We start from the raw sequence: 55,888 nt of genomic DNA, 5'->3' as shown, positions 1-55,888 counted from the left end.
CCCGCCAGTTCCTGTACATGGGCCAGGACGGTTTTCTTGTGTTCCAGCAAGCGTGCGACCATCGCCTGGTCCGCAGGGTTCAATTGCCCCTGGTTTTGCTTGAGCAGGCGCAAGGCATTTTCCACCTGCGCGGCCACGTCCTTGCCTATGGCTTGGGCGTCCTTGGCGCGGGTGACCTGCGGTTCGAAGTCCGGATTGTCGGTGGGCTGGGCCAGTACCTGGTGCATTTCCCCCAGGCGCTGGCCGAGCATGCCGGCGAAATCTTTCAACTCGCCCAGGGCGTTGTAGTGCTGCTCCTGCTCGGACACGGCATCGGCCAACTCGTCGCGCAAGGCGCGTTCGAGGTTGTTCTGGGTCCATTCCCACGCATCACCCTGATTGCTCAGGTAGCCTTGGGCGATCATCAGCAACGCATCCTCGCCCTGGGCATCGCGGCGGATCACCGAACCCAGCAGCGGTGAAATATTGCTGAAGCCGGCAGCGGTCAGGTAAGCGCTCATTTCCAGTTCCGGATGCACGCCGGAGGCGACCTTGCGGATCAGCTTGAGCACCAAATTGCCGCCCACCACCACCGAACTGTTGGACTGCTCGGCGGACAGATAACGCACCTCCGGCTCATTCCCCAGATTCAACGCCGCCAGACCTTCGGCAGGCTCGAAACGCAACTCACCGTCCGCACATGGCAGCACCGTGCCGGCCTGCATGCTCTGCAACACCGAGCGAATGAAGCTTTCCAGGCTGAACGCATCGGTGATGAATCCCACCTGACGCCCCCGCCGAACCCGCGACAGGGCCAGTTGCTGCGGCAAGGCCGCGCCCAACTGATCTTCGGCCAGCAGGCCGAACGGCAATTGATAACGCAGGGTCTGGCCGCCGCTGGTCACCTCGATTTCGCTGAGCAGCACCGGATGCTGCGGATCGCCAAAGCGCACGCCATAGACAATATCGACGTTCTCGATGGCGCTGTCCTTGCCAGCAAACCAGCGACGGTTCTGCAACCAGTTTGGCAGGATGGTTTGCTCCAATGTGGTGCGCGACGGCGCTTCGAGCAATTCTTCCAGGCGTTTCTTGAGCACCAGGGTGGTGAAGTCCGGCAGGCTCTGGGCCGGTTCCACGTGCCAGCTCGGCATCTGGTTTTCCGCCGCCAGGGCGAACCAATAGAAACCGTACGGCGCCAGGGTCAGCAGGAAGTTCAGCTGGCCGATGGGCGGGAAGGCGTTCCCCCCCAGCATCTCCACCGGCACCATGCCTGCGTAAGCCGACAGGTCCAGTTCGGCGGCCTGGGCGCTGCGCGATACGTTGGCCACGCACAGAATGATTTCGTGTTTGCCGTCCGCACCGGTGTATTCGCGGGTGTAGGCCAGGATCCGCCGGTTGCTCGGCGAAAGCATTTTCAACGTACCGCGGCCAAAGGCCTTGGACTGCTTGCGCACCGCCAGCATCCGCCGCGTCCAATTGAGCAGCGAGTGCGGGTCGCCGGACTGGGTCTCGACGTTGACCGACTGGTAGCCATACAGCGGGTCCATGATCGGCGGCAGCACCAGGCTGGCCGGGTCGGCCCGGGAGAAACCGCCGTTGCGGTCGATGGACCACTGCATCGGCGTGCGCACGCCATCGCGGTCGCCCAGGTAAATGTTGTCGCCCATGCCGATTTCATCGCCGTAGTACAAAGTCGGCGTACCGGGCATCGACAGCAGCAGGCTGTTGAGCAGCTCCACCCGGCGCCGGTCGCGCTCCACCAGCGGCGCCAGGCGCCGGCGAATCCCCAGGTTGATTCGCGCCCGACGGTCGGCGGCGTAGTAATTCCACAGGTAATCCCGCTCCTTGTCGGTGACCATCTCCAGCGTCAACTCATCATGATTGCGCAGGAAAATCGCCCACTGGCAATTGGCGGGGATTTCCGGAGTCTGGCGCAGGATGTCGGTGATCGGGAAACGGTCTTCCTGGGCCAGCGCCATGTACATGCGCGGCATCAACGGGAAGTGGAACGCCATGTGGCATTCGTCGCCATTGAGGCCTTGCGCGTCAACGTCCCCGAAGTACAGCTGGGTGTCTTCCGGCCACTGGTTGGCTTCGGCCAGCAACATGCGGTCGGGATAGTTGGCATCGATCTCGGCGCGGATCAACTTGAGGACGTCGTGGGTCTCGGGCAGGTTTTCGTTATTGGTGCCGTCACGTTCGATCAGATACGGGATGGCATCCAGGCGCAGGCCGTCGATGCCCATGTCCAGCCAGTAGCGCATCACCGACAACACAGCCTTGATGACCTGCGGATTATCGAAGTTGAGATCGGGTTGGTGGGAATAGAAGCGGTGCCAGAAGTACTGGCCGGCTACCGGGTCCCAGGTCCAGTTGGATTTCTCGGTGTCGAGGAAAATGATCCGCGTGCCGTCATACTTGTGATCGTCATCGGACCAGACATAGAAGTCCCGCGCCGCCGAACCGCGCTTGGCCTTGCGCGCGCGCTGGAACCACGGATGCTGGTCCGAGGTATGGTTGATGACCAGCTCGGTGATGACCCGCAGGTTGCGCTTGTGGGCTTCAGCGATGAACCGCCGCGCATCGGCCATGGTGCCGTAGTCGGGGCTCACGCCTCGGTATTCGGCGATGTCATAACCGTCGTCGCGGCGCGGCGAGGGGTAGAACGGCAGCAACCAGATGGTGTTGACGCCCAGGTCGGCGATGTAGTCGAGCTTTTCGATCAGGCCTGGGAAGTCGCCGATTCCGTCGTTGTTGGAGTCGAAGAACGACTTCACATGGACCTGGTAAATCACCGCGTCCTTGTACCAGAGCGGGTCGTTGATAAAAGCGGCAGACCGGGGTTTCTTCGCCATTTGCAACTCCTGATGAATTCAATAAAGCCGCTGGGACGGGCGTGCGAGATCCTCTGACGGCCAGAGCGCCTTTGTGGCGAGGCAGCTTGCTGCCGCTCGGTTGCGCAGCAACCGCTGATGGGGAGCGCTTCGCACTCCAGCGGGAGCAAGCTCCCTCGCCACAAAAAGCCCCCTGGCCTGGGACACTCGTTCGCCACAAAAGGCCATGGAGTCAAGCCACACTGATCCGCCAGATCCCGAACGGCTGGTACGCCGGATCGATCCGCATGAACTGATACTTGCCATACCAGGTCCAGCGGTGGCCGTTCATCAAGTCCTCGCCCTGGGTCTGGGCATCGTCCGACAGGCCCATTTCCCACAGCGGCAACTCGAAATTGGCCTCCTGCACGTTGTGCGGATCGAGGCTCACCGCCACCAGAATGAAATTGCTGCCGTCGGGCGTGCGCTTGCCGAAAAACAGAATGTTGTCGTTCCAGGCGTTGTAGATCTTCAGGCCCAGGTGCGTATGCAACGCCGGGTTCTGCCGGCGGATTCGGTTGAGCTGGGCGATTTCGGCAATGATGTTGCCCGGTGCGGTGAAATCCCGGGGGCGGATCTCGTACTTCTCCGAGTCCAGGTATTCCTCCTTGCCCGGCACCGGTGCCGACTCGCACAGCTCGAAGCCTGAGTACATGCCCCAGAGGCCCGAGCCCATGGTCGCCAGCGCCGCACGGATCAGGAAACCGGCGCGCCCCGACTCGTGGAGGAAGGCCGGGTTGATGTCCGGGGTATTGACGAAGAAGTTCGGCCGGTAGCATTCGCGCAGCGGCGACTCGTTGAGCTCGGTGAAATAGGTCGCCAACTCGGTCTTGGTATTGCGCCAGGTGAAATAGGTATAGCTCTGCGAATAGCCCACCTTGCCCAGCCGCGCCATCATGGCCGGCGTGGTGAAGGCTTCGGCGAGGAACATCACCTCCGGATGCTGGGCGCGCACATCGGCGATCAACCACTGCCAGAACGGCAACGGCTTGGTGTGGGGATTGTCGACGCGGAAAATCTTCACGCCTTCGTTGACCCAGCCGACCACGATATCCCGCAGCTCTAGCCACAGGCTGGGAATCGCGTCGGCGGCATAGAAGTCGACGTTGACGATGTCCTGGTACTTCTTCGGCGGATTTTCCGCGTATTTGATCGTGCCGTCCGGGCGCCAGCTGAACCAGCCCGGGTGCTGCTTGAGCCAGGGGTGGTCCTGGGAACACTGGATCGCGAAGTCAAGGGCAATTTCCAGGCCATGGGCCGCCGCTGCCGCCACCAGCCGACGGAAGTCCTCACGGCTGCCCAATTGCGGATGGATCGCTTCGTGACCGCCGTCCTCGCTGCCGATGGCGTAAGGGCTGCCCGGATCATCGGGACCTGCGGTCAGGGAATTGTTCGGACCTTTGCGAAAACTGCGACCGATGGGATGGATCGGCGGGAAGTACAGCACATCGAATCCCATGTCCTGGATCATCGGCAGGCGCGAATGCACGTCATTGAAGGTGCCGTGGCGGCGTGGATCGTCGGTGATCGAGCGGGGAAACAATTCGTACCAACTGGCGAACTGGGCCCGTTCGCGCTCTACATCCAAGGGGTATTCCGGGCTGATGCTCAGGTAGGGCCGGTGATCGGCCAGGGACATGAGGTCGGCACTGTGCGGCTCAAGGAACAACGCCACCTGTTCAGCAGGCAACAGACCCGACAACTGGTGATGCAACGCCGCCAGCTGTTCGCTCAGTTGGCCGTCACTGCGCTCGGCGGCTTGCTGCACGTGGTTGCGACCTTCCTGCAGCTCCAGGCTGATCGGCACGCCGGCGGCATATTTTTTTTCCAGCTCGTAGCAGAAGCTGGCGAACTGATCGAGCCAGGCCTCGATGCAAAATACATAGCGCCCTTGGGTTGGCACATTGAAGTGTCCGCGCCAACTGTTGTTGCCGAGGTCAGTCATCACCTCGCTGTTCCAGACCTCATCTTTCAATGCGCGCCAGCGGATGCGCACCGCCAGCTTATCGTGACCATCCATGAACACTTTGCTGGTCACCGTCACGTCCTGCCCCGCCACCGCCTTGACGGCGAACTGTCCGCCGTCAATCACCGGCATGGTGTTTTCAATCGCGATACGTGGCAACAACAAAGCGTGAGACAACGGCAGGTTCGGGTTGTAGGCCAGGTCAGTCGGGTGTTCAGCAGTCATCGAGCATCGCTCCTTTTACGCCCCATGGACGCGCTTGTGGGTTAAAGGCCCAACGGGTCCTATGAAAAAACTCACTTAAACTCCGAACCAAGCCGATAGCCAAAAGTTCAGCGAGATTTGCCCAGCCCGGCGGGATAAAAGCCAGCCTGGGGCGGTCACAAAAATAAGCACGACTCAAGCCATGTGCATCCCGGAGGCTCGACCGATGACTATCCCCATCCCGGCTGAAACCCCTGATCCGAACATTGACGATCCCAACCTGCCACCCCCCGGTCCTGATCCCGAGCCGGTCCCGGAAAAAGACCCGCCGCCCGATCCGCAGCCACCGCTGGGAGATCCACCGAGCGAGGCGCCGCCGGAGAGGGTTTGATGGGCAAGCGCAGTTGTTCAAGAGGTGACGGGCGTCAACGCTCCGTTTTTTGAGCTGCATGACCGTTCGTCGCCTCGCGAGAAATAAAAAGCAAAAACTGACTGTGTCAAGAGTAGGAAACTTCCCACCTGAAGAACATTTAATCGCCATTTACGTCCAGGGATATGACCTGCGTAATTAGTTGTCCTGCATGAGTTTTTTATTCTGCCAGATACGCATTTCTTCCTCCCTCACTGGCGCCCCCCCTTCTTTAGTGAAAAAAACCGCATCAGAACTTTCGCTTGAGCGTGAAAGACGTTTCCTACGCCTCAAAAAAAATGCGATTGCCAACCTATCTATACCTCGCTAAAAATTAAGTCGCCGGCAAAAAAGTTGCACAGCAAACTTACTCAAGGAAAGAGGAATTCAATATGAAACCGAACAACAAATCCGAAAAGCTAGGTGAAGTAATATTTCTATTCACGGACGATTTCGGCAACACACCGTATACACCAACTGTTGGAGGATCAGGTAGCGCAGGTGGTTGCGGGGGAAGCGGCGGATGTGGCGGTGGTGGCGGATGTAGCGGTGGCAGCGGAGGGAGTGGGGGCAGTGGTGGCAATGCAGTAACAGAATCCAGCAACCACTAACAATAATCAATGATAGCGCGGGCCTTTCTGATAATCGCATTTATCGAAAGGCCCGACCGAGAACTCGTCATGAAATTAAGCATATCCAACTACGAACTACTAAATTTCGAGACCTCCAACGCCGTTGTTTCGGAAAAAGGAATCGCCCGCGTAGACTCCCCAGCGATGTTGAAGCTGCTCAAAGAACTAAAGTCAGTAGAATGCATTACCAAAAACGACCTAAACGAATTATTCGAAAACCACAATCTCGACGCCACAGTCGCCTATGACTTCCTGAGCTCCGCCATACGCATTAACATAGCAAAAGACTTCAATTATTTCGGGAGCACGTTGATCGCACATAACTGGGGAAAAGCCTCAGATCTAGAAAGAATATTATCTAGTGAAATCGAACATCTGAGCACTTGCAGCTTGGAGGACCTGAATCTCTACACCTCTCATAAAGAGGAACGCTACATCATAATCCTCTGCTCAAATTATAACTATGCAAACATAAAAAAGCTTTATTTCTCCAGTGCAAAAAAATGGCCAAAATCGGCAATAAGTGTTTGTTATGGGAGCGCCGATCTTTTTCACATAAGTCAGCCCTACATTCCGGAAATAGGTAATCCCTGCCACTTCTGCACCATCGATAAATTGATCAGCAACGAAACCCACTCACCTTCAGTCAATACATGGTCAAAGCTTCTTAATTTTTGCAAAGGCAAAAATATCCATCTACCCGGCACAAAACCAACCCTCCTCCAAGAATCATTAATACTAGGAGCGATTGCAAGGGTAAGCCGACTCGTTTCAGGAACGATGACTTCTCAAAAATATCAAGATAATATTTTTCAAACAACAACGATAAATCTTGGCAATGGCCATATCAGTCAAGCGTCGGCAACGCATTGGCACCTGTGCGACTGTCTAGGCGCAGAAAAATGAAAAATATACCTCACGATTATTACCTTCGTTTTCTAGACCCTCTCGTTCACGACGACGTGCTGTCCTTTCATACAAAGGGCAACTATATAATCCATCCCGCCACCCAACAATCAGCCAACCTCCATTTCCTCACAGAACAGCAACTGCAAAATCTAACGGGAAATGAGCTAAAGCTTTACCCGGATATCAGCATTGAAATTCCAATGAACCCGCATCATGATATTGAAACAGCACTAATAAGAAATGAGTCAGAAACTCTATTTAATGAAGCCGAGATTGATTTCAGCACTATTGAAAAACTCGTCACGCCGTTAACCAGACTACAAGCCAATGAAAACAAACGGGGCTACCCAAGCGGCGGAGCATTATACCCTGTCGAAATCTTTATCTGCTCGCTTGCGCGAGGCAATAAAACATGGCCCTGCCAAGAAAAAGTTTTACATCTCCTGCCAAAATCAAAGACATATGAAGTCGTTTTAGGCACAGAGAACATAGACGAACTCCGAACGGCTATTCTGCCAAAAAGTTGCGACATTGGTTATCCGAGCCTAGCGCTGATATATGCTGCCTATCTGCCAAAGGCTTTGTTCAAATATCGATATCGCGGCTACCGCTTGGCTACCATGGAGGTGGGATCGATTTACATGCTGATAGAACTCAGCGCCAAATCTCTGAACTTACGTTGTCGTCCTTGGTCGGCATACACCGACACGATGGTTTGCAAGGCACTCAAACTAAATCCCGCACTCTTTGTTCCAATGTGCGTGCACTATATAGGGAAGCAGGGATGAATATTTACCGCAGAGAAAATCAGCTTGTGGATGCGCGTTTCACATACCAACCAGCTAATCTGTTGACTCTCCCATCTACGGTGGAAATCACCAATCCCTGGGAAAATGGTGGTTCGGGTGTAGGCAATGGTTCTCACGCGCTCAGGTCTGCTGTAGGGGAATTTTTTGAGCGGCAGCATTTCTATACCGACGTAGTACCGGACCTGAAAAGCGGTTTGAGCCATTCATTGACCGAAACTGAAGTATCAAAATTCACCCAGGCATTTTCTCAAACAAAAAAACAGCACGTCGCTCAATCAGTGCTGAATGCACATCAATACAACTTGAGCCAAGTATTCCGACTATCAGATCTTTCCTCCTGTCACATTCCCACAGCCTGCATTACCTTAAGCAGCGTACGGACCGAGACAGAGAATTGCATTTATCCCCTTCGTGACACATGTGGGTGTGCCTTTGGTTGGCACCCTGAACTTTCCGTTCTGGGCTCATTAAAAGAATTCCTTGAAAGGCAGTTCTTATTAAAGTTCTGGTTAACGGGTGTTTGCGTCAAAGTAATCGACGCACCGACGACAGGGGCTGCGTTGGCAAGGACCGGGGCTGAGACGCTATATACAGCCCTAGCCAGGAGTGGCCAACTATCCTTTATTGACATATCCGACTCTAGGTATCCAGGCATTTGCATCTTGGCGGTATACGGACAACAGGGCCAAAGGCACAACGTCCATTATTGCGCAGGAATGGCTTACGCCCCCACCTTGAAACTCGCGATGAAAAAATCACTTCTGGAGTTATGGCAGACATACAGATTCATTGATCTTTTCAAATCGACAGGACAAAAAATAGAGAGCATCCACGACTCATACCTAAGATACTTCCTCAATTGCAATCGCTTTGAAATCTACGAAAACATTACATCAGTCCGAACCCAAGCACCAGCGCCGTCACAATTTACTAAGATGCCTTTTTCTTTAACCTCACTTCTAAGCAGTATTGCCAGACATAATGCACTTGGCTACATATACCTTAAGGCGATCCCGATAGAGGATAGCCTTGGCTATTGCAGCAAATTCGTATCACCTGATTTTTTTATGCACATGAACAACTCACAACATATCAATTTAAACAACCTATACTCCAAGTCTTTCTTCCAAGAGATATTACCAACACGTACCGAACAGATGGTTCCATTCCCATAGGATGAAAGCAATGCAACAAGATATAATTTTCCGCTCTGCAAAATTAGCTATTTTGTTCCTAAAAGAACAATTCAAGGAACCCACCGCACTATTATGGACAATCATATCACCCAGCTTATTTTATTACTTATTACGATATACTAGCGACCATCAAAGCAAGCTGAATCCGGACTATGTAGAGGACAGCGCATGGTTCTATGCTTACATTGCATCAAGCGTTGGCCTATTCGGGTTTTCATTATACATCATAGGCCGACGAGAGAGCGGATTCGTCCGCTCCTTTATCTATTCCAAGGCCTCAAAGATAGTATTTTTGACCGCTCAATTTTCATCCTATTCATTGATCGCAGTCATTTACTGTTGCACCTTCTACCTCCTCACCAAGACTCTCTCTGGCGAACTCCACGGGCTCGAACTGCTGACTATCGCGACGAGATTCTATGCTTGCTTCCTGATCTTTTGCTCTATTGGACTGTTGTTGACATTACTCCCCTTGACCTTCCAGAACTCAAGCACATTGTTCTCCATCATTCTGTTTGCGATGATTGCCTTGGGATTCGCCAACCCTATCATTGAGGGCATTAGCTATCTGAATCCCTTACAGACAGCAGCAAATATCATGCGCGCCGGCCTTTTGAAAAACATTGAGGTACTGGCTATTTCTGGTACAACCCTGATAGCCACGCTGTTGCTTTCGATGAAATACCTTAGAATAAATCCTATATGGAGTCGCTACTAATGAGCGCGCTGACTATCGATCAACTCAACATTAGCTTTCCAGACAAAGCACTGTTTCGGCAAGCTTCACTGCATATTGAACCGAACTCCATCACAGGAATACTGGGACCAAATGGCTCTGGGAAAACAACGTTTTTCGACATTTTGTGCAACGTTAGAAAAGCTAAGGGTCAGAACCTCATTAACAACTTCCGCACTCAGTTGTACCTATCTCAAATCATCACCGCACCACCGGCGCTGCGTATGCATGAGATATTCCAGATGGCTACGGTATTGAGCTCGGATAAAAAATCCACTCAACAATGTGCATTAAGCAAAATAGCCAAATGGTGCCCGGAACTCACTGAACGCTATAAAGAAATTTGGAAAAAGAAATCTGCCGTCTGCAGTTATGGTGAGAAACGTTGGTTTTTCACCCTTTCGCTTCTCGCGCTGGAGCCCGATCTGTTGATCCTGGACGAACCCACCGCAGGTGTCGATCCGGAGTTTCGCCATTACACGTGGAGATGCCTCAGGCAAGCTGCTGGGGAGGGAGCCGCCATCGTTGTGTCGTCTCATAACATTGAGGAAGTCGCGGCGAACTGCGATCCCTTTTATATGATCATCGATTGCCAGTTTAGGAAATTCCGTTCGGCACACGAATTCACATCGGCATTCAGTGCCGACTCCCTGGACGAGGCATTTATCAAAGCAGCCGCAGCGTCACCGTCGCCATTCAATCGGGATCTTTTTCCAACGCCCGGACAATCACCGGCATCACACTGAAAATCGCCAACGCCAAGATGGTGCTCAACACCGCCGTCGCTTCTCGCCCCAGCCCGGCGGCGACACCGATGGCGGCGGTCATCCACAGGCCCGCAGCCGTGGTCAGGCCTTTTACGTGACCTTCGTCGCCATTGTTGTTTTTCAGGATAGTACCGGCGCCGAGAAAGCCGATGCCCGCGACCACGCCTTGGATAACCCGGCTCATGGCATCGGCCTGGGAGCCGGACATTTGTGGCACGAGGACGAACAACGCAGCACCCAGGGCGACGAGCATATGGGTCCGCACGCCCGCGGCCTTGCCTTTATGCTCACGCTCGAAACCCAGGATGCCGCCCAGCAACGCCGCCATCAGCAAACGTATGGTGACGCGCGTCATCTGCTGGGCATCGGTGATGTCCGCGAATTCCGCTTGCAGGGTGATCCAGACCTCATGCCACCAGTTTTCCATGAATCGTCCTCTTTATGTTCCATGGACGATGGACCACAAGCGCAGCCAGACGTGCCCCCCCCCCGACCGCTGATCCGACGCAACGAACCCTGGCATGGCAGCGACGCCTAACAGTTATTACCCCAGAAAGGAGCACGACCATGATTGAGCGCATCGATGAGGACGGGACTTGCCACATCCGAACGCCAAACGGCCCGCAGGAGCGTCCTGTCGGCGAGTTGACCGTCGTCACTGACCCCGAAAAAGCGATGTCGGCCATTAAGCTGAACGGCGACCTGATTCACATCACCGAGGCTGAGGCCAATGCATTGACCGTGGCTGGGGCGACTGACGGGCGGCACAACCTCAAGGCTACGGACAGTGGGTCCGTGATCTGACCCCACCCAAGGCGACATCGATCTCCTGTGGCGAGGGAGCTTGCTCCCGCTGGACGCGCCAGCGTCCCCTACAATGTGATACCCAAACACAGGGGGCCGCTTCGCGCCCCAGCGGGAGCAAGCTCCCTCGCCACAAGGGCTTATTCGCCCTTAAGCATGTACATCACAAGGACTGATTCGCCCTTAAGCAAAACATCAAAGCCTGTTCGCCTGTGTGCACCTGCTTCAAAGTGCCGCAGCCACGGCGCCTGACGCCATCTGATCCGGTTTTTATCAAGTCACCTGAGTCTGTTATGCAAACAGTTCCATGGTCATAGTTCGTCCGCCAGATACAGGCTGATGAGTGACCGACCATGAGCGAAAGAATCCCCGTCCAGCTGATCCCGATTTTCGAACCCGCGCCGAAAATCCGGGCCAGGACCACCGATAACCTGATTCATACCCGCAGCTTCACCGGCCTGTTCCGCACCTTGCGTATCAGCGGCGCCGGGGTTCTGTTCTTACTGTTCTTCGGCACCGTGTGGCTCAACTGGGGTGGTCGCCAGGCGGTGCTCTGGGACCTCTCCGAAAGCAAATTCCATATTTTCGGCGCAACCTTCTGGCCCCAGGATTTCATCCTGCTCTCGGCACTGTTGATCATCGCCGCCTTCGGTCTGTTCGCGATCACGGTATTCGCCGGTCGCGTGTGGTGCGGCTACGCCTGCCCGCAGAGTTCCTGGACCTGGATTTTCATGTGGTGCGAGAAAATCACCGAAGGCGAGCGCAACCAACGGATCAAGCTGCAAGCCGCGCCTTGGGGCCTGAACAAACTGCTACGGCGCTCGGCCAAGCACACGCTCTGGCTGGCCATCAGCCTGCTCACCGGCCTGACGTTCGTCGGCTATTTCACCCCGATCCGGCCACTGGCCGAAGAGCTGCTGACCTTGCAGATGGCGGGTGTCAGTCTGTTCTGGGTGCTGTTCTTCACCGGCGCCACCTACCTCAACGCCGGCTGGCTGCGTGAGGCGGTGTGCATGCATATGTGTCCTTATGCGCGGTTCCAGAGCGTGATGTTTGACAAGGACACACTGACCATTTCCTACGACGCCGCCCGCGGCGAAATCCGCGGCCCACGCAAGCGCGATGCGAAGCCGGCCAACATCGGCCTGGGCGATTGCATCGATTGCCAGATGTGCGTGCAGGTCTGCCCCACCGGCATCGATATCCGTGACGGCTTGCAGATGGAGTGCATCGGTTGCGCTGCGTGCATTGATGCCTGCGATTCGATCATGGACAAAATGGGCTACGCCCGCGGCCTGATCAAATACACCTCCGAGCATCAGTTGCAAGGCGGCAAGACCCATCTGCTACGCCCCCGGCTGATCGGTTATACCGCCGTGCTGCTGGTGATGATCGGCGCGCTGGTCGTGGCGTTGGTGGAGCGTCCCATGGTGTCGCTGGACGTCAGCAAGGACCGCGGCCTGTTCCGCGAGAACAGCCTGGGCCAGATCGAGAACATCTACAGCCTGAAGATCATCAACAAGACCCAGCAGCGCCAGGACTACCAACTGTCTTTGATGGATGGCGCCGGCTTCGTCCTGCAAGGCAAGACACAACTGAGCCTGGCCCCTGGGGAAATCGTCGATGTGCCAGTGTCGGTGGCGATGCTCAACGAGCGGCCCGAAAGTGGCTCCCGGGAGATGGCCTTCAAGGTGGCCGATAGCGACGAGCCTGGCATCTACAGCGTGGCCAAGAGCCGTTTTGTAGCGCCGACGAATCGCTGAAGCCTTAAGATGCAGGACCTTTTTTGTGGAGCGATCCTGCTCGCGATAGCGGACTGTCAGACTTGTCTGTACTGGCCTCATCGCGAGCAGGCTCGCTCCCACAGGTTGATGCGCAAGGCTGCATATCCCTGAACCGTTCATGACTGGATCGGAAATGAAACGCTACGAAAAATTCGCCGATGACATCGCAGAACTGATCCGCTCCGGCATGCTGGGGCCGGGCCAGCGCGTGCCGTCGGTGCGTTATGCCAGCCAGACCTATGGTGTCAGCCCGTCTACCGTGTTCCAGGCTTATTACCTGCTGGAGCGCCGCGGCCTGATCCGCGCCCGGCCGCGCTCGGGCTACTTCGTCAACGCCCTCACGCCGAGCCCGTTTTCCGAGCCGGCCATCAGTAGCCAGGTACAGGAATCCACCGAAGTCGACGTCAGCGAGCTGGTGTTCTCGGTACTGGAATCGATCAAGGACCCCACCACCGTGCCTTTCGGTTCGGCATTTCCCAGCCCGCAGCTGTTTCCGCTGCAACGGCTGTCCCGCTCGTTATCCAGTGCCACTCGCGACATGGACCCGCGCGTGGTGGTCACCGACATGTCGCCGGGCAATCCACACCTGCGCAGGCAAATCGCCCTGCGCTACATGGTCGGCGGGTTGATGTTGCCCATGGAGGAGTTGCTGGTGACCAACGGCGCCCTGGAGGCCTTGAACCTGTGCCTGCAAGCCGTGACCGAGCCCGGCGACCTGGTGGCGATCGAAGCGCCGGCGTTCTACGCCAGCCTGCAGGTGCTGGAGCGGCTCAAGCTAAAGGCCGTGGAAATCCCCGTCCACCCGCGCGACGGCATCGACCTGGACGTGCTCGGGCAAACCCTGGAACGGCACCCGATCAAAGCCTGCTGGTGCATGACCAGCTTCCAGAATCCCATGGGCGCGACCCTGCCCGAGGCGCGCAAGCAAGCCTTGGTCGAACTGTTGCGTCGCCATCAGGTGCCGCTGATCGAAGACGACGTGTACGCCGAGCTGTACTACGGTCAGCAGGCACCCAAGCCGGCCAAGGCATTCGACACCGAGGGGCTGGTGATGCACTGCGGTTCGTTCGCCAAGAGCCTGGCACCGGGCTATCGCATCGGCTGGGTTGCCGCCGGACGCTACGCGCAGAAAATTGAACGGCTCAAGCTCATGACTTCGTTGTGCGCCTCGATGCCGGCCCAGGCCGCCATCGCCGACTACCTGCAACACGGCGGCTACGATCGCCACTTGCGCAAACTGCGCTACGCCCTGGAAGAACAGCAGAGCGCAATGCGTGCTGCCATCGCCCGCTATTTCCCGCCCCAGACCCGGGTCAGCCAGCCTGCGGGCGGTTACTTCCTGTGGCTGGAACTGCCGGAGCAGATGGATTCGCTGAAGCTGTTCCAGATGGCCCTGGCCCAGGGCATCAGCATCGCACCGGGACCGATCTTTTCACCGACCCGGCGTTTTAGAAACTGCATCCGCTTGAACTATGGCAGCCCATGGACCGAGGTGTCGGAAAAGGCCATGGAAACCTTGGGACGGATTATCCGGTCGTTCTGATAGGGCTAGTCTGGGCGGGCTTATCGCGAGCAGGCTCGCTTCCACAGGGATCTGCTGCGTGCCTGAAATGTGGGAGCGAGCCTGCTCGCGATGAGGCCCGAACAGACGACATAAAACTCAGCGCCCGCCCCCCAGGTCCACAAACGTCCCGGTGGCATACGAAGCCTTGTCCGACAGCAACCAGATGATCGCTTCGGCCACTTCATCCGGACGCCCACCGCGGGCCATGGGAATCGCCGATTCCAGCTTGCTGACGCGGTCCGGGTCACCACTCAGGGCATGGAAATCGGTGTAGATGTAGCCGGGGCGAACCGCATTGACGCGGATGCCCTCACCGGCCACTTCCTTGGACAGGCCGACAGTGAATGTGTCCAGGGCGCCCTTGGACGCGGCATAGTCGACGTATTCGTTCGGCGAGCCCAGGCGCGCGGCAACCGAAGAAACATTGACGATACTGCCGCCCTGCCCTCCGTGCCTGGGCGACATACGCAACACGGCGTGCTTGGCGCAGAGCATCGGCCCGAGCACGTTGGTCTTCATGATCTTGAGGATGCGGAACTCGGACATTTCGTCGAGCCGGGACTTGTGCGCGACCGTGCCGGCGTTGTTCACCAGGGCAGTGACCCGGCCCAACTCGGCATCCACCCGGCCGAACAGGCCGACGACTTCGTCCTCGATGCTCACGTCGGCCCGCACGGCAATCGCCTGCGCGCCCTTGGCCCGGACCTGTTCGAGCACCTCCTGGGCGGCACTTTCATCGGTCTGGTAGTTGATGCAGATCCGATACCCCAAGTCGGCGGCCAACAGCGCCGTAGACGCCCCGATTCCGCGGCCGCCACCGGTGATGACGATGACTTTATCCACCTTTGCTTCTCCCGTTCCACGGACAGACGTCGGCCCCAAGGATAGCGCTCACGTTACGCTTTTGCACAACCGTGGCGAGGGAGCTTACTCCCGCTGGGCTGCAAAGCAGCCCCTTCTCAATAAGGCGCCGTATTCCTCGTCACGCTCGCTTGAACCGCTTTAACCGAGCAGAGCACGCAGGTCCAGGCGCCCATCCACTTGCGGCGGGCACCAATAGTAGCCGCCAGTGATCGGCCGGCTCATGCGATACAAGCCGTCGGTAATGCCATCCTCCAGCCCGCTCATGCGCCGCAGTTGCGCTTCAAAGGCGTCGAGGGAAAAACCAAACGCGAGGAACATCAACCCCGCGCGATCACCTTCGATCCAGGGCATGGAGCGGCGTACGAGGAACGCCTGCGGTGTATAGCTTTCCTGGGCCGTGCGTTTGACATGGGCCGATTCCGGCGCATCGTCGATTTCCTCATTGTCACTCAGGCGCCGCCCCATGATGTTGTCGCGCTCATGGGGGGACATCGCGGCGAAACCGTCGAAATCATGTTGCCACTGCTGAATCGCGGCAAAACTGCCGCCGCGCAAGCCGTCGGCGCCTTGGGCCAGGGCTGCGGCGATGGCGGCTTCGTCGTGGGGGTTTTCGGTGCCGTCCTCATAACCCGTCAGGTCGTGGCCGGTCATGTGGCGGAAGGTTTCATTCAACTGCACCAGGCGCAACGCCGGGGCCAGCGCCGCTTCGATAGCGCGACTGCGGTGCAGCAACTCGCCGCGGTCCTCGCCGTGCAACCAGCACCACAAAGCATGCTGGGTCGAGGGGTTGTCCACGCCCACGCCGGTCAACGCCGGGAACGCCCGCAGCCCGTCGATCCGGGCGCCGAGGGCCTGGACCAGCGATTCGCCAAAGCCCACCACCGCTCGACCGTCCAGTTGGAGCAGGAGTCTGTCTATCGCAGCCGGCAGCGCCTCGACCGATTCCAGGGCGAAAAACATGTGGCGGGCCTGAGGCGGAACAGGGGTGGCGAGAATGCCGGGCTGGTAGTAACTCATGGGAACTCCTTTAGAATGAAGCGCAAGTCTACCCGGCGGCCGGGGATTTGTGTGGGTCGCCAGCCTGGACGAGCCTGGATCTTTGCGTAGGACTTCTACTGCGCCCGCGTCGGATCGCTCCGAACGTGATTTGAGCCGCCGGATGCATCATTGCCGAGTCATCGAAAACCTCCTAGATTGACCGCCCCAAGGTGGATCCAGGCGACGGAAGCTGGATACCCGATTCGCGCACTTCAAGGAGACGGTCCGACATGCACCTCGCCAAATCGATACTCGCAGGCGCCTTTATCCTGGCCTGCGGGACGACACCGGGCTTCGCCCAGGCCCCCATCCAAGACACGGTCAATGCCGTCATCCAGCCGTTGATGGAGCAACAAGACATCGCCGGAATGGCCGTGGCGATCACCTACAACGGGCAACGCCACTACTTCAACTACGGAGTGGCTTCCAGGGATACGAAGAAACCCGTCACCGACCAGACTCTGTTCGAGATCGGCTCGATCAGCAAGACCTTCACTGCGACGCTCGGCGCCTATGCCCAGGCCTTGGGCAAACTGTCCCTGGCGGACCCGGCCAGTCGCTTTGCCCCCGAACTGCGCGGCAGCGCCTTCGAGGGCGTCAGCCTGCTCAACCTCGCCACCTACAGCGCCGGTGGGTTGCCGCTGCAGTTTCCCGGGGACGCCGACCATGCCGATCGTATGTTCGGTTACTACAAAACCTGGAAACCGCTCTACCCGACCGGCACCCAGCGGCTGTATTCAAACCCGAGCATCGGCCTGTTCGGCTATCTGGCGGCCCGCAGCCTGGAGCGCCCCTTCGATGACCTGATGGAGCAGACGCTGATGCCCGGACTGGGCCTCAAGCACAGCTATGTGCGGGTACCCAAGGAGCAGTTGAGCCGATATGCCCAGGGTTATGCGAAGGATGGAAAACCGGTCCGGGTTGGACCTGGCGCCCTGGATTCAGAGGCGTATGGGGTGAAGACCAGTTCATCGGACCTGATTCGCTTCATCGAAGCAAACCTGCAACCGCAAAGGCTCGACGCCGACCTGCGCCAGGCCATTGCCACGACCCAGACCGGGTTCTACACGGTAGACGGTATGAACCAGGGGCTGGGCTGGGAGTTCTACCCGAGCCCGGTCAGCCTCGAAGCGTTGCTGGCCGGTAACAGCGCAAAAATGGCCTTCGAACCGCATCCAGTGGAGCCCCTTACCCCACCGCGCCCGGCACCCGACGGAGCCTGGATCAACAAGACCGGCTCGACCGGCGGCTTTGGCGCTTACGCGGCGTTCGTGCCCGGCAAGAACATCGGGATCGTATTGTTGGCGAACAAGAACTATCCGAATGAAGAGCGAGTGAAGGCCGCCTACCGGATTCTCTCAGCGCTGGATCAGAACTGACAGCTGAGTGGATCCCCCCTGTGGCGAGGGAGCTTGCTCCCGCTGGGTCGCGAAGCGACCCCAAAATGCATGCAGGGATAACACAGGGGGCTGCTACGCAGCCCAGCGGGAGCAAGCTCCCTCGCCACAAGAACCTCCGGTGAAGTCGCGCCAAAGCCACGGACGGAATTCATCCGCATTCAAGGTCAATCATCCAACGGCTTCGGCGCCGCCGGTGCCTTGCCCGGCTTGCCCGGCTTGGCGCCCTTCGCGTCCTTAGCCGGAGCCGTTTCCGGTGGCGGAGGTGGGACTGGCGCCACCGCTTCCTTTTCCGTCGCAGGCAGCTTGTCAACGGTGTCGAACAGCTCTTTCAATTCAATCGCGCCGGAATGTTCGAGTTTCTTTTCACCGTCCTTGCCCACCAGGATGATCTTGGTCTGGGCGCCGGCACCGAGCTTGAGAGAGCGAATCAACGCCATGGTGCTCTGCGGGTCGAGATCTTTGCCGTCGCGCTGGCCAATGGTGTTGAGCACGGTATAGAGCACCATGTTGCGCTCGGAAAAGCCCTGCTTGCCGGCCGGCTCTTCCAGGGCTTTTTTCAGGCTGACCCAGGCCGGGTCGACTGTGCTGGGCGCGATGACGATCAAGGGGCGTGCCTTGCCCATCTCCGCCACCAGCGGTGAGTCGCCATCCGCAGCGAACAGGGGACCGACAAAGGCCAGCAAGGTAGCAAAGGTCAACGACCGAATGAGCATGCGCCTCTCCTTCTGATATTCACGCTGTACTGATTGCACATGGCGGCAATTGTTCCGCGAGAGTCCCCCGATACCGCACTTGCCTGCCTTGAAGCTTAGGCCAGTGGGTTCATTGCGCAACCGTAGGCACACAGTACCGAAAGCGCTGCAACACAGGCATGTCATCCAGAGCAGACCCCTTGTGGGAGCGGGCTTGCTCGCGAAGGCGGCCGTTCAGCTTGCATCGATGCTGAATGTGCCTACGCCTTCGCGAGCAAGCCCGCTCCCACAGTGGATCTGTGGTGTTTCTCTAATTCGGGTGTTGGTGCTAGAACGCCAGCTTGAACCCGATCATCGCCAACATCACCGCCAGGCAAGGACGCAGCAGTTCGTCGGAGATGCGTCCGGACAAGTGACTGCCCAGGTAGATGCCCGGCAACGAGCCGACCAGCAGGAAACCAAGGATGTGCCAGTCCATGTTGCCCATGCTTGCATGGCCGAGGCCGGCGACCAGGGTCAGCGGCACGGCGTGGGCGATTTCGGTGCCCACCAGACGCCGGGTGAGGAGAAAGGGATAGAGAATGAACAGCGCGACCGTACCCAGCGCGCCCGCGCCGATGGAAGTCAGGGCGACCATGGTGCCGAGTACCAGGCCGGTCACCACCGTGAGCAGATTCAGGCGTTTGCCGGAAGGGTTGTACTGGCCGCCGGCGCGGTCATGAGCGAATTGCAACAAGCGTTTCTTGAACAGGATCGCCAGGGCGGTGGCAAACAGGACAAAGCCCAACGCCTGCTTGATCACCGCGTTCATGGCGTCGGGAGAGCTGTGCAGGCTGCTGAGGAACCACAGCGTCAACCCCACTGCCGGTACGCTGCCCAGGGTCAGCCAACCGGTGATGGCCCAGTCGATATTCCGGTTCCTGGCATGAACCAGCACACCGCCGGATTTGGTAATGGCCGCGTACAACAGATCGGTGCCCACCGCTGTCGCCGGATTGATGCCGAACCACAACAGGATCGGGGTCATCAGCGAACCGCCCCCGACGCCGGTCATCCCGACGATGAAGCCGACCACGAGGCCCGCCACGACTAAACCGACATTACCGAAATCCATTAAACCGTCTCAGTACAACTGCGTGAAAAATCTGGCCGCGAGCATAGCGATTTTTCTTATAACCCCCCTATATCGATGTGATCTATCTTTATTCCATTTCACCCTCTCACTGCACCGGCAGAAAATTCAGGAACAACAGGCTCTGGGCATAGTTCAGGCCGATCCGCCGGTAACGCTCATCCAACATCTGTGTCAACAAATCCAATCGCGCAACGATCTTGCCGAATTCAACAGCGAAACTCAGGTTGCTGCCCTCCTCGGAAATTTCATTGGAAAACAGCAACGGCTTGCCGTCCTTGTTCTGGCGCTGGCTCAGCAACCAGGTGGCTTTCTCGATATTACGTGCCGCGTTGCTGACAAAACGCGGATCGATAGTGTCGGTCATGTAGAACTCCAGGCGATTGCCATGAGCGGTGACCAGCATGCTGCCGATGGCGTAGATAAACGCCCCGACCCGATCGCCGAGAAACTCCGGGCTCATGGCATAGCTCAGCGCAGCCAGGTCCTTGCGGCCACCAAGGGTCGGCAAGGGCTGTTGCTGCTCGATGGCCAGGCGTACCTGCTGCTCGGCGATGCGTGCCTCGAGAAAACCGGACTTGTGCAATTCATCGGGGTTGCGCAGGTACAACTTGCTCATCAGCAGGTAAAGGCTTTGCAGATTGTCGTGCATCGATAGCGTGGCCATGCGATCGACGCTGGTCTGCAGGAACTCCTGAGGCCTGGCGTTGCTGAACTGCGTGACCATGTCCTGCCCCTGCTGATGGCTGCATCCACCGCTGAGCAACATCAGCGCACCGACCGACAGCGTCCCGAGGCGTCGTCGCAGCATCATCAGAAAACAAAAAACAGCAGCCATCGGGTCTCGGTCTGGGCATGGGGAAGCGATGGGGGGTCGTCGCTTCCAGGCCCTGGATAGAGCGGCAAAAAAAGCAAAAGTGCAGTGCCGGCAGAAAATCCTCGATCCGTCTAGAGAGGTCGCCAAGTTAATTAGTATTACTTTTTAATTGAAAAATCTGATTTTACGGCTATAAATCCCTTCTCAGCCCTCAAATAGAAAGACTACTGAACAGAAAAACCTTCACCGCTGTCCGACCAAGTAACGGACTCGACCCGCGTTCAAAACAACAACAAAACAACAGGAAGGTCACACCATGCTTGAATCCAGACATCTGCTCACGGCCCTCGGAGTGTCTCTGATGATCGCCACTTCTGCTTCCCAGGCCGCCGGCCTGACCAATGAACGCGCCGCGTTCGGCAAGACCGACGACGGTACGGCGGTGGAAAAATTCGTGCTGCGCAACAGCCATGGGATGGAGGCCACGGTCATTACCTACGGCGGCATTCTCCAGTCCCTGAGTGTGCCGGACAAAAACGGCAAGGCCGACGATATCGTGCTCGGCTTCGACGATGTGCAGGGCTATCAGAAGAACGGTAGCGTGTACTTCGGCGCAACCATCGGCCGCTTCGGCAATCGTCTGGCGGACGGCGCGTTCGAGCTCGATGGCAAGCGCTACCAGGTGCCGCAGAACGATCACGGCAACTCCCTGCACGGCGGGCCGCTGGGATTCGACAAACGCGTCTGGAAAGCCCAGCCTCATGACAGTAAGGACTCGGTGGGCGTGACCCTGACCTACCTCTCGGCGGATGGCGAGATGGGCTTTCCCGGAGCATTGAAGACCGACGTCACCTACAGCCTCAACGAACAGAACGAATTGCGCATCGAGTACAAGGCCAGCACCGACAAGCCCACAGTCCTGAACCTGACCAACCACAGCTATTTCAACCTGGCTGGCGCGGGTAACGGCGACATTCTCAAGCAAGTGGCGACCCTGCATGCCGCCCGCTACACACCGGTCACCGGCAAGCTGATTCCCACCGGTGAGCTGGCCCCCGTAGCCGGCACGCCAATGGACTTCACCAAGCCCACAGCCATCGGCACCCATATCAAGGCCGACCACCCGCAACTCAAGTTTGCCGAACCGAAACAGGGCGGCTTCGATTTCAACTGGGTGCTCGATGCCAAGGGCGACGTGAGCAAAGTCGCCGCCGATGTCTACGACCCACAATCCGGACGCCGCTTGCAGCTGTTCACCACCGAGCCTGGCGTGCAGTTCTACACCAGCAACTTCCTCGACGGCACGGTCAAGGGCAAGCAGGGCAAGGTCTATCCGCACTGGGGCGCGTTCACCCTGGAAACCCAGCATTTCCCGGACTCGCCCAACCAGCCGAACTTCCCATCCACACGCCTGGATCCGGGCCAGACCTACACCCAGACCATGGTCTTGAAGTTCTCGGCCAAGTAACCACCTACCCACCTGTGGGAGCAGGCTCGCTCCCACAGGTGATCGCCTATCGAACCCTTGGTCTATCCTGCTGCCACACCTCTGATGTTCAAACACACAGGAGACAGGCATGAGGACTCTGCAATTGGCCGGCGTGTCGGTGCCCGTGATCGGCCAGGGCACCTGGCGCATGGGTGAGGAACCGTCCCAGCACAAAAAGGAAGTGGCGGCCCTGCGCCTGGGCATCGAACGGGGCATGACGCTGATCGACACCGCCGAGATGTACGCCGAAGGCGGCGCCGAGACCGTGGTGGGCGAAGCGATCAAAGGCGTTCGGGACCAGGTGTTCCTGGTGAGCAAGGTCTATCCCCACAACGCCAGCCGCAAAGGCATCCCCTTGGCCTGCGAGCGCAGCCTGCGGCGACTCGACACCGATTACATCGACCTGTATCTGCTGCACTGGCGCGGCCAATATCCGCTGGAAGAAACCGTCGAAGCCTTCGAGCGCTTGCGTGAGGAAGGCAAGATCGGCCATTGGGGTGTATCGAACTTCGACGTCGCCGACCTCGAGGAACTGGCCTCGCCCGCCTGCGCCACCAACCAGGTGCTCTACAACCTGCAAGAACGCGGCATCGAATTCGACCTGCTGCCCTGGTGCCAGCAGCAGCGCATGCCGCTCATGGCTTATTGTCCGGTCGGCCAGGGCGGGCATCTGCTCAGGGACCCTACGCTGGTACAAATCGCCCAACGCCACGGCGCGACGCCGGCGCAGGTCGCACTGGCATGGTTGCTGCGCCAGGACAATGTCATCGTCATTCCCAAAGCCGTGCAGCCTGAGCACGTGCGTCTGAACGCCGAGGCGGCGAACCTGACGCTAGCCGCCCAGGATCTGGCGGCGCTTGACCTGACGTTCGCCCAGCCCCGCGGCAAACAGCGCTTGGCGATGGTCTAGTTTTGCGCGGTAACGCGCTTTGGTGGCGGAGGAACTTGCTCCCGCTGGGACGCGCAGCGACCCTCTTTTACGACCGCTGCGCGATCGAGCGGGAGCAAGCTCCCTCGCCACATAAACAGCCAAGCACACGTGTGATCATCGATGCGCAGCGCTCAGAACAACCCCATCTGCCCGCCCACCAGCGTTGAGAAATCATCGTCCACGAACGGCAAAATCGCATCCGCCACCGGCTGTAGCTGCTTGCTCACGTAGTGGTCGTAGTCGATAGGCGCGCTACGGGCTTCCAATGGCTCGGGCCCAGCGACGGTGATGACGTAGCTGATCCAGCCGCCGTTCTGGTACTGCCGCGGGCGACCCTGGCGTTGGTTGAATTCATCGGCCAGACGGGCCGCACGGACGTGGGGTGGCACGTTGCGCTCGTAGTCCTCCAACGGGCGGCGCAGGCGTTTGCGATAGACCAGCCGCTCATCGAACACGCCGGCCAGGGTCTGCTGCACATAGTCGCGCACGTAATCCTGATAGGGCTGGCGGTGGAAGATTCGCCCGTACAACTCCTGTTGGAACTGCCGGGCCAGCAGCGACCAATCGGTGCGTACGGTTTCCAGGCCCTTGTAGACGATTTCATCGCTGCCATCGGCGCGGGTCACCAGCCCGGCGTAGCGTTTCTTGCTGCCCTCCTCGGCGCCCCGGATGGTCGGCATCAGGAAGCGTTTGAAATGGGTTTCGAACTGCAACTCCAGGGCGCTCTGCAGCCCGAACTCTGTCTGCACATGCTCGCGCCACCACTGGTTGACGTGTGCTACCAGTTCGCGGCCGATCCGCGCCGCGTCCTCCTCGGCATGGGCCCGGCGCAGCCAGACGAACGTAGAGTCGGTGTCACCGTAGATCACCAGATGTCCCTGGGCCTCGATCAGCTGCCGGGTGCGCTGCATGATCTGGTGACCGCGCAGGGTGATGGATGAGGCCAATCGCGAGTCGAAGAAACGGCAACCACTGGAACCGAGCACGCCGTAAAAGGCGTTCATGATGATTTTCAGCGCCTGGGACAAGGGGGCGTTGTGTTCGCGCTTGGCGGTTTCCCGGCCTTCGGCGACGCGTGCCACGATGGATGGCAGGCAATGCCGGGTCCGGGAGAAACGGGCGCCGCGAAAGCCCGGCACCGATTCACTGTCCCCGGGATGCCGCAGCCCTTCGATCAGGCCCACCGGATCAATGAGGAAGGTGCGGATGATCGACGGGTACAGGCTTTTGTAGTCCAGCACCAGCACCGACTCGTAGAGCCCCGGTTGCGAATCCATGACGAAGCCGCCCGGACTGGCCTCGGGCGGGCGCTGGCCAAGATTCGGCGCGACGAAACCCTGGCGATGCATCAGCGGCATATACAGATGGGTGAAGGCCGCCACCGAGCCACCGCTGCGATCCACCGGCAGACCGGTGACGCTGGCCCGTTCCAGCAGGAACTTGAGCAGCTCGGTCTTGGCGAAAATCCGCGTCACCAGTTCGCAGTCCTTGAGGTTATAGCGGGCCAGGGCCGGCTTGTCCTCGGCGAACATGCGGTTGATCTCATCCATGCGCTGGTACGGATTGTCGATGGACTTGCCCTCCCCCAACAGCGTCTGGGCAACGTTTTCCAGGCTGAACGAGGGGAAACTCCAGGTGGCCGAACGCAGGGACTCGATGCCGTCGATGATCAAGCGGCCAGCCGCCGAGGCAAAGAAATGGTTGTTGCGGGCGCCGTGCTCGCGCCATTGCATCTCTTCCCCGCCTCGGCCCAGACGCAACGGCACCGCCAGCCGCCGGGCATGTTCGTGCAGCACCCGCAGGTCGAATTGCACCAGGTTCCAGCCGATGATCGCGTCGGGGTCAAAATGCGCGAACCAGTCGTTGAGCTTCTTCAGCAGCACCGTGCGCGACTCGCAGTATTCGAGCTGGAAATCCACGCCGCCGGCGTCGCCATTCGGTGGCCCGAGCATGTACACCTGACGCTCGCCGCAACCTTCCAGGGCGATGGAATATAACTCGCCCTGGGCGGTGGTTTCGATGTCCAGGGAGACCAGGCGCAACGGAGGGCGGTAATCGGGGGCGGGTTTCATCTGGACGTCGACCAACAGGCCGTCATCCGCCGCAGTGCCACCGAACCACACCGGCGCGGTGATGAAGCGCTCCATCAGGTAGCGCTCCGGCGGCCGGATGTCGGCTTCGAAGACCTCCACGCCGGCGCGGCGCAAGGTGGTGTCCAGGCGCATCAATTGAGCATGTTGCTGGCAATACAGCCCGAGCACCGGGCGATGCTCGAAGTCCAGCAGATCCAGGGGCCGCAGTTCGATCCCCTTTTCCCCTTGCAACAGGGCTTCAAGCTGTCCGCGCTGGATCTGCGGCACGAACGCCACCGAGGGCTGCACCGGCAGGCGCACGCGCCGGGGCCCGGCGTCAGTGGCCAGCCAGAACTCAACCTCTGTGCCGGCCGGGGTGTCGCGCCAATGCCGGGTCAGGACGAAGCCCTGCTGTAAATCCACCGTTGCAACCTCGAAATATGCGTAGGCGGTCATTCTACCTGTGGCGAGGCGACTTCACCTGCTCAACGCTGTTTTGCCCCACTCTCGCGGCCTCCACTCTTGTGGCGAGGGAGCTTGCTCCCGCCGGGCTGGCGCTCCAGTGCGAAGCAGCCCTCGAACAGACACCGCGGAGTTTCAGATACCCGGCAGTTGGGGCTGCTGCGCAGCCCAGCGGGAGCAAGCTCCCTCGCCACAGGGGGCGCGCGGATGACATCCATTCGGGGCGAATTCACCGGCCATGACGTTTTTTGACGGCTGGCCGCCGCTTTATCGCTTGCCCTGGGCCGTTGGGTCTACGATTCTTAGACCACCCGCAAAAAACAACACCCTGAGGCTTGCCCATGAAAACCGTCGCGCAGTTGCTCCGGATGAAAGATGAAAAAAACCAGCAAGTGCACACCATCTCACCGGACGACATGGTGTTGCAGGCCCTGATGCGCATGGCGGAGAAGAACGTCGGCGCCTTGCTGGTGGTGAAAAACGATGAAGTGCTGGGGATCATCAGCGAGCGCGACTATGCGCGCAAAATGGTCCTGCATGGCCGCTCGTCGGTGGGCACTAAGGTCAGTGACATCATGGTCTCCCCGGTGATCACCATCGACCCGCACCAGAACGTCGAGACCTGCCTGAGCATCATGACCGAGAAACACCTGCGACATTTGCCGGTGGTCGAGGACGGCAAGCTGGTCGGCCTGTTGTCTATCGGCGACCTGGTCAAGGAAGCCATCGCCGAGCAGGCGGACCTGATCAAGCAACTGGAGCAGTACATTCGCGGCGAATGATTCGCCCGGCAGGCTGTGTGAAAACCCGTAGCCGTTTTCACACAGCCTGCCGGCCGGGTTGCTCAATCCCAACGGACTTCTATATTGAAGGGGATGCCCCTGCCGAGCAGCCCGATGGCCGACACCGAGCGACTGATCATTTGTGAACATTGCGATGCGGTGTACGAGCCGGTGGTACTGGTTGCCCACCAGAAAGCCTCGTGCGTGCGCTGCCACGCGGTGATCCAGCGCTACAACGGCCTGAGCATCGAGCAGCGCCTGGCCTTGAGCGTAACGGCGGCGGTGCTCTGGGCCTTCGCCAACGTCTATCCATTGATGAACATCCGCCTCCAGGGCCTGACCAACAGCGCGACACTGTGGGATTCGGTCGTGGCGCTGAGCCAGGGCTCGATCACATTTATCGCGTTGGTGGCGGCCGTGGCGATCATCATCGCACCGGCCTTGCAACTGGTGCTCCTGCTCTGGGTCCTGGGCCACGCCTACGGCAACCGCCGCGCGCCGGGCTTCGCCTTGTGCATGCGCAGCCTGGAAACGCTGCGGCCGTGGAGCATGCTTGAAGTCTGCCTGCTCGGCGCGCTGGTGGCGGTGATCAAACTCGCCGGGTTGCTGGACGTGTTGCCGGGCATCGGCCTGTTTGCCCTGGCGGCCTTGAGCCTGCTGATGATCCGCATTGCCGGGCGCGACGTCCGCGACCTGTGGGACAGCCTGTGAACGGCCCGTTACTCGGCACGCCGCCCCAGGCCAGCGACCTGAACTTGTGCCTGTGCCACGGCTGTGGCCTGGCCTGCGACATGGCCGACGAACCCCACGCCTGCCCGCGCTGCGATGCCGCCCTGCATCGCCGCAAGCCCGACCCCATCACCCGCACCTGGGCCTACATGCTCGCCGCGTTGGTGTTCTACATCCCGGCCAACCTGCTTCCGGTGATGAACACCCAGATGCTCGGCAAAGGCGCCGACAGCACCATCATCAGCGGCGTCATCGAATTCTGGCAGAGCGGCGCATGGGACATTGCCCTGATCATTTTCATCGCCAGCATCGCGGTGCCGGGGATCAAGTTCGTGGTGCTGACCCTGCTGCTGGTCACCGTGCAACGGCGCAGCACCTGGGCCCAGCTCCAACGAGCGAAGTTGTACCGGCTGGTGGAAGTGATCGGTTACTGGTCGATGCTCGACGTGCTGGTGGTGGCCCTGGTGGCGGCGCTGGTCAAGTTCCAGGCACTGAGCGATATCGAGCCGCGACCGGGAATCCTGTTCTTCGGCCTGGTGGTACTGTTCACCATGCTGTCGGCCATGAGTTTCGACCCGCGCCTGATCTGGGATACCCCACCCGCCGAGGAGGCCATGGATGAAGTCGCAAGCCACTGACGAGCAGCGACCCGCAGCCGGTCGCGCCCAGGTGACCAGCCGCCGCTGGACGGTGTCGCTGGTGTGGATCGTGCCGATCATCGCGGTGCTGGTGGGCGTGTCCCTGGTGGTGCACAACTGGCTGCAGGAAGGCCCGACCATCACCATCACCTTCAAGACCGGCCAGGGCCTGACTGCCAACAAGACCCAGGTGAAATACCGCAATGTGGTCATCGGCCAGGTCACCGATGTGCAATTGAGCGACGACCAGAAGAACGTCACCGCCACGGTCAAGCTGGAGAAAACCGCCGACACCTTCACCCATGAAGACTCGGTGTTCTGGGTAGTACGGCCGCGCATCGGCGCCGGCGGTATCTCGGGCATCGACACGCTGTTGTCCGGGGACTTCATCGGCGCTGACGCCGGCCAATCGAAAGTCCGCGCGAAATCCTTCACCGGCCTGGAAGCGCCGCCCCCGATCACCTATGGCGAACCGGGCAAGCGCTTCACCCTGCACTCCCAGGACCTTGGCTCGCTGGACATCGGCTCGCCGGTGTACCTGCGCAAGATCCCGGTGGGCCAGGTGGTGTCCTACGGGCTGGACGCCGAAGGCAAAGGGGTCAACATCGATGTTTTCATCAATGCGCCGAACGATGTGTACGTCACCGAAAACACCCGGTTCTGGAACGTCAGCGGAGTGGATGTGAACGTCGGGGCCAACGGCTTCGCGGTCAAGACCGAATCGCTTTCGGCGCTGCTGCTCGGCGGGATCGCCTTCCGGGCGCCGGAATACAGCCCCAACGACACCTCCGCCACCGAGGACAAGACCTTCGAGCTGTTTGCCGACCAGCAGAGCGCCCTCGCCCCGCCCAACGGCAAGGCGCAATACCTGGCGTTGCGTTTCGACCAGGCATTGCGCGGGCTGCGGGTCAATGCACCGGTCGAGTTCCTGGGGGTGGAGATCGGCAAGGTGGTGGCCATCAATCTGGATTTCGACGAGAAACAGCGCAGTTTTCCGGTCAACGTCGGGGTGGTGATCTATCCGCAGCGCCTGGGCAAAGCGCATGAAAAGCTGCTCGAAACGCTCCATCACGATCCCGAAGACGAAGCCGCCGGCGCCCGCCTGATGGGCAGCTTCGTCGAACGCGGGTTACGTGCCCAGGCCCGCAGTGGCAGCCTGTTGACCGGGCAACTGTACATTGCCCTGGATTTCTATCCCAAGGCAGAGAAAGTCGCGTTCGACCCCACCGCCCGGCCCGTGCGCATTCCCACCGTTCCGGGCAGCCTGCAGCAAATGCAGGAACAGCTTCAAGCGGCGGTCGAACGGTTCAACAAGCTGCCCTTGGAAAGCATCGCCAGCAACCTGGACGGCAACCTGATAGAGCTGCGCAAAGGCCTGGCCCAGTTCAACAACAAGACCCTGCCCGGCGTGCAGAACACCTTGCAGGACGTGAGCAAGACCCTGCAATCGGCCAACTCGACCCTGGCCGAGGATTCGCCCCAGCGTGAACAACTGACCCAGACCCTGGACGACCTGGGCCGCATGTCACGCTCGCTGCGTGAGCTGTCCGACTACCTGAGCCGTCATCCCGAGTCGCTGCTGCGCGGCCGGCCCAAGGATGCACCGGCGCAGAACCTCACATTCCCGGTGAAAGAATGAGCACAGGAGCACGCCTCATGGGGCTGAAACTGACCCTGATTGCCGTGGCGCTGCTGCTCGGCGCCTGCCGCAGCGACCCGATCCACTACCACACCCTCAGCCCGGTCCAACCGGCGGCGGTCCAGCGCTCCGGCTATGACATCCAGATTGAACAGGTCAACGTCCCACCCCAGGTGGACCGTACCCAGATGGTCATTCGCCAGGGCAACAGTGGGCTGGCGATCCTGGAAACCGAATGGTGGGGCGCCAGCCTGGCGGATGAGTTGCACAGCAGCCTCGACGAGCAGTTGAACAACCCCGGCGCCACCAGGCTACTGCTGCGGGTCGAAGTACAACGCTTCGACTCCATCCCGGGCCGCTACGCCCGCATGGATGCACAATGGCGCCTGCGCACACTGGGCAATGATGCCCGCCCGCTCACCTGCCGCAGCAGCCTGCAGACACCGGCGGGCGGCAGCATCGATGAGCTGGTGACGGCCCATCAGCATAACCTTCGGCGATTTGTCGAACTCGTGGAACAGGCGGCGTCGCGCAAGGCCTGCCCCTGACCCGGGAAGACCACCCCCTACGTCGGCCAATGCAGCGACAACACCGGCGCGACGCGCGGGTGATGATCGATCCGCTCCAGCAAATCATGGAACTGCGGTCGGGCGTTGAGCATGGCTTCGCGGGTTTCACTCCATTTTGTGATGACGGCGGCCAGGATATCCAGCGCTCCCGGCTCGTCGCCACTGAGAAACGGCCGCGCCGGGAACTGGTCGGCAAACAGCGCCCAGTTATGATAAAGCCGCTGCTGGGTGCCTGAGACCAATTGCTGGCGGGTCGCTTCGTCCGCATCGTTCAGCCAGCGCTCGGGAAAATCGATGATGCCGATGGGCGTGTAGCAGTTGGCCGCTATATAGACCAGACCCCGGATGGCTTGCGCACGCTGGGCCGGATCGTCCGGCAGCAGTTTCGACTCGGGAAAGGACAAGCCGAGATGAATCAGGATCGCCGCGGCTTCGGTGAGCACCGAGCCGTCCGGCAACTGCAGGGTCGGGACCTGTTTATGCGGATTCAACGCCTCCAGCGCTTTCAGTGCCTCGCTGTCCTCGGTCGAATAGGCATCGACCCGGCGATAAGCCACGTCACATAGACGCAGCGCCACCTCCACCGCCGCGGAGCCGGATTGAGGGTGACCGAATAACTGATACATGAGTTCGTCCTCCTGGCTGTCGTTGTCTCACACCGGTAGAGCCCGCTCGCCCCCTGGTGTTCCATCGCACGGATGACAGGCCGGCGAGTCATCACTGCCGTCGATGTTCACCATCACCTTAATGAAGTTCTCTGGATGACTGTCCGGCGCAAGAATGGCCCCACACAAACCCACAGCATCTCCCGGAGCACACCCTCATGAAACGCCAAATCATCCTCGGCTTCGCCTTCTCTGTACTGGCTGCCAACGTATTCGCCGCCTCCTCCCAACCGGTCGTCGCCGAAGGTGGCTCCGATCGACTGATCGAACGCCGCGTCGCCGAAGGTGGTTCGGATCGCCTGCTGGAACGTCGCGTCGCCGAAGGTGGTTCGGATCGTCTGCTGGAACGCCGCGTCGCCGAAGGTGGTTCGGATCGCCTGCTGGAACGTCGCGTCGCCGAAGGTGGTTCGGATCGTCTGCTGGAACGTCGCGTCGCCGAGGGTGGTTCGGATCGTCTGCAAGAACGCCGCGTCGCCGAAGGTGGTTCGGATCGTCTGCTGGAACGTCGCGTCGCCGAGGGTGGTTCGGATCGCCTGCTGGAACGCCGCGTCGCTGAAGGTGGTTCGGATCGTCTACTGGAACGCCGCGTCGCCGAGGGTGGTTCGGATCGTCTGATCGAAAACCGCGTGTGAGTTGCGCAGCTGTAATGCCAGACCAAGTCTCGAAAGACCTGCAACCGATCCTGTGGCGAGGGAGCTTGCTCCCGCTGGGCTGCGAAGCGGCCCCCTGTTCTTCAAGCGGAACAAGCCCCTCACCACAATGATCCAGGCCAAACCCCGCGAATCGGCTAACGCCCCACCGCCCGCGCCATGCACCGCTGATAACGCTCATCCACCCGCTTGGCAAACCACGCCGTCGTCAGCTTGCGAGTGATCTTCGGACTCTTGAGCACGATCCCCGGCAACACCGCCCGCGGCAAAGGCTTGCCCTCGACGCGCTCCGCCAATTCGAACACCCGCTTGTAGAGTTTGCTGTCCTCGAACGCCAGACTGTCTCCCAACTCCAGCTGATCGCGAATGGTCGGGTTACGCATCCCCAACGACTTGCCCAACGTGCGCACCGCCAGTTCCGTGCTGCCCGGCATGATCGAGTCATGCAGGATCAGATCCCCATCCAACGCCAGGGGAATGCCTGACGCCAGGCTCACCGCATGCTGGAACGCCGCGTTACGACTGGCGTACCACCCGGCATTGAAATCGGCAAAACGAAACAACGGCTCGGTGTAGCTCACCGGATAGCCCAGCAAGTGGGCGATTCCGAAATACATGCCGCCACGACGACTGAACACTTCACGACGAATCGAGCCGTCCACCGCGTAGGGATAATGGCGGGCATTGGCCTGGGCAAACGCGATGCTGACCTGCATCGGCCCACCGGTGTGCACCGGGTTGAAACCGCCGAACAGCGTATTGCCCAGCGGCACCATCCCGATGAAATCATCAAAGATCCCGCTCAGTTCCTTCTCGCTACGCGCCGCATTGAGCCGATCACCATAGCTCTTGCCGTTGGGCGAGCGCACCTGGAGCGCCGCGCTGACCAACAGGCCGGGGACATGCACTTTCGCAGCGCGCCGGTCGATTTCTTCCCGGGCGATCTTGCCCAGCCCCGGCACTGCCGGGTCGGCCTGGAACGTGGACTCCTGTTCGGTCACTGCCAGCACCGAACAAATATTCTGCGTACTGGGGGAAATCTGCTGCGCCGCGAACGCCGCATAGATATCGGTCGCCCAACCTTCGCGATCCACCGTCTTGGCCGGCAACAGCCGCACGATCTGGCGCTTGACCTCGGCGGGCTGACGCTCAGGCTCCTGCGCCTGCCGACTGCCGCAACCAGCCAGGACCATGAACGCGGCAAGGCTGATCAGTAATTGATTGAGTTGCATGTTGTTCCATCAGATATATATCCCGGAACAACCATACGATCAAAAGCGCGCGCAGGCTATGGTCTGTCGCCGACCACTGTGGGAGCGAGCCTGCTCGCGGTGGCGGCGGCACATTCAGCAGCGAGGCAAGCTGATCCACCGCTATCGCGAGCAAGCTCGCTCCCACAAGGGAATTGCGGGGTTCATCAATCCTGCATCCACTGCCGCTATGGAATTGCGCCTGATCAGATCCCGCTCAACGCCAGGTCCATCGCGAAGTAAGTGAAGATCAGGTCCGCCCCTGCTCGCTTGATCGCGCCGAGGCTCTCGCGGACCACGCGGGCTTCGTCGATGGCGCCGGCCTGGGCGGCGAATTTGATCATCGCGTACTCGCCGCTGACCTGATAGGCCGACAGCGGCAGGTTCGAAGCCTGGCGAATGTCGCGGATGATGTCCAGGTAGGCACCGGCCGGCTTGACCATCAGCGCATCGGCGCCCTCCTGCTCGTCGAGCAACGATTCGCGCAAGGCTTCGCGGCGATTCATCGGGTTCATCTGGTAGCTCTTGCGGTCGCCTTTCAAAGCGCTGCCGCCGGCCTCGCGGAACGGACCGTAGAGCGCCGAGGCGAATTTGGTCGAATACGCCATGATGGCCGTCTGGCTGAATCCGGCTTCATCCAGGGCCTTGCGAATCGCCTGGACCTGGCCGTCCATGGCCGCCGACGGGGCAATCACATCGGCACCGGCGCGGGCTGCCGCCACGGCTTGCTTGCCAAGATTGACCAGGGTCCGGTCGTTGTCCACTTCGTGCCCATGGAGCACGCCGCAGTGACCGTGGTTGGTGTATTCACAGAAGCAGGTGTCGGACATCACGATCATCTCCGGCACCGCGTCCTTGCAGATCGCGGCCATGCGCGACACCAGACCGCGCTCATTCCAGGTATCGCTGCCGTCGCTGTCCAGATGATGGGAGACGCCAAATGTCATCACCGACCTGATGCCGGCACGGGCATAGCGCTCGATCTCGCTGGCCAGCTTCGCCTCAGGGATACGCACCACGCCAGGCATGCTCTTGATCGGCACGAAGTCATCGATTTCTTCCTCGACGAAAATCGGCAACACCAGGTCGTTCAAGGTGAACTCGGTTTCCTGGAACAGACTGCGCAAGCTTGCATTACGGCGCAGACGACGTGGGCGTGCTTCGGGGAACTGGCTGGACATGGGGCTCCTGGGCAAGTAGGCGCTAGATCGAAGGGGAGAAAGCTTATGCCCTGGCTGCCCAGGGCACAAACGCCGGCTGGTAAACAGAGTGTTACCTGCCCGGCAATAATCCCTTCACAACGTCAGCGAGCCATTGATGCAGGTCACCACCGCGCCACCAATCCAGACCTCGCCCCCCACCTGCTCGACATGGATACGCCCGGCCCGCCCCATGGTCAGGCCCTGGCTGACCACATAGGTCGAAGGCGCCAGGCCCTTGCCCAATAACCATTGCGCAAGGCCGGCGTTGAGGCTGCCGGTGGCCGGATCCTCGGGCATGCCATCACCGGCAATGAAGCCACGCACTTCAAAATGCGCGTCCTCGCCATCCACGGCCGGATCCCAAGGTGCGATGACACCCACGGCCAAGTCCCGCAGCTGATGGTAATCAGGCTGGAGGGTCAGCACTTGCTGCCGGTCCACTAGCATCAAGGCCAGCCATCCGGCGCCGTTATCGACCCATTGCGCCTCGACAATTGCCTCGGTCGACAACCCGAGCCCCTTGCGCACTCGTTCCAGCAATTCAGCGTCGACCGGACCGGACTTGAGCAGCGGCGGCGCCAGGAACGCCAGGCCATGCTCGCTACGGCGAATCCTGACCAGGCCGACGCCGCATTCCTGCACGATCTCCTGCCCTTTCGGTACGCCGCCGGCTTCGAGCCAGGCGTGGCAACTGCCCAGGGTCGGATGCCCGGCAAATGGCAATTCGGTGGACGTGGTGAAAATCCTCACGCGGTAATCCGCCTCCGGGTGCCGGGGCGCCAATAGGAAGGTGGTTTCGCTGAGGTTGGTCCAGTTGGCAAAGGCCGCCATGCGCTCGTCACTGATCCCATCAGCGCCGAGCACCACTGCCAGCGGGTTGCCCTTGAGGGGCACTTCGCTGAACACGTCCAGCTGTTTGAAATCGAATCGGCCGGCCATGGCTGCCCTCACTCCGGAATCTTCAACCCGCGCGCCACGGCCGGCCGCGCCAGGAAGCGCTCCAGCACCCGCGTCACATTGGGAAAATTCTGGATGCCCACCAGATCGCCTGCTTCATAGAAGCCGATCAGGTTGCGCACCCAGGGGAAGGTGGCGATGTCAGCGATGGTGTAGCGCTCGCCCATGATCCAGTCCCGTCCTTGCAAGCGACCGTCGAGCACCTTGAGCAGGCGCTTGCTTTCCTCGACGTACCGGTCACGCGGCCGCTTGTCCTCGTAATCCTTGCCGGCGAACTTGTTGAAGAAACCCAACTGCCCGAACATCGGCCCGATCCCGCCCATCTGGAACATCAGCCACTGGATCGTTTCATAGCGCGCCGCCGATTCCTGGGCCAGCAACTGGCCGCTCTTGTCCGCCAGATAGATCAGGATCGCCCCCGATTCGAACAACGCCAACGGTTGGTCGTCCGGCCCATGGGGGTCGAGGATCGCCGGGATCTTGTTGTTGGGGTTCAGGGACAGGAACTCAGGGGAAAGCTGATCGTTGCTGCCGAAGTCGACTTTATGCGGCTCGTACGGCAGGCCGATCTCTTCCAGCATGATCGAGACTTTCACACCGTTGGGCGTAGGCAGGGAGTAGAGCTGGATCCACTCAGGGTATTGCGCGGGCCATTTGCGGGTGATGGGGAATGGGGTCAGGTCAGCCATGATCGTGAACTCCGAGAGAGATAGGCGACCGAGGATAATCCAAATTCCCGGATTGATGGACGCGATGGATCTCATCCCGCTGTTCTTAATTTCGCAACATCCTGTCGCTAATGTTCCCCTCATCTTCGGGAAGGAGCCCGCCCAAGGATCGAACCAAAGGGTCTCGACGGACTCTGAGCAATGCCCCGAGGAATCGAAGCGGCGTATCGACAAGGAAAACACCCGAGGCCACACGCTTCGCGGTGCCAGGGTTTGTCAGCCTGAATCGAAAGAGCTGAAGAACTTATTCGATGATCAACCCACTCAATTTCGCCAAGCGTTTCAAACACCGTTCGTGGCTGGTACTGCCGACCTTGCTGGTGGTCGGTGGCTTGTTCCTGGCACTGGAATCCGGCATCAGCCGCGCCCAGCCGGCCGACGGCGTGCAGACCCTGGTGTTCCTGCGTCATGCCGAGAAGCCCGCCGGCGGCCTGGGCCAGCTCAATTGCCAGGGCCTCAACCGCGCCATCGACCTGGCGACCCTGTTGCCGGAAAAATTCGGCAAGGCCGACTACGTATTCGCGGCCAACCCTACCCGCAATGTCGAAGAAGGCGAGCTGGACAACTCCTACAGCTACATTCGCCCGCTGATGACCATCAGCCCCAGCGCCATCAAGCTCGGGCTGCCGGTGAACATCAACTACTCGGCCAACGACACCAGCGACCTGGCTGACGAGCTGCTGCACGACAAGTACCACAATTCCACGATCTATACCGCCTGGTCCCACGGCTATCTGCCGGAGCTGATCAACAAGGTGGCCGGCGAGGCCGTGGGCAGGAAACAGACCATTACCGATGACTGGGCGTCGGGCGACTACGATTCGCTGTACGTGCTGACCCTGACCTGGCACAACGGCAAGGCCAGCCTCAGCAGCCAAAGCTACAAACAGGGCCTGGACAACGGCGCGCACACCTGTCCGACCTGACCTGTCGGCGTTTCCCACACACCGGGCAGGCCACGGGTAGCCGCGCTGGGTTATGATGCGAGCACTTGTTCAACTGCCCGGAACTTCTCCATGTCCGTATACCTCGCAGCTCCCAGCCGGGGCTGGTCGTTCTGGTGGAAACCCGCCCTGTTCCTGCTGGTCGCCTGTGTCGGCCTGTACTACGTCAAATGGTCGCCTTACTACCTCAAGGCGTTCGTTGCCGCCGACAGCCACAACATCGGCAACTCGATCCTCAACGATGCCCAGACGGCGCCGCTGAGCGCTGCACTGGCCTACGCCAAGGTGTACTTCCTGGCGATCTGGAAGGCCGCGGTGCTGGCGGTGATCCTCGGCTCGCTGTTGCAGGTGTTGATTCCCCGTGACTGGTTGCTGCGCCTGTTCGGCCGGGCCGGGTTTGCCTCGACCCTGCGTGGTGGGCTGTTCGCCCTGCCGGGCATGATGTGTTCGTGTTGCGCCGCGCCAGTGGCGGCCGGGATGCGCCGGCAGAATGTGTCAGTGGGCGCGGCGCTGGCCTTCTGGATCGGCAACCCGGTGCTCAACCCTGCCACCCTGGTGTTCATGGGTTTCGTACTGGGTTGGGGCTTCACCGCCCTGCGGCTGGTGGCGGGTATCGTGCTGGTGTTCGGCGTATCGATGGTGGCCCAGCGTATCGCACGGCCCGACGCCCTGCCCGAGGCGGCGGTCGAAGCGGTCGCAGAGGCCAGCACGACGGATGCACAACCGTTCCTGATCCGCTGGGGCCGGACCCTGTGGCAGCTGTTCTGGAGCACCATCCCGGTCTACGTGCTGGCCGTGCTGGTGTTGGGCGCGGCGCGGGTCTGGCTGTTCCCCCATGTCGACGGCGCCATGGCCAACAGCCTGTTATGGCTGGTGCCGCTGGCAATTGTCGGTACGCTGTTCGTGATTCCCACCGCGGCGGAAATCCCCATTGTGCAGACCATGATGACCCTGGGCATGGGCACCGGCCCGGCCGTGGCGCTGTTGATGACCCTGCCGAGCATCAGCCTGCCCTCGCTGCTGATGCTGCGCCGGGACTTCGATGCGCGGGTGTTGGTAACCGTGGCCGTACTGACTATGGTGGTGGGGATTGTTTGCGGGTTGGTTGGGGCGGTGGTGCTTTAAAAGGCAATGAGCGGCATCGCCGCCAGCTGATCCACCGCTATCGCGAGCAGGCTCGCTCCCACAGTGACCGTGGTGTTCACCCGGCCTGCGGTCACTCCAACCTCCTGTGGGAGCGAGCCTGCTCGCGATGACGATCTCTCAAGCGACATCGCAGTCAACCGACCGCCCGCTCCCGCAAATACGCCAACACCGCGGCCTGCTCTCCAGAAAACTCGATCCGCAAGCCCTTCTTCTCTCGCTGATAGACATACATCGGGTCGTAGTATTCACGCAGCAGGCTCTCGATCCAGTCGCGATGCAAGTCCACCGCGCCATTGCGGGCCTGCTCGGCCAGGGCCGCTTCCAGAATCTCTATCAAGCGTCGATGGCGATCCCCGCCCAGGCGTTTGCGGATGTTGTCCAGGCTCGCCAGCAACCGCTCGGAAAACAGCGAGAAGCCTTCGTCTCCATGCACGGCGATGAACTCGGCGCACAGGTTGATCACGTAGTCGCGCAAGATCCGCTCGACCCGTCGTTCGAGACTGTCCTCCAGCCAGACCATCGGCACCTGCTGCATGCGCTGGTACAGGGGCAGCGGCAAGGCGCAACGGCCGATCATGCGGTTTTCATCTTCGAGCACGAATTGCCCGATACCGGCGGCGCGCTTTTTCAGCACGTCCACCGCCAGCCGGTTTTCAAAGTCGATATTGCAAGGTTGCCCGGTGGCACGCCGGCCGAAGCTTGAGCCGCGATGATTGGCGTGGCCTTCCAGGTCCAGGCTGTTATTCAATTGCGTCAGCACTTCGGTCTTGCCGGTGCCGGTCATGCCCCCCAACAACACCAGGTCACATTGCGCAGCCGCCTGTTCGAGGGTACCGAGCAGGAACGTGCGCATGGCCTTGTAGCCACCGCCGACCCTGGGGTAGTCGATGCCCGCTTCATCCTTGAGCCATTGCTGGACGATCTGCGAACGCAGGCCACCGCGAAAGCAATACAACACACCGTCAGGATGGGCCTGGGCAAACTCGGCCCAGGCCTGGATGCGTTGCGCCTTGGTCTCACCGGACACCAGTTGATGCCCCAGGACAATCGCCGCTTGCTGGCCCTGCTGCTTGTAGCAGGTGCCGACGCGTTGCCGTTCGATGTCGGTCATCAGCGGCAGATTGACCACGCCAGGAAAGGCGCCCTTGAGGAATTCGACCGGCGCGCGGGTGTCCATCATCGGTCGATCGTTGAGGAAAATATCGCGGTAATCGGTGACGTCAGTAAACATCATGACACCTCGACCGCGTGGCTCTGTCGCTCGACCAGCTCGCCAATCGGCTCCAGCGCCAGGCCCAGCTCAGCGGCGACCGCCAGAAATTGCGCTTCGCCATCGGCCGTGACGGCGATCAACAGCCCACCGCTGGTCTGCGGGTCGCACAGCACTCGCTTATGCAGCTCCTGGATCCTTCCAACCTTGCTGGCGTAACTGTCGTAGTTACGTAGCGTACCGCCCGGTATGCAACCCAGGTCCAGGTAATATTCGACACCCGGCAAGCGCGGTACCGCATCGTAGCGGATGCGCGCCGTCACCTGGCTGCCGTCGGCCATTTCCACCAGATGCCCGAGCAGACCAAAACCGGTGACATCGGTCATCGCCGTCACCCCTTCAAGTTTGCCGAAGCGGCTGCCCGGCTTGTTGAGCGTGCACATCCAGTCCCGGGCCAGGCCGACGTCGCCGGCGCGCAGCTTGCCTTTCTTTTCCGCCGTAGTGAGAACGCCGATGCCCAGGGGTTTGGTCAAGTACAGACGGCAACCCACGGTCGCCGTGTCGTTGCGTTTCATGTGGCGTTTCTGCACCAGGCCGGTGACCGCCAGGCCGAAGATCGGTTCAGGAGCGTCAATTGAATGTCCACCGGCCAAGGGAATCCCAGCCTCGTCACACACCGAGCGCCCGCCGCGAATCACTTCCCGAGCAATCTCGGGCGCCAGGACATTGACCGGCCAGCCGAGAATCGCGATGGCCATCAAGGGGTCGCCGCCCATGGCGTAGATGTCGCTGATGGCGTTGGTGGCAGCGATGCGTCCGAAATCGAATGGATCATCGACAATCGGCATGAAGAAATCGGTGGTCGACACGACCCCGCGCTCCTCGTCGATGGCGTAGACCGCGGCATCGTCGCGGGAGGCATTGCCGACCCACAGTTTCGGATCAAGGTTCTGCGCACCGCTGCCGGCCAGAATCACTTCCAGCACCTGGGGCGAAATCTTGCAGCCGCAGCCGGCACCGTGGCTGTACTGGGTCAGGCGAATCGGCTCGCTCATGGGCATACCTCTCGTAAGTGAAGATGACCGAGTCTACCAGCTACGCGCACGGCTCAGTGCCGGCCATGAAGTGTCCCGGTGCCACAATGGGGGTGCTGCGCAGCCCAGAACGGGGCGCTGCGACGTTTCGCTGAAGCCTCTCGCCACGTAAGTCGCCCATCACTTATCCGATGGAATTTTCCACCCCTGGCGCGATCACTTGAACATCCCCCGAGCGCAACCCTCCAGGAGACCGCCGATGACCTTCGCCCCAGCCACCGACAGCACTCATCTGGACTACGGTCTCGACACGCTGTTTGGTCGCGAGACTAAAAGTGTCGATTGCCAGTTTGATGTCAAACGCCTCGACGACGGTGAACCGCCATGGTTCGCGCTGCACGTTCGACCACCGCTGCCGGACGATCTGGAGAAAGCCCAGATCGTGGTATTCAGCGCCGAAGGCCGGCGCATCAGCGGGATCGTCCGGCGCACCGAGCGCCTGGCAGACGACAGCCTGCAACTGGACGTCGAGCCCGACTGAAGCTTCAGGCCTGTCGCGTGCTGCTGCGGTACATGAACACCAGCGCCAGTGCGAGACAGGCCATCGCCAGCAAGCGGCTGCCGGACAATTCAATCGCCGGATTGCCCAGCCAGCCGAAGTTGTCGATCAGCATGCCCATGGCCAACTGCCCGACGATCACCGCCACGGTCGCCACGGCGGTGCCAACCTTCGGCACGGCGCCGACCATCACGATCATGTACACCACGCCGAACAGCGCACCGCTGAGCTGCCATTTCGGCACGTCCAGCAGGCTGACCGCATGGGCCGGTTCGAAGAACACGATCAGCAATCCAGTGACCACCGTGCCGACCGTAAACGTCAGCAAACTGCTGCGCAGCACCCCGACCGTCTGACCGAGACGACCGTTGATAGCCGCTTGCACACTCAACACCGCGCCAGCGGCGACTACCACCAGCAACAATAGAAACATACTCATGATCAACCTCGGGCAATCAGGACCAGGGCCACGACAATCAGCGCCAACGCCAGCCAGCGTTCGCCGTTGACCCGCTTGTGAGTCGCGCCGAACCAGCCGAAATGATCGATCAGCACGCTTTTGCCGACCTGCCCGGACAGAATCGCGATCATGGTCATGGCAATGCCGATGTGCGGCGTGGCGAGGGTCAGCACCACCACGTAGATCGGTCCCAGGAAACCGCCGATCAGTTGCCAGCGCGGCAGTTCATTCAAGGCCGGGCCCTGCTGGCGGCCCGCGAGCAGCAACAGCAGGAACAGAATTGCCGAGCCGACGCCGAAGATACTCAAGGTGGCCCACAAGTGACCGACCTGGCCCCCGAGCGGCCCGAGCAGGCCGGCTTCTACCGACAAGCCCATACCGGCCAGGATTACCAAGGGCAGCAACAGCCAGCGCAAGGCCGTTCGGGGCCTGGATGTCGCCGCTAGCGGCGCGGCCTCGTTGGGTGAAGACGCCTGCATATTCAGAACCTCTGTGAGTCAAGGATGGCGCGCATTATCAGCTGGCGCCCCTGTGCGACAAATGGGAGCATCCCGACAACACTTTTGCGCATTACGCACAGGATGAATCCCAATGCATGGCCTTAATGAACTGGGTTTCAAGGCACTCCGGCTGTTTGTCGCCGTGCTCGACCACGGCAGTTTTTCCGAAGTGGCAAGGCGCGAAGGCTTGGCGCCATCCTCGATCTCCCGGCAGATCCAATTGATGGAGCAGGCGCTGAACCAGCAGTTGCTTTATCGCCATACCCGCGCCGTTTCCCCCACCGAGGCCGGGCGGCTGCTGGGGCATCACGCGCGGCTATTGCTGGTGCAACTGGAGGAAGCCGAACAGGCCTTGCAGGAGCAGCATAGCGAGCCGTCCGGCCTGGTACGGATCAACGCGCCGGTGGTGTTCGGCCAGCGACACCTGACACCGTGGCTGGGGCCGTTGTGCGAGCGCTACCCCAGGTTGCAACTGGACATCCAGCAGACCGACAGCTACGTCGACCCGCTGCAGGAAGGCGCCGACCTGCTGTTTCGCATCGGCCCGCTGCACGACTCCAGCATGCAGGCACGGATCGTCGCGCCGCACCGTTTCCAGATCGCCGCCAGCCCCGGATATCTGGCCCGCCATGGCGCGCCGCTCAAGCCCCAGGAACTGGCGAATCATCAGTGCCTGGCCTACAAAGGCGTGAGCGGTCAGCAGCGGTGGTTCTTCCGTCGTCCCGGCCAGGCCTGGACGCCCTACAGCGTCAAGGGCCCGATCACCGGGAATCACGCCGACACCCTGACCCAGGCCGCTGAACAAGGCCTGGGCCTGGTGATGTTTCCGTCGTGGCTGATCGGCGAGGCCGTGCGCAAAGGTACGCTGGTGCCAGTGCTGCGCGATTATGAAGCGTCCAACAGTCTTGAGCCGCAACAGATCGCCATTCTCTGGCCGGGTAGCCGACGCTTGTCGGTGAAGGTTCGTACGGTGATCGATTTCTTTCTGGAGTGTTTTGGCGAGGTGCCTTACTGGGACCGTTGAGGACGTCGCCAGCGCTGGAGTCAGGGGCGCTGCCCATGGGATGATCGCCGCCCGAGCGCAACCTTCCGGAGAGTTTCCATGTCATTGCTGAGTAAACATGCCGCCGCCCTGCTGCTGGTGGCCATCGCTGGCCTGAGCGTGATGCCCGCCCAGGCGGCCCCCGCCAAACCTTCCAGCGAAGCGCCGGCACAGAAGGTTTCGATGCTGGGTGGCAAGTTCACCTTCAACCTGCCCAAGGGTTTCACCGCGACACCGTTGCCCGCCGGGGAAGCCGCCCAGGGCACCGCCGGCGCGACAGGTACGATGTACAGCAATGCCGCCAGCCGGACGGTGGTGATCGCGGCGGAAAACGTCATCATCGGCGGGACGAGCGTGAAGGATGACGACAGCGCCTTCCTCGACGCAACCATGGCCGACTTCGCTGCCCAGCGAACCAAAGCCCTGCCGGACGCTAAAATTCTCAGCGAAAAAAGCCTGACCCAGAAGGGCACCGGCCTAGGCCTGCGTCAACTCGACACCAGCGCGACCCAGGGCGGCGGACCGACCCTGGACACCACCTTGCTGGGAGCTTCCGGCACGCGCATGGCGGTGGTGCAGATCATCTCCCGCGTCAGCGACAAGGCCGGTCATGAGGCGCTGGTGAAGCGGATTGCCGGTGGGCAGTGATTAAGCTGTGATTCTGGGAGACCGCGTCGCATCAATCGCGAGCAGGCTCGCTCCCACAGGGGTTTTGTGCAGGCCGTAGGATTACAGCCAACCGGACAAACTGTGGGAGCGAGCCTGCTCCGGGCGGTGATCCGACGAGACGTCGGCACATTCAACCGAGCCTCTAGGGGTTGAGCCGCTCCAACCACGCCCGTAGGTCCTGCACTTCCTGCGCACTGATGTTGTGACCTAGGCCCAGGTAGGCATGGAATTCCGGTTCCAGCGCCAGGGTTTTCAGGAAGGAATCGGCCTCGGTGCCGTCGTGGTAGGGAATGATCGGGTCTACCGTGCCATGACCAATGAATACCGCCAGCGCCCGTCGCGGCTCGTCAGGCGTCAGTTCGGAGCGCAGCACCGAGAGTACCCGTCCGCCCATCGCAGCGATGCCGCCCACCGCTTCGGGGTGTCGCAACGCCACTTCGTAGCTCATCATCGCGCCCTGGCTGAAACCCACCAGGTACACGTTGCCCGGATCGGTCGAGTACTTGGCCCGGGCCTTTTGGATGAAATCCAACAGCAGCTGGCCGCTGGCTTTCAGGTCGGCGCCATTGCCGTCGTAGGCACCCTCGCCCTCCTTGGCAAACCACTGGTAATGCCCTGGCTCCATGGTCTTCGGCGCACGGACCGAGAGGTAGTTGTAGTGCCGGGGCAGTTCGTCCTTGAGTGCGAAAAGGTCCTGTTCGTTACTGCCGGAACCATGCAGGAAGATCACCAGCGGCCGGTCCTTGGCCTGCTCATCGACTTGGGCCAGGTAGCTGAGCGGCAGGTCGGTGTGCAACGCGGGTTGCGCCTGCAACCCGGACGAGACCATCAGCAGCAACAGGGCGAGCGCTCTAAACATCAATCTTCCTCCATCGTTCGATAGCCACGCGGCAACCTGAGGTAGACCGCACTTATCAGTCGTTGCTCAATTTCCCGCTGCGAATCGGCTCGCGCCCGGCAACTTTGGCCTGCCAGATGCCCGGCTCGGTATAACGCCCTCGATCCACCGCGAACAACACGCCGCTGGTGCCGGCCCGCACCGTGGTAACCCGGTCGCTCAGTGGGTCGACGACTTCGAACAACGGTTCGCCCCGCTCGACCCATTCCCCGACTTCGCGCAGGAAACTCACCACACCGTGGTGCGGCGCGAACAGGTACTCAGTACCCTCGAACGGAAGGCCTTCGCAGCACTCGGCGGGCGCGGGCGCCCAGTCGCCAGCGATGAAGCCCTGTTCAGCGAGAAACCCCAGGATCGCCTCGCAGTTGGCCTGGGCCTGCTCCACTCGTGTGTCGCCCATGCTCCCCAGTTCCAGCGTGGTGGCCAGGTTGGCCAATGGGATCGCCGCCTCGGGAAAGGCCTTCGCCAGGCGCAACCAAGGGGTGGAGCAGGACTCGTCGAACGAACTGCCGCCGGAGTCCTCGCACAACAACGCCACCCCGGCCTTCAACCGCGCCGCCAGGGTCCGCCACTGTGGCCAGTGCTGCGGCAAGGCGTACAAGTGAATCGACGCCTCGAAATCGCAGTGCAGATCCAGGGTGACGTCAGCGTCGCAGGCATGCCGCAGCAACAGCCGGTGCAGCGCTTCGAGTTGCGACGGTGGTGCTGGCAGATCGTCGAGCACTTGCGCCATGGTCTGGCGGATCAAGATGATATTGGCCGCCGGGTCGTCACCCAGACGATCACCGATACGTTGCGCCACCGGCGCACTGAGTTCGACGAAGGCACGGTTGAAATTCTTGCCGCTGCCCAGTTCGAAACGGCCCATGTGGGCGGCTTGCAGATGTTGGTCCAGGCCGATGGGGTTGGCCACCGGCACCAGTTCGATCACGCCCTTGAGCAAGCCTTGGGCCTCAAGGTCGCTGAGGCGCTGCTTGAGCTCCCAGGCGGTGCGCATGCCCGGCAACTCATCGGCATGCAGGCTGGCCTGGATGTAGGCCTTGCGCGGACCATGGCCGTAACGAAACACACTGAGCCGGCGCTCGGTGCCCAGATGGCTCCATGGCAGGGTATGGTCGATGCGTTGCATGAAATCTCCAAATCACGAAGAGGAAAAACCGTCGGCGCAGGGTAAAACAATCGCCCAAGAAAAAGGCGGCCGACCGGGTCAACGGCGGGCCACCTCGGTTTTTAACGCCGCATAACCAAGTTTCAAGCTATTTCGTACATAGCCTAGCGATTAATGCCCGTATACATCGAAGGCGAAGTATTTGTCCTGGACCTTCTTGTACTCGCCATTAGCGCGGATCTCGGTGATGGCCGCGCTGAACCGATCGGCCAGCGCCTTGTCGCCCTTGCGCACCGCAATGCCCGCGCCGCCACCGAAGTATTTGGCGTCTTCATAGGTCGGGCCGACGAACGCAAAGCCTTTGCCGGCGTCGGTTTTCAGGAAACCCTCGTCCAGGTTGACCGAGTCGGCCAGCATCGCGTCGAGGCGACCGGCGACCATGTCCAGGTTGGCTTCCTGCTGGGAGCTGTAGCGCACCAGGTTGATGCCGGCCGGCACCAGTACTTCCGTGGCGAAACGGTCGTGGGTGCTGGCGCGCAGCACACCGACTTTCTTGCCCTTGAGTTCGGTCAGCGGATCCTTGACCTCAGTACCTTCCTTCATCACGAAACGCGCCGGGGTGTGGTAGTACTTGATGGTGAAATCAACGTTTTTCTTGCGGTCGTCGGTGATGGTCATGGACGACAGGATCGCATCGATTTTCTTCACTTTCAGCGCCGGGATCAGGCCGTCGAACTCCTGCTCGACCCAGATGCACTTGACCTCCATCTGCGCACAGAGCGCATCGCCGATATCGACGTCAAAGCCGGTGAGCTTGCCGTCCGGGGTCTTCATCGAGAACGGTGGGTACCCAGCCTCGATCCCGAGGCGGATCGGCTTGGCCTCTTCAGCCACAGCCGATAGGGACAGTACGGACAGTGCCAGGGCACCGAACATTGCTAGCTTCTTCATGTTTGCTCCTGAGTGCGCAGGTTTCTTATTGATGATTGTGGGCAGATTCATAGGCAGCGTTCGGTCAGCAACAACCGAAGTGGCCGGGAGTCTAGAGGGGCAGTCAGGAGGGGAATTGTGTTTATGCGACAAATAGTTATAGCGAATCACCTGCGCTCAGCGGCGCAACGCCGCAGTACCGTTGGCGTGGTGTGCCCAAAGGGTTTGATTGCCACAGAACCTCTGTGGGAGCGAGCCTTGCTCGCGATAGCGGTGGGTCAGCGTGCATCGATGTTGAATGTGCCGACGCCATCGCGAGCCAGCTCGCTCCCACAGGTTCGGCAGTGTGCCCGGATGCTGTGATTGCTACAGAACCTTTGTGGGAGCGAGCCTTGCTCGCGATAGCGGTGGGTCAGCTTGCATCGATATCGGATGTGCCAACGCCTTCGCGAGCAGGCTCGCTCCCACGAGAATGTCAGCAATCGCAGCCGATCGCCTGGTCCGTCACACGCTCCACCGAACCGGTCAGGCGAAAACCTTCGTCGAGCCAGCCCATCACGCCGCCGATCATCTCCTTGACCGGGTACCCCAACGTGGCCAGGCGCACCGCCGCTTTGTTCGCGCCATTGCAATGGGGCCCTGCGCAATACACCACGAAGAGCGTGTCCTGCGGATAGGCAGCCAGCGCTTGCGCCGTGAGCGTGCGGGTCGGCAGGTTGACCGCCCCGGGCACGTGCCCGCGCTCGTAAGCCAGTGGGCCGCGTACATCCACCAATACAAAATCGACCTGGCCGGCCTGTTGGCTGGCGTGAACGTCGGAACAATCGGTTTCAAACGCCAGACGTGCGCTGAAATGCTGCAGGGCGATTTCGGACGAGGCAGCAGGTACTTCGCGAACCGGGCTAGTCATCGTGGGTACTCCAGGGTAGATGAGGGCGTTAAGAGACTTTATCCGCCCGGTGCTTACCGCTAAAGTGGCGCACAAGACACTCTGTGGGAATTTTCCGCCAAATGCAGCCTACACCCGGTCTGGTCGCGATCCTGGCCTACGACGGTCTGTGCACCTTCGAGTTCGGCGTCGCCGTCGAGATCTTCGGCCTGGAGCGGCCTGAGTTCGATTTCCCCTGGTACGAGCATCGGATCGTCGCGGTCGACGAGGGCCCGATGCGTGCGATGGGCGGCTTCCGGGTATTGGCAGACGGCGGCATGGAACTGCTCGACAGCGCCCGGACCATCGTCGTGCCAGGCTGGCGCAGCCGCAGCGAGCCGCCGTCCGAAGCCTTGCTCGCGGCATTGCGCCGCGCCCATGCCCGCGGTGCACGACTGCTGTCGATCTGTTCGGGGGCGTTCGTGCTGGCGGCCGCCGGGCTGCTCGACGGATTGGGCGCCACCACCCACTGGCGCTACACCGAAGAATTGGCTGACAGCTTCCCCGACGTGCGGGTCGACCCCGATGTGTTGTATGTCGATTCAGGCCAGGTCATCACCTCGGCCGGGAGTGCCGCCGGCATCGATGCCTGCCTGCATCTGGTGGCTCGGGACTATGGTGTCCAGGTCGCCAACACCGTGGCGCGTCGGTTGGTGATGTCACCGCAACGTACTGGCGGTCAGGCACAGTTCATCCCCTCACCGGTCAGCCGCACGCCACGCAGCGATCTGTCGAGCGTGATGCAATGGGCCCGCGAGCGCCTGCACGAACCCCTCGGCGTGCGCGAACTGGCCAGCCAGGCAGCCATGAGCGAACGGACTTTCCTGCGGCATTTCACCCAGGCCTGCGGCCAGTCGCCCAAGGCCTGGCTGCAACACGAGCGCCTCGCCCGCGCCCGGGAATTGCTGGAAAGCACCGACAGCAACACCGAGAACATCGCCCAGTTGTGCGGCTATCGCTCGGTGGAAAGCTTTCGCGTGGCGTTTCGCAGCGTGGTGGGGTTGGCGCCGTCGGTGTATCGGGAGCGGTTTGGGCGCGGGTGAAGAAATGAAACACTTAAGCATGCGCCCCCTGTGGCGAGGGAGCTCGCTCCCGCTCGACTGCGAAGCAGGCGCAAGATTCCAGCAGGAGACTAAGTGGCATGGGGCTATGGACATTGGGGTCGCTACGCAACCCAGCGGGAGCAAGCTCCCTCGCCACAGCAAGCTCCCTCGCCACAGATGGAGTTGCCCGGCTACCGCGGCTTGCGCAGCAAATAACTGTCCATGATCCATCCATGGGTCTGGCGCGCAGCCGTGCGGGTGCGTTCGATTTCATCGGCCACGTCCCCCAGCCGGCCAGAAACGAGAATTTCCTCGGCCATGCCCACGTAGGCGCCCCAATAGATCTGCGTATCCGGATCGTTTACCTGGCGATACGCATCTTCGGCATCGAGCATCACCGCCACACTGGACGCATCGCCCACCTGCCCTGCTGCCAACCGCCGTCCGCTGGTAATGTGTACTGAGCCGCCAATGTCGTTCAACGGCACTCTGTGCCGAGCCGCGAGAGCCTGGAGGCTGGTGATGCCGGGGATGACTTCGAATTCGAAGGCGCAGCGTCCGGCGTCAAGAATGGCCTGCAAGATGCGCACGGTGCTGTCATACAACGCCGGGTCCCCCCAGACCAGGAAGCCACCACATTGCCCGTCCGCCAGCTCTTCGTCGATCAAGCGTTCGAAGGTCGCCTGCTTCGCACGGTTCAGATCTTCGACGCTGGCCGTGTAGTCCGTGTCGCCGCGTTGACGCTCGGGGCTGTCGGCTTCGACGAATCGGTAGGTGCGATCGGCGATATGGCGACGACAGAGTTCTCGTCGCAGGTCCAACAAGGTGTGCTTGGCGGGTCCCTTGTCCATGAGGAAGAACACATCCACCCGGTTCAGCGCCTTTACCGCCTGGATCGTCAGGTGGTCCGGATCGCCCGCGCCGATGCCAATGACTGACAGTTTCTTCATGACGACGCCTCCTGAATGCGCAAACGCCATACGCCGTTGAAGCGCAACTCGACGGCGGACAGTGGTTCTATGTCGATCCGGTTGAAACTCGCAGCCGGGCAACCCAAGGCCGTCACCAGCGCCGCACGAATCACAAACGGGTGGGTGACCGCCAGCACGTGCCCCGGCCAGGCTTGCAGGCTTGCCATCCATGCATCGACACGTTGGCACAAGCGTGCAACGGACTCGCCGCCATGGGGCGCTGCCTGCGGATCGTCGAGCCAAGTGTGCACGGCCTGAGGTTCAGTCCTGAGCAAATCATCGACGCACAACCCGCGCCAGCGACCGAAATCGCAATCGGCCAGGGCCTGCTCCACCTGAGGCTCGGCACCGTACAGCGCAGCCGTCTGGCGCGTGCGCAGTTCCGGCCCGCATAGCAGCCGCCCGACACCTCGATATTCGTGGCCGCTGCCCAGGCGCCCGGCCAGCCAGTCGGCATCCAGCGGTTCGTCCAGGCCGAAACGCCCCCGTTTCTGGGCGACGGTACGGGCGTGGCAGATGAGGGTCAGGCGAGTGGCTTGCACAAGGGATGCTCTGGCGAGGGAAAAAGGAAGCAACGATGCCTTTCGTGGTTGTACAACACCTTATACGAAATCAAATTACCGAGACAAAAAGGCGCAATTTCTTACACAGATATAAGCACCAGCTGACATACCCGGTCGATTCGACCGCGACCAAGTCCTACAAGGGTTTCGCACCATCTTCGAGCATCATAAACGGGAGGTAAAAACCGCTGGACATGTAGCACCAGCTACATAAATACTATTTTCAGGAGTTATGTAAGATATCCAACACCATCCAGGCAAGGAGCACGGATGCCGCCCCTCAGAGACCTGATCACCGATCCCGGCATTGACCTGACGCCGTCGGAGCGCAAGGTCGTTCGCGCCCTGCTCGATCACTATCCCCGCAACGGCCTGGGCCCGATGTCACGCCTGGCGGAGCACGCCGGGGTCAGCGACCCGACGATCGTGCGGCTGGTTAAAAAACTCGGCTTTGGCGGCTATGCCGAGTTCCAGGATGCGTTGCTGCGTGACATGGACCATCGCCTGCGCTCGCCCCGCACCCTGTTGCGACCACGGGCCAAATCGCAGCAAGGCGATACCTGGAGCCAATACCTGGCGACCAGTCACCGCAATCTGCTCGACACCCAGGCCCTGACCCAACCTGAGGATGTGCGGATCCTCGTGCAATGGCTGCTCGATGCGCGGCATCAAGTGCATTGCTTCGGCGGACGCTTCAGCAGCTTTCTCGCCCACTATCTGCTAAACCATCTGCGCTTGCTGCGCGCCGGTTGCTTTGCCCTGGAAGACAATGCCCAACTGCCCGACCGGCTGTTCGACGTGCAGCGCCAGGACGTGGTGCTGATTTTCGATTATCGGCGCTATCAGGCCCAGGCCCTGCGCGTCGCCAGCGCGGCCAAGGAGCGCCATGCGCGGGTCGTGCTGTTCAGTGACGTCTACGCCTCGCCCCTGCGGGAATTGGCCGACCTGATCATCAGCGCGCCGGTGGAGTCGGCCTCGGCCTTCGACAGCCTGGTTCCGGCCCTGGCCCAGGTCGAGGCGCTGGTCGCCTGCCTGACCCTGCAATGCCCTGACCTGGCCGAACGCCTGGAAGGAATCGACACCTTGCGCACGGTATTCAACACGCACCTGCTGGAGGAAAAATAAGGATGTTCTCGCTCCCCCATCGCTCGCCCCGGAACCTGCCGTTCACCTGTGACCACACGGCACTGCTGCTGGTGGACATGCAACGCGCCTGGCTGGACCCACGACTGGATGCCCACCTCGAGAGCCCGGACGCCGAATATTTCATCCAGCGCGCCCGCCGGCAGGTGATTCCCAACCAGCAGCGCTTGCTTGAGGCGATGCGCGGGGCACGACAGAACGTATTGCATACCCATATCGAAAGCCTGACGGCCGATGGCCGCGATCGCTCACTGGATCACAAACTGTCCGACATGCACCTGCCCAAGGGCAGCCCCGGAGCGCAGATCATCGACGAACTGACGCCGCGGGAGAACGAGATCGTCCTGCCCAAGACCTCCTCCGGCGTGTTCAACTCCACCAACATCGACTACGTACTGCGTAACCTGCAGACCCGGCACCTGATCGTCGCCGGCATCGTCACCGACCAATGCGTCGACATGGCCGTGCGCGACGCCGCCGACCGTGGCTATCTGGTGACCCTGGTAGAAGACGCCTGCGCCACCTATACCGAACAACGCCACCTGGCTTGCTTGAACGCGATCAAGGGTTACTGCTGGATCACCGACACCCGGACCGTGCTTGGTCGATTGCAGGAGATGCAGCCATGAACCGCTTCGATGCGGCATCGCCCCTGGCACCGTTACCCGTTACCACGCTGGTAAGCACCGACCTGACCGGCATCACCCGCGGTCGCTCGTTTCCCAGCGATGAATTGCCCCAGTACGTCGCGGCCGGGTGTGGCTGGGTACCGGCCAACAGCGCGCTGACGCCCCAGGACATCATCGCTTCGAGCAACCCATGGGGCGCCTATGGCGACTTGCGCCTGGTGCCGGACCTGTCCAGCCGAGTGACGGTCAACAACGGCCCGGACGCCCAGGCCCCGGCCCTGGATTACATCCATTGCGATGTGCGCGAAACCGATGGCCGGCCGTGGGCGGCCTGCCCGCGCACGCTGCTGCATGACGAAGTGGAGCGCTATCGCACCGAGCTGGGTCTGCAAGTCTTCGCCGCGTTCGAGCATGAGTTCAGCCTCAACAGCACCCCGGCCCAGCCGGATCGACCGGCCTTCAGCCTCCAGGCCCAGCGCCAGCAGGCCGGGTTCGCCGGCTGGCTGCTCAGCGCCCTGCGGGCTGGTGGCGTCGAACCGGAGATGTTTCTGCCTGAATACGGCAAACATCAATACGAAATCACTTGCCGTCCGACACTGGGGGTGGCCGCCGCCGACCGCGCGGTAAACGTGCGCGAGATCACCCGCGAGATCGCCCGGCAGATGGGCCTGGACCTTAGCTTCGCCCCCAAGACTGCGCAAGATGCAGTGTGCAACGGCGTGCATTTGCACCTGAGCCTGCAAGACCTGAGCGGTGACCCGGTGCTCCATGACGCTACCAGCGGCAACGGCTTGTCCAACCTCGGCCGGCAGTGGGCGGCCGGTGTGTTGCACTACCTGCCGGCGTTGTGCGCGCTGACCGCACCGACACCAGTGTCCTACGAACGCCTGCAACCCCATCACTGGAGTGCGTCCTACACCTGCCTGGGGCAGCGCAATCGTGAAGCGGCGCTGCGCATCTGCCCGACCGTAACCTTGGGCGGCAGACCGGTGGCGACCCAGTACAACCTGGAGTTCCGCGCCATGGACGCCACCGCCTCGCCACACCTGGCCATGGCCGCGCTGTTGATCGCCGGACGCCTGGGCATCCAGCAACGCTTGGCGCTGACTGCGATCACCGATGAAATACCCGACCAATTGGATGAAGCACAACGCCGCGCCCGTGGCATTATCGCCCTTCCGACGACCCTGGCCCAGGCACTGGACTGCCTGCGCAACAGCGGTGCGCTGCGCGAAACCCTGCCCGCCCCGCTACTCGATACCTACTTCGCCTTGAAGGCCCAGGAACTGGCCTTGACCCAGGCGCTGTCACCTGCGGAGCGTTGTGAGCACTATGCGCGAATCTATTGAATGTGCCGAAGCCGGTCTCTACACCGGCCCGGCTTACCGGTTGCTTCGGGAAGACTCGGAATGCCCGGTGCTGCTGGTGTGCGAGCATGCCAGCCGTTTCATCCCCCCGGCGCTGAACGACCTGGGCCTTGACGACACCGCCTCCCGCGAACACATTGCCTGGGACATCGGGGCCCTGGCCCTGGCCGAACGTCTGTCCGAGACCCTGGGCGCAACGCTGCTGTCGGCCAATTATTCCCGGCTGTTGATTGACCTCAACCGCCCGCTGCATGTGCCCGACAGCATTCCACCCCAGAGCGAGATCTACCAGATTCCCGGCAACCAGTCCCTGGACGCTGCCACACGCGAATACCGCCAGCGATGCCTGTTCCACCCCTTCCATGATCGCCTGCGCGGGCTGATCGACGCCCGCCTGGCCGATAAACGCCCGGTGCGAGTGGTGGGTATCCACAGCTTCACCCCGGTGTTCTACGGTCAACCGCGGGCGCTGGAAGCCGGGGTGCTGTTCGGCGAAGCCCGGGACTATGCCCAGCGTATCGTCGACGGGTTGGCGCGGCATTCGTTGCGGGTGGCAGGCAACCAGCCCTACAAGATCAACCCGCTGAGCGACATGACGGTTCCGGTGCACGGCGATGGACGCGGCCTGGATTCGGTGTTGATCGAAGTGCGCAACGACCTGCTGCGCACCCCCGAGGCGGTACGGACCTGGAGCGCCTACCTGGCGCCACTGCTGTAGCGCCGCAGCGGTACGTCTGCGGCGCCCCGCAAAGCAACCCACACAGCTGAAAAGGAAAACGGCTCATGAATATCGAGGCATTTGGCTACAAGCAGGAATTGAAGCGCAGCCTGTCGCTGACGGACCTGGTGGTGTACGGGATGATCTTCATGATCCCCATTGCCCCGTTCGGCGTGTATGGCTACGTCAACGCCGAAGCGCCGGGGATGGTGCCGCTGGCATACATCGTGGGCATGGTGGCGATGCTGTTCACCGCGCTAAGCTACGGCAGCATGGCCCAGGCGTTTCCGGTGGCAGGTTCGGTCTACTCCTACGCGCAACGAGGCTTGAACCCACACGTCGGGTTCATCGCCGGCTGGTTGATGCTGCTCGATTACCTGCTGATTCCGCCGTTGCTCTACGTCTACGCGGCCATGGCGCTGAACCATCTTTACCCGGACATTCCCAAGGTCGGCTTCATCCTGGCGTTCCTGGTCAGCGCGACCTTCGTCAACCTGCGCGGCATCACCTTCACCGCACGGATGAATATGATTTTCCTGTTGGCACAACTGATGGTGCTGGGGATCTTTCTGTTCTACGCCTGGAATGCCCTGCACGGCGGTGCCGGTAACGGTCAGTTGACGCTGGCACCGCTGTACAGCCCCGAGCACTTCAATTTCGCGCTGTTGATGCAAGGCGTGTCCATCGCCGTGCTGTCGTTCCTGGGTTTCGATGCGATCTCTACCCTCGCCGAAGAAATCAAAGACCAGCCAGGGCGCAGCGTCGGCAAGGCTGCGCTGCTGACATTGCTGGTGATGGGCGCGATCTTCGTGGTGCAGACCTGGATCGCCACCGACCTGGCGGCCGGGATGGGTTTCAAGTCCGCCGATACTGCGTTCTATGAAATCGCCGAACTGGCGGCCGGCAGTTGGCTGGCGACCCTGACCGCCGTCGCCACGGCGCTGGCCTGGGGCGTGGCGGTGGCGATCACCTCGCAGGCCGCAGTGTCGCGCCTGTTGTTCGGCATGGCCCGGGACGGCAAATTGCCGAAAGTGTTGGCCAGGGTGCATGCGAAACACAACACACCGTACTTGAGCATATACCTGGTGGCGCTGCTGTCGCTGCTGATCTGCTACCTGTTCATCGACGCAGTGGACACCCTGACCTCACTGGTCAACTTTGGCGCCCTGAGCGGTTTCATGCTGTTGCACATTACAGTGATCAATCATTACTGGCGCCGCCAACGCTCCGGCCAACTGATTCGCCACCTGGTCTGCCCACTGGTGGGCTTCGCGATCGTCGCGGCCATCCTGTACAACATGGGCGTGGATGCGCAGAAACTCGGCCTGATCTGGATAGCCGCTGGCCTGGTCTATCTGTTTGCGCTCAATAAATTCGGCAGCCGCAGCGCCCTGCCCGACCCGGCCGGCCAATGAGCTTCCCGAGCGGCCGAAGGGGCTGGCCGCTCATAACCGAAACGCGTGGACATCGACAGTGATCGTCAAGCCTGGTGCCGCACATCGGGCTCCCTGGAACAGGAGTGCATTCCATGCTGGCTTTACGTCCAGTTCAGTTAACCGACCTGCCGCAATTGCAGCAGTTGGCCCGTGACAGCCTGGTGGGCGTGACGTCGCTTCCCGACGACACCGAGCGCCTGAGGGAGAAAATCCTCGATTCGTGTGCCTCGTTCGAAGCCGATGTACAGGTGGCCGGCGGCGAGAACTATTTTTTCGTATTGCAGGACCTGGTCTCCGGGCGCCTGGCAGGCTGTTCGGAAATTCTCTCCAGCACCGGTTGCAACGAGCCGTTCTACAGCTTGCGTCATCGGCCGTTTTCCAGCGAGTCGCGGGAACTGAACATCCAGCACGGCGTTCCGGCACTCTCGTTGTGCCAGGACCTCAGCGGCCAGACACTGCTGCGCGGTTTTCATATCGACGCCCAGCGGGTGCGCACGCCGGAATCGGAACTGCTGTCCCGGGCCCGGCTCATGTTTATCGCCGCCCACCCGCGACGCTTCGCCGAATCGGTCATCACCGAAATCGTCGGCTTCAGCACCGAGGACGGCCAGTCGCCGTTCTGGGACGCCATCGGCCAGCATTTCTTCGACCTGCCTTACGTGGAGGCAGAACGGTTGTGCGGCTTGCAAAGCCGGACCTTCCTCGCCGACCTGATGCCGCAATACCCGATCTACGTGCCCATGCTGCCGCCGGCCGCCCAGGGCTGCATCGGTCGGGTGCACCCCGACGGCCAGGAGGCTTTCGACATTCTGGAACGCGAAGGTTTTGAGACCAACAGTTACGTTGATCTGTTCGACGCAGGGCCAACGCTGCATGCCCGTACCGCGAACATCCGCTCCATCAGTCAAAGTCGCCACGCCATCGCCCGGCAAAGCAACCAGATCGACGCTCGGGGCCGTTACCTGGTGAGCAACGACGGCCTCGCAAATTACCGGGCCATCGTGGCCGAGCTGGACGTCAGCGCCGACGGCCCCGTGGCATTGACGCCCGACATGCTGGAGGCCCTGGGGGTGACCGATGGAGAGCAGATCCGGGTGGTGGCTTTATGAACCCGACTCGATCCCGTGTCTTGCATCGGCGCGTCCCCTCTCACGACCAAGGAACCGCATCATGATCGTCCGCCCGGTCGCCATCACCGACCTGCCCGCACTGCTGGAGCTCGCCCGTTGCGCGGGCCCCGGCTTTACCAGTC

54 protein-coding genes (1 of these 54 cut by a window edge) are annotated in these 55,888 nt (G+C 60.9%); 30 read left to right on the top strand and 24 right to left on the bottom strand.

Annotated elements, in window-relative coordinates; genetic code table 11:
• Positions 1-2,834, bottom strand: the 5' portion of a protein-coding gene (gene treS / locus ACLEJR_RS21165) for a maltose alpha-D-glucosyltransferase (RefSeq protein WP_440816220.1). 511 nt of this gene lie to the left of the window's left edge; 2,834 of the gene's 3,345 nt are visible here — the first part of the coding sequence; it begins with the start codon at positions 2,832-2,834; its stop codon lies off the left edge, out of view.
• Between the two features lie 211 nt (positions 2,835-3,045).
• On the bottom strand, positions 3,046-5,043 hold the full coding sequence (locus ACLEJR_RS21160; RefSeq protein WP_440816217.1) for an alpha-1,4-glucan--maltose-1-phosphate maltosyltransferase: 1,998 nt from the start codon (positions 5,041-5,043) through the stop codon (positions 3,046-3,048).
• Positions 5,044-5,248: 205 nt separating this feature from the next.
• Between ACLEJR_RS21160 and ACLEJR_RS21155 the strand changes: the two genes are divergently transcribed.
• From ACLEJR_RS21155 to ACLEJR_RS21130, 6 genes are all read left to right on the top strand, one after another.
• The gene (locus ACLEJR_RS21155) at positions 5,249-5,413 is read left to right on the top strand and encodes a hypothetical protein (RefSeq protein ID WP_440798287.1); all 165 of its coding nucleotides are present in this window, start codon (positions 5,249-5,251) and stop codon (positions 5,411-5,413) included.
• Between the two features lie 698 nt (positions 5,414-6,111).
• Positions 6,112-6,969 carry an McbB family protein gene (locus ACLEJR_RS21150; RefSeq protein ID WP_440816214.1) on the top strand — a complete coding sequence of 286 codons (858 nt, stop codon included), beginning with the start codon at positions 6,112-6,114 and terminating at the stop codon, positions 6,967-6,969.
• Positions 6,966-7,760: a SagB/ThcOx family dehydrogenase gene (locus ACLEJR_RS21145; RefSeq protein ID WP_440816212.1), complete on the top strand. Its 795-nt coding sequence runs from the start codon at positions 6,966-6,968 to the stop codon at positions 7,758-7,760. Before ACLEJR_RS21150 ends, ACLEJR_RS21145 begins: the two co-directional genes overlap by 4 nt.
• Positions 7,757-8,956, top strand: coding sequence for a YcaO-like family protein (locus tag ACLEJR_RS21140; protein ID WP_440816209.1), 1,200 nt, complete (start codon positions 7,757-7,759; stop codon positions 8,954-8,956). Before ACLEJR_RS21145 ends, ACLEJR_RS21140 begins: the two co-directional genes overlap by 4 nt.
• 10 nt (positions 8,957-8,966) lie before the next feature.
• The gene (locus ACLEJR_RS21135; protein WP_440816206.1) at positions 8,967-9,695 is read left to right on the top strand and encodes an ABC transporter permease; all 729 of its coding nucleotides are present in this window, start codon (positions 8,967-8,969) and stop codon (positions 9,693-9,695) included.
• Positions 9,695-10,459, top strand: coding sequence for an ATP-binding cassette domain-containing protein (locus tag ACLEJR_RS21130; protein WP_440816203.1), 765 nt, complete (start codon positions 9,695-9,697; stop codon positions 10,457-10,459). The genes ACLEJR_RS21135 and ACLEJR_RS21130 overlap by 1 nt, the downstream gene beginning before the upstream one ends.
• On the opposite strand, the gene ACLEJR_RS21125 is transcribed toward ACLEJR_RS21130, so the two are convergent.
• The gene (locus tag ACLEJR_RS21125; protein WP_440816201.1) at positions 10,410-10,907 is read right to left on the bottom strand and encodes an MgtC/SapB family protein; all 498 of its coding nucleotides are present in this window, start codon (positions 10,905-10,907) and stop codon (positions 10,410-10,412) included. The genes ACLEJR_RS21130 and ACLEJR_RS21125 overlap by 50 nt on opposite strands.
• 140 nt (positions 10,908-11,047) lie before the next feature.
• Here ACLEJR_RS21125 and ACLEJR_RS21120 point away from each other — a divergent pair, with 140 nt between their 5' ends.
• The 3 genes from ACLEJR_RS21120 (at position 11,048) to mapR (ending at position 14,611) form a co-directional block, all read left to right on the top strand.
• The gene (locus ACLEJR_RS21120) at positions 11,048-11,284 is read left to right on the top strand and encodes a DUF3203 family protein (protein WP_440798283.1); all 237 of its coding nucleotides are present in this window, start codon (positions 11,048-11,050) and stop codon (positions 11,282-11,284) included.
• 353 nt (positions 11,285-11,637) lie between these two features.
• Positions 11,638-13,047 carry a cytochrome c oxidase accessory protein CcoG gene (gene ccoG / locus ACLEJR_RS21115; RefSeq protein WP_440816200.1) on the top strand — a complete coding sequence of 470 codons (1,410 nt, stop codon included), beginning with the start codon at positions 11,638-11,640 and terminating at the stop codon, positions 13,045-13,047.
• A 154-nt stretch (positions 13,048-13,201) separates the two neighbouring features.
• Positions 13,202-14,611: a GntR family transcriptional regulator MpaR gene (mapR, locus tag ACLEJR_RS21110; RefSeq protein WP_440816197.1), complete on the top strand. Its 1,410-nt coding sequence runs from the start codon at positions 13,202-13,204 to the stop codon at positions 14,609-14,611.
• Between the two features lie 117 nt (positions 14,612-14,728).
• Here mapR and ACLEJR_RS21105 read toward each other — a convergent pair whose 3' ends face one another.
• Together ACLEJR_RS21105 and ACLEJR_RS21100 are read right to left on the bottom strand one after the other, a co-directional pair.
• On the bottom strand, positions 14,729-15,475 hold the full coding sequence (locus tag ACLEJR_RS21105; protein ID WP_440798277.1) for an SDR family oxidoreductase: 747 nt from the start codon (positions 15,473-15,475) through the stop codon (positions 14,729-14,731).
• 159 nt (positions 15,476-15,634) lie between these two features.
• Positions 15,635-16,513, bottom strand: a complete 879-nt coding sequence (locus ACLEJR_RS21100) for a Dyp-type peroxidase (RefSeq protein WP_440816195.1) — start codon at positions 16,511-16,513, stop codon at positions 15,635-15,637.
• A gap of 251 nt (positions 16,514-16,764) precedes the next feature.
• Between ACLEJR_RS21100 and ampC the strand changes: the two genes are divergently transcribed.
• On the top strand, positions 16,765-17,913 hold the full coding sequence (ampC, locus tag ACLEJR_RS21095; protein WP_440816193.1) for a class C beta-lactamase: 1,149 nt from the start codon (positions 16,765-16,767) through the stop codon (positions 17,911-17,913).
• A gap of 185 nt (positions 17,914-18,098) precedes the next feature.
• Here the strand turns inward: ampC and ACLEJR_RS21090 are convergent, their stop codons facing one another.
• From ACLEJR_RS21090 to ACLEJR_RS21080, 3 genes are all read right to left on the bottom strand, one after another.
• Complete coding sequence (locus tag ACLEJR_RS21090) at positions 18,099-18,647, bottom strand: DUF4174 domain-containing protein (RefSeq protein ID WP_440816191.1); 549 nt, start codon at positions 18,645-18,647, stop codon at positions 18,099-18,101.
• A 307-nt stretch (positions 18,648-18,954) separates the two neighbouring features.
• On the bottom strand, positions 18,955-19,740 hold the full coding sequence (locus ACLEJR_RS21085) for a sulfite exporter TauE/SafE family protein (protein ID WP_440795526.1): 786 nt from the start codon (positions 19,738-19,740) through the stop codon (positions 18,955-18,957).
• A gap of 106 nt (positions 19,741-19,846) precedes the next feature.
• On the bottom strand, positions 19,847-20,572 hold the full coding sequence (locus ACLEJR_RS21080; protein ID WP_440816277.1) for a hypothetical protein: 726 nt from the start codon (positions 20,570-20,572) through the stop codon (positions 19,847-19,849).
• 319 nt (positions 20,573-20,891) lie between these two features.
• On the opposite strand from ACLEJR_RS21080, the gene ACLEJR_RS21075 reads away from it, so the two are divergent.
• Together ACLEJR_RS21075 and ACLEJR_RS21070 are read left to right on the top strand one after the other, a co-directional pair.
• Positions 20,892-22,043 carry an aldose epimerase family protein gene (locus ACLEJR_RS21075; RefSeq protein ID WP_440795524.1) on the top strand — a complete coding sequence of 384 codons (1,152 nt, stop codon included), beginning with the start codon at positions 20,892-20,894 and terminating at the stop codon, positions 22,041-22,043.
• A gap of 109 nt (positions 22,044-22,152) precedes the next feature.
• A complete protein-coding gene (locus ACLEJR_RS21070) occupies positions 22,153-22,974 on the top strand; it encodes an aldo/keto reductase (RefSeq protein ID WP_440816189.1) in 822 nt (273 codons plus the stop codon).
• 152 nt (positions 22,975-23,126) lie between these two features.
• On the opposite strand, the gene ACLEJR_RS21065 is transcribed toward ACLEJR_RS21070, so the two are convergent.
• Entirely contained in the window at positions 23,127-25,490 is a 2,364-nt protein-coding gene (locus tag ACLEJR_RS21065; protein ID WP_440816275.1) for a DNA polymerase II, read from the bottom strand.
• A 380-nt stretch (positions 25,491-25,870) separates the two neighbouring features.
• On the opposite strand from ACLEJR_RS21065, the gene ACLEJR_RS21060 reads away from it, so the two are divergent.
• From ACLEJR_RS21060 to ACLEJR_RS21040, 5 genes are all read left to right on the top strand, one after another.
• Positions 25,871-26,311, top strand: coding sequence for a CBS domain-containing protein (locus ACLEJR_RS21060; protein WP_440795519.1), 441 nt, complete (start codon positions 25,871-25,873; stop codon positions 26,309-26,311).
• 114 nt (positions 26,312-26,425) lie between these two features.
• Complete coding sequence (locus ACLEJR_RS21055) at positions 26,426-27,022, top strand: paraquat-inducible protein A (RefSeq protein ID WP_440816273.1); 597 nt, start codon at positions 26,426-26,428, stop codon at positions 27,020-27,022.
• The gene (locus ACLEJR_RS21050; protein WP_440795517.1) at positions 27,019-27,678 is read left to right on the top strand and encodes a paraquat-inducible protein A; all 660 of its coding nucleotides are present in this window, start codon (positions 27,019-27,021) and stop codon (positions 27,676-27,678) included. Before ACLEJR_RS21055 ends, ACLEJR_RS21050 begins: the two co-directional genes overlap by 4 nt.
• Positions 27,659-29,317 carry a PqiB family protein gene (locus ACLEJR_RS21045; protein WP_440795515.1) on the top strand — a complete coding sequence of 553 codons (1,659 nt, stop codon included), beginning with the start codon at positions 27,659-27,661 and terminating at the stop codon, positions 29,315-29,317. Before ACLEJR_RS21050 ends, ACLEJR_RS21045 begins: the two co-directional genes overlap by 20 nt.
• Complete coding sequence (locus tag ACLEJR_RS21040) at positions 29,314-29,865, top strand: PqiC family protein (protein ID WP_440816186.1); 552 nt, start codon at positions 29,314-29,316, stop codon at positions 29,863-29,865. The genes ACLEJR_RS21045 and ACLEJR_RS21040 overlap by 4 nt, the downstream gene beginning before the upstream one ends.
• 17 nt (positions 29,866-29,882) lie before the next feature.
• Here ACLEJR_RS21040 and ACLEJR_RS21035 read toward each other — a convergent pair whose 3' ends face one another.
• Positions 29,883-30,512, bottom strand: a complete 630-nt coding sequence (locus ACLEJR_RS21035) for a glutathione S-transferase family protein (protein WP_440795511.1) — start codon at positions 30,510-30,512, stop codon at positions 29,883-29,885.
• Positions 30,513-30,709: 197 nt separating this feature from the next.
• Between ACLEJR_RS21035 and ACLEJR_RS21030 the strand changes: the two genes are divergently transcribed.
• Complete coding sequence (locus ACLEJR_RS21030) at positions 30,710-31,183, top strand: phage infection protein (protein WP_440816184.1); 474 nt, start codon at positions 30,710-30,712, stop codon at positions 31,181-31,183.
• Positions 31,184-31,338: 155 nt separating this feature from the next.
• Here the strand turns inward: ACLEJR_RS21030 and ACLEJR_RS21025 are convergent, their stop codons facing one another.
• From ACLEJR_RS21025 to ACLEJR_RS21010, 4 genes are all read right to left on the bottom strand, one after another.
• Positions 31,339-32,433, bottom strand: a complete 1,095-nt coding sequence (locus tag ACLEJR_RS21025) for a DUF1615 domain-containing protein (protein ID WP_440816181.1) — start codon at positions 32,431-32,433, stop codon at positions 31,339-31,341.
• 224 nt (positions 32,434-32,657) lie between these two features.
• Complete coding sequence (hemB, locus tag ACLEJR_RS21020) at positions 32,658-33,632, bottom strand: porphobilinogen synthase (protein ID WP_440816179.1); 975 nt, start codon at positions 33,630-33,632, stop codon at positions 32,658-32,660.
• Positions 33,633-33,746: 114 nt separating this feature from the next.
• Positions 33,747-34,592: a PhzF family phenazine biosynthesis protein gene (locus ACLEJR_RS21015; RefSeq protein ID WP_440816177.1), complete on the bottom strand. Its 846-nt coding sequence runs from the start codon at positions 34,590-34,592 to the stop codon at positions 33,747-33,749.
• 8 nt (positions 34,593-34,600) lie between these two features.
• Positions 34,601-35,299 carry a glutathione binding-like protein gene (locus tag ACLEJR_RS21010; RefSeq protein ID WP_440816175.1) on the bottom strand — a complete coding sequence of 233 codons (699 nt, stop codon included), beginning with the start codon at positions 35,297-35,299 and terminating at the stop codon, positions 34,601-34,603.
• A gap of 290 nt (positions 35,300-35,589) precedes the next feature.
• Here ACLEJR_RS21010 and ACLEJR_RS21005 point away from each other — a divergent pair, with 290 nt between their 5' ends.
• On the top strand, positions 35,590-36,264 hold the full coding sequence (locus ACLEJR_RS21005) for a histidine phosphatase family protein (RefSeq protein ID WP_440795501.1): 675 nt from the start codon (positions 35,590-35,592) through the stop codon (positions 36,262-36,264).
• Positions 36,265-36,354: 90 nt separating this feature from the next.
• Positions 36,355-37,407 (top strand): permease, encoded by a 1,053-nt coding sequence (locus tag ACLEJR_RS21000; protein WP_440795499.1) that lies wholly within the window; start codon positions 36,355-36,357, stop codon positions 37,405-37,407.
• Between the two features lie 154 nt (positions 37,408-37,561).
• On the opposite strand, the gene mnmH is transcribed toward ACLEJR_RS21000, so the two are convergent.
• Both mnmH and selD read right to left on the bottom strand, forming a co-directional pair.
• A complete protein-coding gene (gene mnmH / locus ACLEJR_RS20995) occupies positions 37,562-38,659 on the bottom strand; it encodes a tRNA 2-selenouridine(34) synthase MnmH (protein WP_440816271.1) in 1,098 nt (365 codons plus the stop codon).
• Positions 38,659-39,693 (bottom strand): selenide, water dikinase SelD, encoded by a 1,035-nt coding sequence (gene selD / locus ACLEJR_RS20990; protein WP_440795497.1) that lies wholly within the window; start codon positions 39,691-39,693, stop codon positions 38,659-38,661. The genes mnmH and selD overlap by 1 nt, the downstream gene beginning before the upstream one ends.
• Positions 39,694-39,931: 238 nt before the next feature.
• Here selD and ACLEJR_RS20985 point away from each other — a divergent pair, with 238 nt between their 5' ends.
• Positions 39,932-40,213: a hypothetical protein gene (locus ACLEJR_RS20985; RefSeq protein ID WP_440795495.1), complete on the top strand. Its 282-nt coding sequence runs from the start codon at positions 39,932-39,934 to the stop codon at positions 40,211-40,213.
• A gap of 4 nt (positions 40,214-40,217) precedes the next feature.
• On the opposite strand, the gene ACLEJR_RS20980 is transcribed toward ACLEJR_RS20985, so the two are convergent.
• Together ACLEJR_RS20980 and ACLEJR_RS20975 are read right to left on the bottom strand one after the other, a co-directional pair.
• A complete protein-coding gene (locus ACLEJR_RS20980; RefSeq protein WP_440816173.1) occupies positions 40,218-40,670 on the bottom strand; it encodes a DMT family transporter in 453 nt (150 codons plus the stop codon).
• Between the two features lie 2 nt (positions 40,671-40,672).
• On the bottom strand, positions 40,673-41,170 hold the full coding sequence (locus ACLEJR_RS20975; RefSeq protein WP_440816171.1) for a DMT family transporter: 498 nt from the start codon (positions 41,168-41,170) through the stop codon (positions 40,673-40,675).
• A 112-nt stretch (positions 41,171-41,282) separates the two neighbouring features.
• On the opposite strand from ACLEJR_RS20975, the gene ACLEJR_RS20970 reads away from it, so the two are divergent.
• Both ACLEJR_RS20970 and ACLEJR_RS20965 read left to right on the top strand, forming a co-directional pair.
• Positions 41,283-42,215, top strand: coding sequence for a LysR family transcriptional regulator (locus ACLEJR_RS20970; protein ID WP_440795490.1), 933 nt, complete (start codon positions 41,283-41,285; stop codon positions 42,213-42,215).
• Between the two features lie 78 nt (positions 42,216-42,293).
• On the top strand, positions 42,294-42,881 hold the full coding sequence (locus tag ACLEJR_RS20965; RefSeq protein ID WP_440816169.1) for a hypothetical protein: 588 nt from the start codon (positions 42,294-42,296) through the stop codon (positions 42,879-42,881).
• A gap of 163 nt (positions 42,882-43,044) precedes the next feature.
• On the opposite strand, the gene ACLEJR_RS20960 is transcribed toward ACLEJR_RS20965, so the two are convergent.
• The 4 genes from ACLEJR_RS20960 to ACLEJR_RS20945 form a co-directional block, all read right to left on the bottom strand.
• Complete coding sequence (locus ACLEJR_RS20960; protein WP_440795486.1) at positions 43,045-43,761, bottom strand: alpha/beta hydrolase; 717 nt, start codon at positions 43,759-43,761, stop codon at positions 43,045-43,047.
• 55 nt (positions 43,762-43,816) lie between these two features.
• Positions 43,817-44,929: a succinylglutamate desuccinylase/aspartoacylase family protein gene (locus ACLEJR_RS20955; RefSeq protein WP_440816168.1), complete on the bottom strand. Its 1,113-nt coding sequence runs from the start codon at positions 44,927-44,929 to the stop codon at positions 43,817-43,819.
• A gap of 150 nt (positions 44,930-45,079) precedes the next feature.
• Complete coding sequence (locus ACLEJR_RS20950; protein WP_440816165.1) at positions 45,080-45,859, bottom strand: ABC transporter substrate-binding protein; 780 nt, start codon at positions 45,857-45,859, stop codon at positions 45,080-45,082.
• Between the two features lie 454 nt (positions 45,860-46,313).
• Positions 46,314-46,748, bottom strand: a complete 435-nt coding sequence (locus tag ACLEJR_RS20945; protein ID WP_440816163.1) for a rhodanese-like domain-containing protein — start codon at positions 46,746-46,748, stop codon at positions 46,314-46,316.
• 101 nt (positions 46,749-46,849) lie between these two features.
• Between ACLEJR_RS20945 and ftrA the strand changes: the two genes are divergently transcribed.
• Positions 46,850-47,809, top strand: coding sequence for a transcriptional regulator FtrA (gene ftrA / locus ACLEJR_RS20940; protein WP_440795478.1), 960 nt, complete (start codon positions 46,850-46,852; stop codon positions 47,807-47,809).
• Between the two features lie 191 nt (positions 47,810-48,000).
• Here the strand turns inward: ftrA and cobF are convergent, their stop codons facing one another.
• Both cobF and ACLEJR_RS20930 read right to left on the bottom strand, forming a co-directional pair.
• Entirely contained in the window at positions 48,001-48,759 is a 759-nt protein-coding gene (gene cobF, locus ACLEJR_RS20935; protein WP_440795476.1) for a precorrin-6A synthase (deacetylating), read from the bottom strand.
• Positions 48,756-49,322: a histidine phosphatase family protein gene (locus ACLEJR_RS20930; protein ID WP_440795474.1), complete on the bottom strand. Its 567-nt coding sequence runs from the start codon at positions 49,320-49,322 to the stop codon at positions 48,756-48,758. Before ACLEJR_RS20930 ends, cobF begins: the two co-directional genes overlap by 4 nt.
• A 291-nt stretch (positions 49,323-49,613) precedes the next feature.
• Between ACLEJR_RS20930 and ACLEJR_RS20925 the strand changes: the two genes are divergently transcribed.
• The 6 genes from ACLEJR_RS20925 to ACLEJR_RS20900 all read left to right on the top strand — a co-directional run bounded on the left by ACLEJR_RS20925 (position 49,614) and on the right by ACLEJR_RS20900 (position 55,745).
• Positions 49,614-50,468: a MurR/RpiR family transcriptional regulator gene (locus tag ACLEJR_RS20925; RefSeq protein WP_440795472.1), complete on the top strand. Its 855-nt coding sequence runs from the start codon at positions 49,614-49,616 to the stop codon at positions 50,466-50,468.
• Positions 50,469-50,470: 2 nt separating this feature from the next.
• Positions 50,471-51,115, top strand: a complete 645-nt coding sequence (locus tag ACLEJR_RS20920; RefSeq protein WP_440816160.1) for an isochorismatase family cysteine hydrolase — start codon at positions 50,471-50,473, stop codon at positions 51,113-51,115.
• Positions 51,112-52,464, top strand: a complete 1,353-nt coding sequence (locus ACLEJR_RS20915) for a glutamine synthetase (RefSeq protein ID WP_440816157.1) — start codon at positions 51,112-51,114, stop codon at positions 52,462-52,464. Before ACLEJR_RS20920 ends, ACLEJR_RS20915 begins: the two co-directional genes overlap by 4 nt.
• Positions 52,448-53,200: an N-formylglutamate amidohydrolase gene (locus ACLEJR_RS20910; protein WP_440816154.1), complete on the top strand. Its 753-nt coding sequence runs from the start codon at positions 52,448-52,450 to the stop codon at positions 53,198-53,200. Before ACLEJR_RS20915 ends, ACLEJR_RS20910 begins: the two co-directional genes overlap by 17 nt.
• Before the next feature lie 65 nt (positions 53,201-53,265).
• Positions 53,266-54,615 carry an APC family permease gene (locus ACLEJR_RS20905; RefSeq protein WP_440816151.1) on the top strand — a complete coding sequence of 450 codons (1,350 nt, stop codon included), beginning with the start codon at positions 53,266-53,268 and terminating at the stop codon, positions 54,613-54,615.
• 113 nt (positions 54,616-54,728) lie between these two features.
• A complete protein-coding gene (locus tag ACLEJR_RS20900) occupies positions 54,729-55,745 on the top strand; it encodes an arginine N-succinyltransferase (RefSeq protein WP_440816148.1) in 1,017 nt (338 codons plus the stop codon).
• Positions 55,746-55,888 lie beyond the last annotated feature (143 nt).

Origin of the sequence: Pseudomonas sp. SMN5 (genome assembly GCF_052041925.1) — a bacterium.
In the GTDB taxonomy this organism is placed as follows: Bacteria; Pseudomonadota; Gammaproteobacteria; order Pseudomonadales; family Pseudomonadaceae; genus Aquipseudomonas.
Note: the sequence above shows the minus strand (reverse complement) of the source record. Positions and strands in the feature narration are given on the sequence as shown.

Excerpts from the sequence above, each read along its gene's own strand:
- ACLEJR_RS21160 (WP_440816217.1), bottom strand. The coding sequence starts at position 5,043 with ATGACTGCTGAACACCCGACTGACCTGGCCTACAACCCGAACCTGCCG.
- ACLEJR_RS21155 (WP_440798287.1), top strand. The coding sequence starts at position 5,249 with ATGACTATCCCCATCCCGGCTGAAACCCCTGATCCGAACATTGACGAT.
- ACLEJR_RS21150 (WP_440816214.1), top strand. The coding sequence starts at position 6,112 with ATGAAATTAAGCATATCCAACTACGAACTACTAAATTTCGAGACCTCC.
- ACLEJR_RS21145 (WP_440816212.1), top strand. The coding sequence starts at position 6,966 with ATGAAAAATATACCTCACGATTATTACCTTCGTTTTCTAGACCCTCTC.
- ACLEJR_RS21140 (WP_440816209.1), top strand. The coding sequence starts at position 7,757 with ATGAATATTTACCGCAGAGAAAATCAGCTTGTGGATGCGCGTTTCACA.
- ACLEJR_RS21135 (WP_440816206.1), top strand. The coding sequence starts at position 8,967 with ATGCAACAAGATATAATTTTCCGCTCTGCAAAATTAGCTATTTTGTTC.
- ACLEJR_RS21130 (WP_440816203.1), top strand. The coding sequence starts at position 9,695 with ATGAGCGCGCTGACTATCGATCAACTCAACATTAGCTTTCCAGACAAA.
- ACLEJR_RS21125 (WP_440816201.1), bottom strand. The coding sequence starts at position 10,907 with ATGGAAAACTGGTGGCATGAGGTCTGGATCACCCTGCAAGCGGAATTC.
- ACLEJR_RS21120 (WP_440798283.1), top strand. The coding sequence starts at position 11,048 with ATGATTGAGCGCATCGATGAGGACGGGACTTGCCACATCCGAACGCCA.
- ccoG (WP_440816200.1), top strand. The coding sequence starts at position 11,638 with ATGAGCGAAAGAATCCCCGTCCAGCTGATCCCGATTTTCGAACCCGCG.
- mapR (WP_440816197.1), top strand. The coding sequence starts at position 13,202 with ATGAAACGCTACGAAAAATTCGCCGATGACATCGCAGAACTGATCCGC.
- ACLEJR_RS21100 (WP_440816195.1), bottom strand. The coding sequence starts at position 16,513 with ATGAGTTACTACCAGCCCGGCATTCTCGCCACCCCTGTTCCGCCTCAG.
- ampC (WP_440816193.1), top strand. The coding sequence starts at position 16,765 with ATGCACCTCGCCAAATCGATACTCGCAGGCGCCTTTATCCTGGCCTGC.
- ACLEJR_RS21090 (WP_440816191.1), bottom strand. The coding sequence starts at position 18,647 with ATGCTCATTCGGTCGTTGACCTTTGCTACCTTGCTGGCCTTTGTCGGT.
- ACLEJR_RS21085 (WP_440795526.1), bottom strand. The coding sequence starts at position 19,740 with ATGGATTTCGGTAATGTCGGTTTAGTCGTGGCGGGCCTCGTGGTCGGC.
- ACLEJR_RS21080 (WP_440816277.1), bottom strand. The coding sequence starts at position 20,572 with ATGATGCTGCGACGACGCCTCGGGACGCTGTCGGTCGGTGCGCTGATG.
- ACLEJR_RS21075 (WP_440795524.1), top strand. The coding sequence starts at position 20,892 with ATGCTTGAATCCAGACATCTGCTCACGGCCCTCGGAGTGTCTCTGATG.
- ACLEJR_RS21070 (WP_440816189.1), top strand. The coding sequence starts at position 22,153 with ATGAGGACTCTGCAATTGGCCGGCGTGTCGGTGCCCGTGATCGGCCAG.
- ACLEJR_RS21060 (WP_440795519.1), top strand. The coding sequence starts at position 25,871 with ATGAAAACCGTCGCGCAGTTGCTCCGGATGAAAGATGAAAAAAACCAG.
- ACLEJR_RS21055 (WP_440816273.1), top strand. The coding sequence starts at position 26,426 with ATGGCCGACACCGAGCGACTGATCATTTGTGAACATTGCGATGCGGTG.
- ACLEJR_RS21045 (WP_440795515.1), top strand. The coding sequence starts at position 27,659 with ATGAAGTCGCAAGCCACTGACGAGCAGCGACCCGCAGCCGGTCGCGCC.
- ACLEJR_RS21040 (WP_440816186.1), top strand. The coding sequence starts at position 29,314 with ATGAGCACAGGAGCACGCCTCATGGGGCTGAAACTGACCCTGATTGCC.
- ACLEJR_RS21035 (WP_440795511.1), bottom strand. The coding sequence starts at position 30,512 with ATGTATCAGTTATTCGGTCACCCTCAATCCGGCTCCGCGGCGGTGGAG.
- ACLEJR_RS21030 (WP_440816184.1), top strand. The coding sequence starts at position 30,710 with ATGAAACGCCAAATCATCCTCGGCTTCGCCTTCTCTGTACTGGCTGCC.
- ACLEJR_RS21025 (WP_440816181.1), bottom strand. The coding sequence starts at position 32,433 with ATGCAACTCAATCAATTACTGATCAGCCTTGCCGCGTTCATGGTCCTG.
- hemB (WP_440816179.1), bottom strand. The coding sequence starts at position 33,632 with ATGTCCAGCCAGTTCCCCGAAGCACGCCCACGTCGTCTGCGCCGTAAT.
- ACLEJR_RS21015 (WP_440816177.1), bottom strand. The coding sequence starts at position 34,592 with ATGGCCGGCCGATTCGATTTCAAACAGCTGGACGTGTTCAGCGAAGTG.
- ACLEJR_RS21010 (WP_440816175.1), bottom strand. The coding sequence starts at position 35,299 with ATGGCTGACCTGACCCCATTCCCCATCACCCGCAAATGGCCCGCGCAA.
- ACLEJR_RS21005 (WP_440795501.1), top strand. The coding sequence starts at position 35,590 with ATGATCAACCCACTCAATTTCGCCAAGCGTTTCAAACACCGTTCGTGG.
- ACLEJR_RS21000 (WP_440795499.1), top strand. The coding sequence starts at position 36,355 with ATGTCCGTATACCTCGCAGCTCCCAGCCGGGGCTGGTCGTTCTGGTGG.
- mnmH (WP_440816271.1), bottom strand. The coding sequence starts at position 38,659 with ATGTTTACTGACGTCACCGATTACCGCGATATTTTCCTCAACGATCGA.
- selD (WP_440795497.1), bottom strand. The coding sequence starts at position 39,693 with ATGAGCGAGCCGATTCGCCTGACCCAGTACAGCCACGGTGCCGGCTGC.
- ACLEJR_RS20985 (WP_440795495.1), top strand. The coding sequence starts at position 39,932 with ATGACCTTCGCCCCAGCCACCGACAGCACTCATCTGGACTACGGTCTC.
- ACLEJR_RS20980 (WP_440816173.1), bottom strand. The coding sequence starts at position 40,670 with ATGAGTATGTTTCTATTGTTGCTGGTGGTAGTCGCCGCTGGCGCGGTG.
- ACLEJR_RS20975 (WP_440816171.1), bottom strand. The coding sequence starts at position 41,170 with ATGCAGGCGTCTTCACCCAACGAGGCCGCGCCGCTAGCGGCGACATCC.
- ACLEJR_RS20970 (WP_440795490.1), top strand. The coding sequence starts at position 41,283 with ATGCATGGCCTTAATGAACTGGGTTTCAAGGCACTCCGGCTGTTTGTC.
- ACLEJR_RS20965 (WP_440816169.1), top strand. The coding sequence starts at position 42,294 with ATGTCATTGCTGAGTAAACATGCCGCCGCCCTGCTGCTGGTGGCCATC.
- ACLEJR_RS20960 (WP_440795486.1), bottom strand. The coding sequence starts at position 43,761 with ATGTTTAGAGCGCTCGCCCTGTTGCTGCTGATGGTCTCGTCCGGGTTG.
- ACLEJR_RS20955 (WP_440816168.1), bottom strand. The coding sequence starts at position 44,929 with ATGCAACGCATCGACCATACCCTGCCATGGAGCCATCTGGGCACCGAG.
- ACLEJR_RS20950 (WP_440816165.1), bottom strand. The coding sequence starts at position 45,859 with ATGAAGAAGCTAGCAATGTTCGGTGCCCTGGCACTGTCCGTACTGTCC.
- ACLEJR_RS20945 (WP_440816163.1), bottom strand. The coding sequence starts at position 46,748 with ATGACTAGCCCGGTTCGCGAAGTACCTGCTGCCTCGTCCGAAATCGCC.
- ftrA (WP_440795478.1), top strand. The coding sequence starts at position 46,850 with ATGCAGCCTACACCCGGTCTGGTCGCGATCCTGGCCTACGACGGTCTG.
- cobF (WP_440795476.1), bottom strand. The coding sequence starts at position 48,759 with ATGAAGAAACTGTCAGTCATTGGCATCGGCGCGGGCGATCCGGACCAC.
- ACLEJR_RS20925 (WP_440795472.1), top strand. The coding sequence starts at position 49,614 with ATGCCGCCCCTCAGAGACCTGATCACCGATCCCGGCATTGACCTGACG.
- ACLEJR_RS20920 (WP_440816160.1), top strand. The coding sequence starts at position 50,471 with ATGTTCTCGCTCCCCCATCGCTCGCCCCGGAACCTGCCGTTCACCTGT.
- ACLEJR_RS20915 (WP_440816157.1), top strand. The coding sequence starts at position 51,112 with ATGAACCGCTTCGATGCGGCATCGCCCCTGGCACCGTTACCCGTTACC.
- ACLEJR_RS20910 (WP_440816154.1), top strand. The coding sequence starts at position 52,448 with ATGCGCGAATCTATTGAATGTGCCGAAGCCGGTCTCTACACCGGCCCG.
- ACLEJR_RS20905 (WP_440816151.1), top strand. The coding sequence starts at position 53,266 with ATGAATATCGAGGCATTTGGCTACAAGCAGGAATTGAAGCGCAGCCTG.
- ACLEJR_RS20900 (WP_440816148.1), top strand. The coding sequence starts at position 54,729 with ATGCTGGCTTTACGTCCAGTTCAGTTAACCGACCTGCCGCAATTGCAG.